This window comes from Chryseobacterium sp. X308 (assembly GCF_020733145.1).
GTDB lineage: Bacteria > Bacteroidota > Bacteroidia > Flavobacteriales > Weeksellaceae > Chryseobacterium > Chryseobacterium cupriresistens.
Window position 1 is genome coordinate 1 of the sequence record NZ_JAJFZH010000027.1, and the last position, 44,839, is coordinate 44,839.

Here is a 44,839-nt window from a genome sequence, read left to right on the forward strand (position 1 = left end):
GTACATACTTTTATACTATAAAAAATTTAAAACAAAAAAACCGTTTCATAGTTTGAAACGGTTTATATATAATTTAAATTAAAATCTATTTAAAATGCCGTTTCTTTACTGTTGTTAATGACAACAGCAATAATAGAAATGACAATAATATTTTTCTGATTCGTAAAATTCATATTGCAAATGTATAAACTTTTTAATTACTCACAAGTTTTTTTTGCACTTTTTATTTTTTTCGTAAAAAACGGGTCAGTGTTTCCTTTGCTTCAGCCACATCGTGAACCCTCAAAATTTTAGCTCCCTGTTCCAATACTTTCATGTGCAGTTTCTGTGTTTCCTCATTGATATCCAGCGGTGATTTTCCCAAAGGCCTGTAGATAAACGACTTTCTGGAAATCCCTATCAGCAGAGGAAATTTTCCGAACCCGAGGTATTCAACTTCGTGGATCATTTTCATCTGGTCTTCCACTGTTTTTCCGAAACCAAAACCGGGATCAAGAATGATATCATTCACTCCTTTTTCTAAAAGTTCTTTTGTTTTTTTTGAAAAATATTGGTTCACTTCCAGTGTAATGTCTTCAAACTTTATTTTATCATGCATGGTTTCGTAAGAAGGATTTACATGCATCAGAATATAAGGAAGTTTCGTTTCAGCAGCTGTATTGAACATTTCCGTATCATACTGACCGCCTGAGATATCGTTGATCAGATCAATTCCTTCATTACATCCGAATTTTACAGTTTCTGCGTAAAAAGTATCCAGGGAAATCAGCGTTTCCGGAAACTCTTTTTTAATCTGAGAGATGGTATTTCCGATTCTGCTGATCTCTTCTTCAGCACTTAAAAATTCTGCATCGGGACGTGTAGACTGTGGTCCGATATCCAGTATTTCAGCTCCGTCCTTCAACAGTTTTTCAGCGTGTTTCAACGCTGATTTTTCATTATTGAATTTTCCGCCATCAGAGAAAGAATCCGGAGTCATATTGAGGATTCCCATGATCTTTGGAGTGTCTAATTGTACTAATCGGCCGTTGCAGTTGATTGAATGAGTTGGAGGGTTTGAGTGTGGGAGAGTTGGAGAGTTGGAGAGCATGAGTTAGGTTATGATTGATAAATGATAATTGATGAATGATTTCTGTGCTGCAAAATTAGTGATTTATGAGTTTTAAATAAGAAATTAGAAGTTAGAAGTTTAGAAGTTAGCTGTTGAAAATTAGAAGCTGGAAGTTGCTCCTTTACTCCTCAAAACTGGATAAATCGAATATTGAAACTCTTTCCTCAAATACTCTCTAACCCTAAAAACCCTCAAACTCTCAAACCCAACAACTCGAATCCCGAATCCCGAAACTCTCAAACTCTCAAACTCTCAAACTCTCCCACGCTCAAATCCTCTGACTCACAAACTCAGCTTATCAAATTGAAAAATCTAAAACCGAATTCGTATATTTGGAAGATTAAGAAGATTTATGTTAAAAACATCAGTACAGTTTGAGAAAGTTATCAGTCAGTGCCGTGATCTTTTCGGCAAAAAATTGCAGGATTATGGTGCGGCATGGAGGGTTTTAAGACCAAGCTCCATTACAGATCAGATTTATATCAAAGTCAACAGGATCCGTACGCTGCAGATGACTGATAAAAAAATGGTGGATGAGAGTGAAGAAGATGAATTTATCGCCATTGTGAACTATTCTATCATTGGACTTATTCAGTTGGAAAAAGGTCTTTCCAATGATTTCAACGAAAATAAAGAAGAAATTTTAGGTCTGTATGACCAATATGCCAACGAAGCGAAAGCTTTAATGGAAAGAAAAAATCATGATTACGGTGAAGCATGGAGGGATATGAGGATTTCTTCGATTACGGATCTTATTTATCAGAAAGTATTGAGAACCAAACAGATTGAGGACAACCAGGGACAAACGATCGTTTCGGAAGGGCTTGATGCGAACTATTTCGACATGCTGAATTATGCCGTCTTCTGTCTGATCAAGTTCTCGGAAAAAGAAAATCAGTTCGAACCCAAAAATATTTAATATGCTCAAAGGTTTATTACGCTTTATTATTGCTGTCATTTTTATCCTTTCAGGCTTTGTGAAAGCCGTGGATCTGGTAGGTTTTTCTTTCAAAATGGAAGAATATTTCTCTCCTGCTGTTTTCAATATGCCGTTTTTTGAAAAGTTTGCCCTGCTGTTTTCCATTATCGTGGTGGTACTGGAGCTTTTCTTAGGATTTATGCTGCTGCTTAAGTTAAAGCTTAAATTTACCTTATCCATATTAATTGCGCTTTGTATTTTCTTTGGATTCCTGACGTTCTATTCGGCTTATTTCAATGTGGTAACAGATTGTGGATGTTTTGGAGATGCTATCAAATTCACTCCCTGGCAGAGCTTCTTAAAAGATGTTGTACTGCTGGTAGGATTGATTATCTTATTTGTCCTTTACAGAAAAGATTTCCGTAAAAAAGATGAGTATGGAGTTACTTCAAAAGAGTCTTCCCATACGTTCCAATATATCCTTTTAACAGTCTTTTCTTTGGGAATGATTTATGTTATGGCACAGGGAATCATGCATGAACCGATCATTGATTTCCGTGATTATAAAATCGGGACAGATATTAAAGGTGAAAAAGCTAAAATTGACAAAAACCCTTCTGAATATAAGACGTTTTACTCCCTGAAAAATGAAAAAACAGGACAGATAGTAAAAGTAAATCAGGATGATTATATCAAAAAAACAGAATATTGGGCAGAAGGTTCTCCGTGGAAAATTGAAGATGGAAAAAATGAATCTGTATTGATCAAGGAAGGTTACAAATCTGAAATTGTAAAATTTAAGATTGAAGATCCTACAGGAATGGAAGTTACCAATGAGATCATCAACGCTCCAAAAGCTGTTCTGGTGTTCTCCTATCATCCAAAAGAAATCCCTGCTGACCTGCTTCAGAAAGTGGAGACAAAAGTAAATGCACAGAAAGGTGCTCTTATCTACGGAGTTTCAACAGAACCGAATACTTTTAAAACCATCAAAAATGTACTAATGGACGGAACTGCCATTAAAACAATAGCAAGAAGCAACCCGTTTGTACTGATTCTTGAGAATGGAAAAATTGTAGATAAACAACCTGCAAAGGACTACGTTAATTAATTATAAATGATGAATGATCTTTTAACGAAAGCTAATTGTGGATCAAATATCAAATATCAAATATCAAATATCAAATATCAAATATCAAATATCAAATATCAAATATCAAATTTAAACACTAAACCTAAACATATAAAAGCTCATGCAAAAATCAAATAAATCAATCGCCGGTTATCATTTATTAATGATTCTTTCTTCTGTAGACGGAGAGTTTGCTCCTGAGGAAGGAATGCTGGTACAGCAATACCTGGCGGATGAATTTCCTTTCAGAATGAACCTTGATAATGAATTGGATACTTTGGCCCTTTTACAGCCTGAAGAATGGAAAGATCATTTTGAATTCCATGCAAGATGTTTCCATGACGATTCTACAGAGGATGAACGTGTGAAATTTGTTCAGTTTGCTAAATCTTTGATCAAAGCAGACAATAAAGTAACTGAGGAAGAGCACACCTTCTATGTTCTACTGAAAAACCTTTGGGGATTATAAACCATTACGAAAAAAATAAAATAAATCTATATTTAAATCTTATGAGAAGAAAAATAGTTGCAGGAAACTGGAAAATGAACAAAAATGTAATTGATGCACAGCAATTGATGATTCAGTTACTAAGCTATAAAAACAATAACGCTACCAACTGTGAAGTTTGGATTGCTCCACCGGCATTATACCTGATGATGGCAAAAGACGTTTTTGAAAAGGATGAAATCGGAGTATTTTCTCAGGATATGAGCGAGCACGAAAGCGGTGCTTACACAGGTGAAATTTCTGCAGATATGCTGGAATCAATTGATGCTACAGGTTCATTAATCGGACATTCTGAAAGAAGACAATATCACGGAGAAACAGATTCTCACTGTAACAGAAAGATCAAACTGGCTCTTGATAAAGGTCTTATTCCTGTTTACTGTAATGGAGAAACTCTTGAACAGAGAAAAGCAGGGCAACACCTTGAAGTCGTAAAAAACCAGACAGAGGTAGCTCTTTTCACGCTTTCTGCTGAAGAGATCAAGAAAGTTGTGATCGCTTATGAACCGGTTTGGGCTATCGGAACAGGAGAAACGGCAAGTCCTGAGCAGGCTCAGGAAATCCACGCTCACATCAGAAACATTATTGCTGCAAAATACGGACAGGAAGTTGCTGATGAAGTTTCTATTCTTTACGGAGGTTCTGTAAAACCAGACAATGCAAAAGAAATTTTCTCTCAGCCGGATATCGACGGAGGTCTTATCGGAGGAGCAGCTTTGAAATTAGAGGATTTCTCTAAGATTATTGAAGCTTTTAACTAGAATTCATTGATCTAACAATAAAAACGGCGGAATCTTCGATTCCGCCGTTTTCCGTTAAAAAAATCTAATTATTGAATATCGACTACATACATTGTTCCCTTGTCTACTTTACCCGTTTTAGGTAAAATTTTGGATTTTGGATTTCCGTTTCCATCATCTACCACTCCAAAGTCATCATCATTGAAAACAGCCAGCTTATTATTTCCAAGATAAACAATTCCCTCGAATTTATCATGTTCGTAGCCCAGTTTTGCTACCAGATCTACTGCTAATGTTTTGGTAACAGCTTTTATCCCGGAATTGGTAATTTCGTCCCATGAACATTGTTCTAAAGCTTTTCCATTGATTTTCATTCCGTCAACAGCGGTGATATCGGCTCCGTTTACATCTGTTGCATTGCTCAGATTGATTCTGTATACTTTTTTGATTCCGCCCTGGGAACCGAAATTTCCATCTCTTTCAATTACCAGGAATTCACTGTTACTTATTGCTGTAATATCACAAACCGAATCTGAAGCTCCACCATCCTGCTTGTATAAAAACTGTTTAGTCTGTCCTGTAACCGTATCAAATGTGACGATTCTCGTTAAAGTTTTATTGGTAGCCAATGCCTTACTGGGAACATACATCATCGACTGCATGGTTCCTACCAATGTTCTGCCATCAGGAGTCATACAAAGTCCTTCCATTCCTCTGTTGGCTCTTCTTTTCGCTAAAACAGCAGGTAACTTTCTTGGTCCTGTATTTACTCCGATCGGGCTTATTCTTTCCATCTCCATTCCATCAGCACTGTAATGGACGATATGTGGTCCGTATTCATCGGAGACCCAGAATGTACCGTCAGCGGCAGCAACAATACTTTCGCTGTCAAGACCATACTGATCAGTACCTAATACATTTCCGGAAGCATCATATGCTATTTCTCCTGTGCTACCCATTCCAACAGGATTTGGAAGTCCGGTAATAGATTGTCCGGATGGATTTTTAAGCTTAATATATTTGATGACCTCTACATTCCCGTCTGCATTGATTTTAAAATGCATAATGGTGGGTGTAAAGCCAGGGGCAAGGAATTTTTTACCATTCTGGAAGTCCGTATTAGGACCTCTGTCTGTAATGACATAGAACTCACCTTTTCTTGTTGGATGAGCGGCAGCACCGGAACCAAATCCGCCGTTGATTACATCCACTCCGTTTATCGTAGACAGTTTGGTAAATGGAAATTCCTGAGGCAGTTTGGAATAATTAATATCCTGATTAATTATGGTTGTATCATCATCACTTTTACATGAAGCCCATACCGCCAGCACGACTGCAGACCATAGTAATTTTTTCATATTCACTTTTATGGCTGCGAAAGTATAAATCGATTGTAAACTGATCTTAAATATAATGATAATTGTTTTTTAACAATAGGATCTAAAAAGAAAGCGATTCTGTTACAGGACAGAAATGTTGAATGGTTATAGACCTTTACAACCACCCCGTCAAAAATTCTTTGAATTTTTGACACCCCTCCGGAGGATGGGAATTTTTACGTCTTCAGTTGGAATTTGGCCAGCATTGTCGATTTCTTATGAAGTATTTTTGCCGGATTATTACAGCCGGATTTCTTCGGAATGATAAGCTGTATGGATAAACCTCCATTCCAATTGTGTCATTCCGCAGAATGTAAATAGTAGAAATTTTAAAACATAACCCAACAAAAAAACCGCACCAGATGGGTGCGGTTCTCATGATTTGATAATCAATTATTTTTTCTCAGTAGATCTTTGTAAAACCTCATCTACCATTCCGTAACCTTTTGCTTCTTCAGAAGTCATCCAGTAATCTCTGTCAGAAGATTTTTCTACCCACTCATATGTTTGTCCTGAGTGATGACCGATGATTTCATAAAGCTCCTGCTTCAGTTTCAACATCTCTCTTAAGTTGATCTCCATATCAGAAGCAACTCCCTGAGCACCTCCTGAAGGCTGGTGGATCATTACTCTTGAATGCTTAAGCGCAGAACGTTTTCCTTTTTCTCCTGCAACTAATAATACAGCTCCCATTGAAGCAGCCATACCTGTACAGATTGTCGCTACATCCGGCTTGATGATCTGCATGGTGTCATAAATACCTAGACCCGCATATACACTACCACCAGGAGAGTTGATGTAGATCTGAATATCTTTTGAAGGGTCAGCACTTTCAAGGAATAAAAGCTGAGCCGTAACGATGTTTGCTACCTGATCATCAATACCTGTTCCCAGGAAAATAATTCTGTCCATCATCAGACGGGAGAAAACGTCCATCTGAGCAACGTTTAATCTTCTTTCTTCCATGATGTACGGAGTAAGATTCGTTGGGCCATACATTCCCATATACTGATCGGTAACCAAACCGTTGTTTCCTAAATGTTTTACAGAGAAGTCTCTGAATTCCTTTTTAATGTCCATATTTCTATTATGTATTATTTTTAAAATATTCTCGAAGTTTAAATTACAATATTTATTCCTAAAATTTTATAGGACTTTTTGTCACAGAATATCCAAAAATCTGACTCTTGTTTATCTCTTCCTATCTACATAAATCCCTTTGATCGGTGAATATTCTATGATATTGCTCAACCGTATGGAAGCCTGCTTTAAAAGCGTGATTTTTTTGATCAGCTCATAATATTTTACCTCATCCGTATTGCTGTACTGATCAAGTTCTTTGGCTGTTTCCTTGATCAGATAATCAATATACCGGTACTTATGTAACAGAACATCTCCCTGGATCTGATCTGCCACTTTATCACCATAATTGGGAGGATAGATATTTCTTGAAGCCCAGTTTTCAAGTTCATCCAGCGGGATTAAAGCATCTACAACCTTTGTGGTAATCTCTTCGTCCATAAAAGATACAAAAAAGTTTCCACTTCTGAGTTCATCTTTTTGAATTCCTTCTCTCACCTGATTGATAATAATCTCATTTTCTTTGACTAAAAATGTATACTGCTCTTCTTCAAAATGATGAAGAATTTCTTCGATAACGGTAATCTGATATTCCTCATTATTCTCATTCTTCCTTTTCAGAACAATATCTCCGAACATCAGCATATGATCTACCAGTTTATTCTCCATGAATAATACATCATACAGAAAAGGATCCTCTTTTTCCTTATCCAAAGGAACAATCTCCATTTTCGGAGCTGCTGCTTTTTCCTTCTGCTGCTGCTGAACATGATGCGTCTGATTCTGGGTGATCTGCTTTTGAACATCCAGCTCATTGAAAAGACTCTGTTCGGAAAGACCGAATTTATTGGAAACCTCTTTAAGATAAACCTCTCTTTTCAGGGCATTTTGTACAAAAGAGACAGATTTTACAATATCTCTGATCGCTTCAGCCTTTTTAATCGGATCATTTCCGATATCTCTCAGGAGAATTTCCGCCTTGAAATCAATGAAATCCATCGCTTCATTTTCGATGTACTTTTCAACGTATTCCTGCGGATGTTTTCTGGCAAAGGAATCCGGGTCATCTCCATCAGGGAAAAGCAAGACACGGATGTTCATTCCCTCAGTCAGCAGCATATCAATACTTCGGAAACTGGCTTTGATACCGGCATTATCACCATCAAAAAGAATCGTTACATTTTCCGTAAGTCTCTTAATGAGTTTGATTTGTTCCGTTGTCAAAGACGTTCCGGAACTTGCCACTACGTTTTCGATTCCGGACATATGAAGGGAAATCACGTCCATATACCCTTCCACCAAAAGACAGGCATTCTTTCTTGAAATCGCCTGCTTGCTCTGGTTTAATCCATAAAGAACATTGGATTTATGGTAGATTTCCGTTTCCGGTGAATTGAGGTATTTCGCTGTTTTGACATTATTCTTCAGGATTCTTGCTCCGAAACCTAAAACCCTTCCTGAAAAACTGTGAATAGGGAAAATAACCCTTTCCCTGAAACGGTCAACCCCTGCAGGTGTATTTTCCGGGAAGATGGAAAGTCCGGATTTCTCAAGAATTTCTTTATTATAACCTTTTTCAAGCGCATAAGCCGTGAAAGCATTCTTTTTCTCCGGAGAATATCCAAGCTGGAATTTTTTAATAATATCATCCCTGAGTTCTCTCTCTTTGAAATAAGAAAGTCCTATACTTCTGCCTTCCTGATCATCCCAAAGGATCTCCTGAAAATAAGTATTGGCAACCTCATGAATTTTATACAGCAGATCTTTTTCTGTCTGGGCATTTTTTGCTTCTTCAGAAATTTCACGCTGGTCTTCTTCAATTTCAATTCCGTATTTTTTTGCAGCGTGGCGAAGTGCCTCAGGATACGTAAAATTTTCAATTTCCATCAGGAAAGAAATGGCTGTTCCTCCTTTTCCTGTAGAGAAATCCTTCCAGATCTGCTTGCTGGCAGAAACTACAAAACTGGGTGTTTTTTCATCATGAAAAGGACTGAGCCCTTTGTAGTTAGACCCTGCTCTTTTTAACTGCACATATTCGCCCACAATCTCTTCAACGCGGATCGTGGAGAATATCTTATCAATGGTCTGTTTGGAAATCATGCTGTAAAATTAAGTAATTTATAGGGAAGTTGGAAGAGTTTCGGAGTTTGAGAGTTAGAGGGTTTTAGGGTTAGAGGAGTATTTGAGGTTTAAAAGAGTTCATTTAGAATCCAACCTCCAGCTTCTAGCTTCCGGCTTATAATTTCTAATTTCTTCTCATTAAAAACTCATAAATCATTATTTTTGCAAAACAAATTAGCATATGCAGTTCACTATACATACAATCGAAGACTGGCAGGAAGTTGTTGACACCATCATTCCTCAATTACAACATAATATTCTTTTATTAAAAGGAAATCTGGGAGCAGGGAAGACAACCTTCACTCAATTTCTGCTTAAAAATATGGGCAGCAATGACGAAGTAAACTCTCCCACATATTCTATTGTGAATGAATACAATACTGAAAAAGGAAAAGTATATCATTTTGATCTTTACCGTTTAAAAAACATTGAAGAGGTATATGATATCGGAATTGAAGAATATCTGGATAACTCTTTTCTATGCATCATCGAGTGGCCGGAAGTGTATGAAGAGGAACTTTATGGCCTTAAGTACCACACAATGAGTATTGTGAATACGGGTGAAAACAGAGAAATTTCATTCGATTAAATATTATGTATCTTTGCTCATAAATTGAGTGTAAAAAAACAATCTGTAAGACATAATTTAATTTAAGGATGAGTACAAATATTTTTACTCCTTTCACAGAAGAAGAATTAATGCCGAAAGAGGAAAAATTGGAGGTTATAAAGAAAGGAAAACAGTTCAGTATTGGAATTCCTAAAGAAACCTGTCTCAACGAAAGGAGAACCTGCATTACTCCTGACGCCGTACAGGTGTTGGTAGAGCACGGCCATGAAATCATTATTGAATCAGGAGCCGGACAAGGTTCATTTTTTACAGATTTACAGTATTCGGAATCTGGGGCGAAAATCACCAATGATCCTAAAGAAGCATTCGGGCAGGATCTTATCCTGAAGGTGAACCCTCCTACAGAAGATGAAATTGAGTACATGAAACCTAATACGTATCTGGTTTCAGCACTTCAGATCAACCTCAGAGATAAGGATTATTTCTTAAAGCTTGCAGAGAAAAAAATAAACGCCATCGCTTTTGAATTTATCGTTGATGAATACAAGCAGCTGGCTTTGGTAAGATTAGTCGGTGAAATTGCAGGAACCGTTTCAATCTTATATGCCTCCGAATTATTAGCGTTATCAAACGGCTTAATGCTGGGAGGAATTACAGGAGTAAGACCTGCAGAAGTTGTCATCCTTGGAGCCGGAATTGTAGGTGAGTTTGCTACAAAAGCAGCGATTGGTTTAGGAGCAAGTGTAAAAGTTTTTGACAACTCTTTATCAAAACTGAGAAGACTTCACACCATCGTTGACAGCCGCGTACCGACTTCCATTATTGATCCTAAAGAGCTCAGCAAAAGTCTAAGACGTGCTGATGTAGTGATCGGAGCACTTCCCAGATTGAATATGACCCCTATCGTTACTGAAGATATGGTGATGAAAATGAAAAAAGGCAGTGTCATCATCGATATTACCATAGACAACGGTAAAGTGATTGAAACTTCAGAACTTACCACCATGGAAGATCCTTATGTCATCAAACACGGTGTCATCCACTGCGGACTTCCGAACCTTACCTCAAGAATGCCGAGAACTACCACTAAGGCTATCTCGAATTTCTTCCTTTCCTATATTTTAAATTATGACGAAGAGGGCGGCTTTGAAAACATGCTGATCCGCAAAAATGAAATGAAGCAGAGCTTATATATGTACAAAGGAAGACATACCAAGAAGATCATCTGCGACCGTTTCGGACTTACGTACCACGATATCAATCTTTTAATTTTCTAATGAAGAAACTGAAATTTTATGCAATAGGCTTCGTTCCGGGGCTTTTGATCGTATTTTTTATTTTAAACAAAAAAGGGGCAAGCTGCAGCGGATATTTACCGAACAGCCGTGTGATTGCTGAAAGTCTTTCCAAAGAATTCAAATATTCTGAAGAGGCTAAAAACGCAATGACGACCTACAAGATTGATGAGAAATTTATAAAAGACAGCATCATTACCAACGGAAAAGTAGACTTTGACCGCAGCCATGCACAAAAGAAACCATGTCCGGATTATCTTATCACTTATCCTGAAAAAAATCCGTCTTACGAGATCACTTTTGAAAAGTGTGAAGAAACCGTGACAGTGAACGGTCTTAAGAAACTTAAATAGTTTTCAAAAACAAGCTATGGACGGCAATTACTACATGATTCATGATTATCTGATATTCATCGGAGTTTTTGCCATTTTCCTGTTTCTGACAATAAGCATTTATCTCTACAGCCAGAATCAAAAGCTGAAACAGAGAAACACCAAACTAACAGAAACCAATAAACTTATTGAGCAGCGCCTGAATGAAGTTCGTCTGGAACATATCGGGACAAAGCTGAATCCTCATTTGTTTAAAAATATTCTGAACTCAGTGCAGTCTCACGCGTATCAGACGTATATGTCACTGGATAAGCTGGCGAATGTGCTGGATTATATTTTATACGAAAGCAACAATAAGTATGTAAGCCCGAAAGAAGAGCTTAATTTTGCTTTAAGCCTTATTGAGATTAATAAAATCAAGATCAATCCTCTTTTTGACTTCAGAATTAAATCCAGGATCAATAAATCTGATGCGCTTTATGAAGAAAAGGTATTTGCCCCGCTGATCTCGGTGGATCTTATTGAAAATGCCTTCAAACATACAGATTTTCTTGCTCAGGACTCTTTTATTTCTATTTATATGGAGCTTGAGGACGGTATTTTCACTATGAAAGTCAGTAATAAAGCTTCTCTGAAAAATATTCTGGAAAAAGAAAAAAGCGGTTTTGGAAGCCAGTCTTTTGATCAGAGGCTTAAAATGATCTACAGTACGTATTATCAGCTGGAAAGAAGCTCAAAAAACGGAATATTCACAGCGGAATTAAAAATCAATTTAGGAGAATTCTATGATAAAATGCGTTATTCTGGATGATGAATTACTGGCCATCAGCTATTTAAAACTTCTATGTGAGCAGATTGAGAATGTAGAGGTGGTAAAAGCATTCAATGATCCTAAAATTTTTCTGAATGAAATAGACAGCCTCGACTGTAATCTGTGCATTCTGGATATTGAAATGCCCGGAATGACAGGACTTCAGGTAGCTGAGATTATTTCAGGCTCCAAAAAGATCATTTTTACCACGGCTTATAAAGAATATGCAGCCGAAGCTTTCGATCTGAATGTGGTGGATTATGTAAGGAAACCCATCAAAAAAGAAAGACTGATCCAGGCTTTCGAAAAAGCTAAAGAACTGGTGGAAAATGCTCCTAAAAAAACTTTTATCGAGTGGAATACCAATATTGGAAAAACCGTTATATTCACAGAACAGATTTCTTACATCAAAACCTCTGAAATCGACAGCAGGGATAAAGATATCATGCTTATTGACGGAACGACTATCGTATTAAAAAACCTGAATTTTAAAAACCTTCTGGAAATGCTGCCATCAAAAGATTTTGCTCAGGTCAACAAAAAAGAAATTATCGCATTGTCTTCCATTAAGGTATTTTCAACCAACGAAATCATTACCACGATTCCTGCGGAAGATCACGGTTTTCTGAAACTTCAGATCGGTGAGGCCTACAAAAGTTCACTGATGGAACTGTTCGGAAAATAGTCCTTTTCCAGATCTTTCCGGTTTCATTACAGAATATAAGTCCTTTATTACAACTCCCCTTTTTCAGTAAGTAATCCCTTTACTTTTGCATAAATTTATTTGATTTTATAATGAAATATTCTTTCATATAGATTTTATTACATTTTTCAGAGCATTCGTTACATTTTAAAAAAAAGGATATTTAACATAACTATATTCTTATCAAATTTGCATAAAATATTGGAATCATGAATTTGGGGAAATACAAAAATTTAATTTTCTATATTACGACCATAGCCGTTTTTTCCGCTTTGATGTATTATTTCATCATAGAAGGGCAGACGCTGGAAGTAAAGGAAAATATTATTGCTAACACCAGCAGCGGCTCTACCTGGGATAATTTCCTGGAATCCTTTAAAACCAATCTTCACCATCCGCTTGCCTTATTATTGGCGCAAATTGTCACTATTATTATCACAGCGAGGCTTTTCGGATGGATTTGTATGAAAATAAAACAGCCTACGGTCATTGGAGAAATGATCGCCGGTATTGTATTAGGGCCATCACTTGTAGGAATGTATTTTCCCGAGTTTTCCGCCTTTCTTTTCCCAAAAGAATCATTAGGCAACCTTCAGTTTCTGAGCCAGATAGGTCTTATCTTGTTCATGTATATTGTTGGGATGGAGCTGGATCTGAGTGTATTAAGGAAAAAAGCTCATGATGCGGTTGTCATCAGCCATGCAAGTATTATTATTCCTTTTGCTCTGGGAATAGGACTTTCTTATTTTGTTTATCAGGAATTTGCTCCGGATGGTATTCAGTTTACGTCTTTTGCTTTATTTATAGCCATTTCAATGAGTATCACAGCATTTCCGGTACTGGCGAGAATTGTACAGGAAAGAAACCTGCAGAAAACCAAATTGGGAACGATTGTTATTACCTGTGCTGCTGCCGATGATATTACCGCATGGTGTATTCTTGCTGCCGTAATTGCTATTGTAAAAGCAGGTTCTTTTGCAAGCTCTATCTATGTGATTATCATGGCTGTTGCTTATGTATTTTTAATGATTAAAATTGTAAGACCTTTCCTGAAAAGAGTCGGAGACCTTCAGGCCGGAAAAAATACGATCAGCAAACCCATGGTGGCTATCTTTTTCCTGACCCTGATCCTGTCTGCATACGCTACTGAGGTCATTGGTATTCACGCCTTATTCGGAGCTTTTATGGCGGGAGCTATTATGCCGGAAAATACAAAGTTCCGTACCCTTTTTATTGATAAGGTAGAGGATGTGGCATTAGTACTTCTGCTGCCATTATTCTTTGTATTTACAGGACTTCGTACCCAGATCGGCCTGCTTAACGACAGCCATCTGTGGATGACCGCAGGATTTATTATTCTGACCGCAGTTCTCGGAAAGTTTGCCGGAAGTGCCCTGACCGCCAGATTTGTAGGTATTAACTGGAAAGAAAGCTTAACGATAGGAGCTCTGATGAACACAAGAGGTCTTATGGAGCTTATTGTACTCAACATTGGATATGACCTTGGCGTTTTAAGCCCTGAAATTTTTGCAATGCTTGTGATCATGGCTCTCTTCACCACTTTCATGACTGGGCCTGCACTGGATTTTATTAATTTTATTTTTAAATCTAAAAAAAACCAGAACGAATCCATTCAGGATAATGATTCCAAATACCGTGTTCTTCTATCGTTTGACAAGCCGGAATCCGGAAGTACTTTGTTGAAGCTAGCACACAATTTCACCCATAAAATGAACGGTAATAAAAGCATCACCGCGATGAATATTGCTCCGGTAGATGAAATGCATGCCTATGACATCAATGAGTATGAAGAGTCACAGTTTCAGAATGTCATTGAAACCTCTCAAGATCTGAATCTGGAAGTTACTACCCTCTTCAAAGCATCTACTGATATCGAAAGTGATCTTACCAGCATTACCAACAAAGGACATTATGATCTTCTCCTGATCATGCTTGGGAAATCTATGTATGAGGGAAGTTTATTAGGAAGGTTATTAGGCTTTACCACCAAGATTATTAATCCTGAAAAACTATTGAACACGGTAAAAGGCAAAGGAAATATATTCAACAATTCTCCTTTTGACGATTTTACCCTTCAGATTCTCGACAAAACCAATATTCCTGTAGGAATTTTGGTGGAAAAAGATTTTAAAGCAGCCGACAAAGTATTTGTTCCGATCTTCAATCTGAGTGATTTTTACCTTCTTGAATATGCTAAAAGACTGATCAATAACAATAATTCTCAGATTATCATTCTGGATGCCGCAGGACAGATCCGAAATAATATTGAAGTAAAAGAACTGATCAGAAGTATTGAACAGGTAGCCCCTAATCACATTACGCTGTACAATGAGAAGAAGATTGAGAAAGAATTCCTGAATTCCCATGACCTGATGCTCATCAGCAGTAAAAGCTGGAAAAACCTGATCGATACAAAAAGTTTATGGCTGTCTGATATCCCATCAACATTAATAATATCAAATCCATAACACAATAACACACACCGATATTTCTATTTCTATTGAAGCTGTAAATATTATTCGTTGTCTGTAAAGAAAAAACGGGTATATTTATGGCTTTAATTTTTTGGGACATGCTGATTAACAGTGAAAATGGAGTTATAGAGCTGGAAACCTTTGCTACCAGACTTTATAAAGGAATGAGTCTTGATCAGCTGAAACAGTCTGATTTTTATAAAGAAAAGTATCATGATCTGTGGGATGTAAAAACCGGATATTTTTGGTATTATTTTAAGCCTGTAGAAATACAGGGATATCAGGTATCTTTCAGTCTGTGTTTTTTTAAAGATCAGCTGGACATCATCCATATGAATACAGGGAAAAACAGTGATGCCAAAGACTGGAATGAATGGACAGAAGAAAAAGAAATGAAGGTTTTCCACCGGAATAACACTTTTTTATCAAAAATCCTGGACAGCCCGCCAACCCAAAAAAAGAAAAAACCTTATCCCAGCTGCACCTTCAGATTTCCCTGGGGAGATGTGTGGTCGGTTTACGACCCGAGAAGCGCCGCCAGCTTTATGGGAATCAATTATAATGAAGAGGAAAAAATAAATACAAAATAACTTATAACCAAAGAATAAGAGAACACTATGTGCCGATATGCCATGATGGTTTACAAAGGTCATTATGCCTGTTTCAACTGCCAGAAAACATTCAAACGCCGCCACCTGAAAGATGTGGACCGGGATGCTCCGACCTCTGTGGAAGCCAAGTGTCCTGAATGTGGGAATCTGATGGCCAATATGGGACTTGACTTTAAATCCCCGCCCAAAAATGATGACAAGCAATGGGCTCACATCCGGGATTTGTATACGGTTGGAATCACTTTTCATTCATGTGGATGCTCTGGTCCCGGATATATTCCGCAGGATCGGAAGGCTATTATTGATTACCTGGAAAAAGTCCGTTCAGAATACATGAAATCTCTGGTATTCTGGAGATACCGCACAGAGCCTGAAAATAAAAAAGAACGTGAACTGGACTATCAGAAAAACAGCTCACACCTATGGGCCGTCAACCGTAATGCTTTCAAAGAAACAGTGACCAATCAGGAAGGAATAAACTATTGGCTTAAAAGAATCAATGAGGTGGAAGAAAGGCTCAATATTATCAAAGCTGATCAACAGAAATAATAGACATTATTCAGCCAGTTTCAGATGTTTTCTACCCCCAAAGCCCTATGCTCGTCCAGTTTATAAGTATTTAGATTCCTACCGGAATGACAAACTGTATGAGTAAGACAACCATTCCAATTGTGTCATTCCGGTAGGAATCCAGCTTGTATTGCACAAAAAAACATTAGAAAGTCACAATTTTAGCAAAAACTTCAACAGAAGACACAACATTCACCTACTTTGGAGAGGTGGCGAAAATTCAAAGAATTTTTGACGGGATGGTTTTCAGGGTGGTTTCTTCACACCATCAGTTTCATGTCGTAATTCTACTACAATTTTTAAAATTTAACCCCAAAAATTCATTTCCAACAGAGTTTTTTAATAGCTTTATCTGATAATTCACATTGGATGGAAATTGATTTCTTACAATATAAGGTACGAAACGGAGACACGCTTACCTCCATCGCTTCCCGGCTGGGTATGACCGGTGAGGAGCTTAAGCTGTTTCATAATTCCCATTGCCCGAAAATGGATAAAGTCTGGTTTGAAAACCTTAATGACGTTAAAAAGATTTTTGTCCCTACTCATTTTAAAACAGAATCGCAGAAGGAAAATGAAAGGAATAACAGTCTTCCCGGCCAGTTCTCCGATTCCTTTTGGGCCCAGACTTATAGTATTAATGAGACTTTTGAAACGTCTTTCGAATCTTCAGTTAACATCGATTATACCATTGATGTAAATCTCCGAAAAGACAAAAACACAGGTCTGTATATCCTTAGCTACAGTCAGAGAGACTTTAAATCCGGAGGAAATGAACCGGATGATAAGGTAAGCGGCCTTTCTATAGCCTGCATGAAAAGTATTATGCCGCTTGAATTTATTCTTAATGAACAAGGCAGGATAAAAGGATTGGCAGATCATAAAAAAATCACGGAAACTTTTAGCAGACAGCGTAAAGATCTTGAAGAGTTTTATGTAGGTGAAGTCGCTCGAAATTATATAGATTCTTTTGAAAGGAACATCAGCAATGAAGTGTTTTTATTACAGCAATTTCAGAGCACACTGCTGTTTCAGGCTCTGTTTCCCCAAACAGACTGGTTCCGGAGAAAAATAAAGTGGACAGAATCTTTTTATTTTTTACGGAATTCATTTCCGGTAGCCTGTGAAATCAAACCTGAACATAAAAATAAAGAAGAGGACTCTGTTTTGACTATTTTAAGCGGAAAAATCACTGAATTATGTACCTCACAGGAGATCATGCGCGGGATCAGGCTCAAAAAACCGGCTGCAAGACCTGCTTCAGGAAATATTGTATTAGAATACACCACTCACACTAAAAATAAGAATCTTCTTCAGGCTAAAGCCTCGGTTTTACTCAGCCATGAAGAGGTATTGATACACCAACATCACATCAATATAACACAAGGATAATATGAAAAATTATGTCACACAAAAAGGCGATACTTTCAGTTCTCTGGCCCGGCAGTTTAAGCTGAAAAATGAAGGTATTTTAAAAACTTACCATAATCTCCACTGTCCGCCGGAAGATGTCATGCAGGAACCTGTTCCGGGAAAAACGATTTTGATTCCGGAAGATCCACAGCTCATGGCTGAGGAAACAGAACCTCAAAGTATAGCTGCATCTTCTCAGGAGGAATCTACAGAAAATGTAGGTTCTGATGAAGAAAATTCAACGGAAGAAACCCCACAAAATGAAGTGCAGCCATCCGGAAAAACGGAACAACAAAGTGATAAACAAGAAAAGGAGGATCAAAAAGAAGACAGTGGTTCCAGTCCTCATGAAGGAAAATATTTCATTGTGCAGAAAGGAACCGTGCAATGTAATCAGGGATTTAAATTTCCAAAATTTAAAGTGACCAGCCATCAGAAACACTACTGGAATGATGAAGAAGGAAACGCTGATTATCTGGCCGTAACAGAGGATGATCTTCAGCTCGATCCTGCGGCACAGCCGTTTGGACAATGCAAACTCAAGCCAAGTTCGGGAGGATATCTTCCGTGTGCTTATGCTCCAGCCGGAAAGTGGCAGAAGACATATGAAAAAGTAAAAGTGATGGGGAAAAGCTGTCTTACGGAAATCTCAGAACTCATGTGCAGTACGGGAGGGAAAATTACCATCCTCAAACACGGACAGCAAAGCGAAGTCGGTAAAAGCCAGGTTGCCAAAGCAAGTACGCAGGAACAGCAGGTTTATAATCCCGTTGTGGATTTTGATGAATTCAAGGAAGATACAAGAGATACAGACCAACTTTATTATAGCTAAGCCATGACAGGAACTATTATCGGGAATCAGAATCCTCTGGTAGGAACAACCTATACCTACGAAATAAAACCTTCAGGACTTTCATTTGGTCTTAAAGGTGATTATGAATGGTATCTTTTTAAGAAACAAAAGAACGGAAGCTGGAAAGACATCACCGGAAAGCCCAAGACAGGTGAAAAGGTGACGTACAACTTTGGGGAAATAGCGCTGGGAATAGAGTTTCAAATGAAAGTCTATGAAACTAAAAAAGGAATTTTACCTGGTCTTCCCTCTACCAGAGAACTGGCTGGAAGCTGTGTATTAATACCAACAAGCAACAAAGTTCCGAAGATTGATAAAGTAGTACTCTTCAACAGAGGAGCAAAAGACGTCAATAGAGCCAGCTACCGTGATACTCTTATTGCACAGGCTCATTGTATTGCGATGTTTAATAAAGAAATTGAGTTTCACCTTTGGGAAGATGACGCTCCTGGAAAAGGGCACGATGCCAATATTAACAAAAACAACCGTCACACCCGCAGCTATAAGGCTCGCGTCAATGAAAAAGGGATTGCAGAAGTGTCAATACCTCTGATGTCTGATGAAAAAATCCTTCGTCAGATGGCCAATCAGTTTCTGATGAAAGGTGACAGGAATGAAGGCGCGAATCATGAATATTATGTTACAGCCACTTATTCAGGGCAAATTCAGGGAGCCAGCCAGGTGAATGTAGCTGTAGCCAATCCGGATTATAAAGGACAGCCTCAAAATCAGCCCAACCCCAAGTCGCAACCTGAAAAACACACGCCAAAATTCCCGGCCGGACAAGGAGGTGGTCCCAAACAGCCGGATCCTAAAGGCAATATTATAGAAGCTGTTTTCATTGATGATACAGGAAAAGAGCTTTCCAAAGTTGCTGTAGGAGATAAAGTAAGGGTAAGAATCCACTCTAAAAATATGGTGGGAAAACACATCCAATATGTAGTCTGGGAATATGATACCACTTCCAATGATGAAGTTTACAGAAGCGGAAATATTAAAATTCCTGCCGATGTATGTGATACTTCAGGATTTGTCATTACCAAAGACATTTTCGGAAAAGGAATAGACTCTCCTATCGGCGATCCGGATTCCGATACACAAAATTATTTCATCGAAATTATCTCCAAAGATCTTTCTGCAGAATCTCAGAAATTTGGGGTAAATTCGGAAGGACTGATGCAGGTGGAGAAGGTGAAAAGTGCGGCGGGGGTACAAAAAACGCAAGATCCCAAACCAGAAAATGGAAAATGTCCGAATTGTGAGAAGGATATAACCTTAGAACAAATTAAATCAATATGTGTAAGTAAAAAAAATAAAAATGGTAGCGAAACATGTCTTATAAAAGATGACTCACTTATTAAAGCTGCATTACCATTTCTAAATAGTTATAGAAAAAAAGCTGACATAAATACTTGTATTACCAAAGCACATTTTATCGCTCAACTATGCCAAGAATCTAAATTTTATGATTTACAAGAAGCTTTCAGGTACAGAGACCCTGAAAGAATGAGAAAATTATTTTTTTCTTATTTTAAGCAGTTTGGTAGTTTAGAAAAGCAACGTGCAGAAGCTAAAAGACTTTCAGATTTATCTTTAGATTCTAAAAATTGGAAAACTGTAGCAAATGCAATTTATGGAAAAACTCATCCAAATGGTAAAAATAATACTGATAAAGATGATGGTTGGCGATATAGTGGAAAAGGATTCAAACAAATTACTTGGAGGGATAATTATTTAAATATACAGAAAACTGCAAAAAATATATTTGAAAAAAATGTTACTTGGGTAGATAATGATAATCCATATAAATTAGTGAATTCCTCTGAGGATTCCATGCTATCTGCACTGGCATTTTGGAAACGAGGTAATATCAGTGGTAAGGCCACAGAAATAAGTGATGAGGCGGTAACAAATGTCACCTCACTTGTCAATCCCGCTTTAGTGGGTTTAGATGAACGAAAAAGATTCTTCAAAAAAGCTGTAGAAATACTGCAAGTAGATAAATGCAAACCTAAAGGAAAAGTAAATAATGGTAAGGAAGATGGAACTGTTGTTGTTGTTTCTGGTACAGATACAAAAATAGAAAATGATGCTTTTAAACCTACAGAGTTTTCATGGAAAATGTATAAAACAAGCGTCTACAAAAATATGAGTTTAAACACATATTATAATTTAGAAAAAAACAATAAATTACCTGAGGCAGACTATGTAACTTATTTAAGTAGAGATACACATCAGACTTCTACTAGTAAAGGAAAAATTTTAAAACATTCAGATAAGAGATTTGGCACCTATAATGAAATTCCACCAGGAGAATACTATCTTGTACCAGGTGTTTCCGGACAAAAATATAAAATATATGTAATTGATTCTGAAAGTAAATCAGCTTCTGCTGAAAATGGTATTGACGGACCTGATGGTACACGAGGAGGAGTAGCTTTACACCATTATACTCCACGTTTTTCTGTTGGATGTTTTACGTTTAATTCAGGAAATGATACAAGTCCTGTTCAAAAATTAATTGACAACTTACCAGACTTGCCATTAAATGATAAGAAACCTGTCCGTTTTATTGTTAAGGAAAGAAAGGTGAAAGAATCTACATGGAGCAACTCCAGCTTTGGAACTAAAAAATGGACAGGAATTTAAAAAAAAGAAAATGAAAAATATTACAGCTTACCTCTTAGCAGGCTTGTCTCTTTTCATATCATGTAATGGGCAAGAAAATAAATCACAAAAAATTAAAGAAACAAAAAAAGATATGAACTCTTTAAAAACAGCACCCTATAATATTACAGATGAAGGAGACGGCACAAAATCAAACTATGATGACCTGTCTCCTGAATTTATCAATAAAGCGAAAAAAATATTAGAGCAAAGAAAATTTCAATTTCCTGATGAAAATACCTTTAATCAAAAAATTTTGGATATATTTTCTTTCAATTTGAAAGATTATAAAAATTCCATAATTGCTTTACGTCCGGCAATGTTTCCAGAGGTAGCTATTAAAGAAAATAAATTTATTTTCATTCAGGATGCTGGTGCTGCCGAACCAGAGTTTATGAATCCTGACTTGTTGTATCATTTTAATTCTTATATATTTTATAATACTCCCGTATCTTATGTTTGGCTGCAAACAAACAATTCCAGTCTTTTATACGATTTAGTTGTTTACTATGGATACAATAAGGATAAAAAGCTTGTAGAATCAGTATTTAAAAAATTCGATTTTAATAGTCTTTCCGATATGGAGCAGTTAATTTTTATAGATTCTGGCGGGTATAAAAAATTGAAAAAACAAATATTTGACGACATAGAAACTATTATTTATAAAGGTAAAGTTGAAGACTTTTCTTATGCTAAAGAAGGTGATGGTTATTTAAGAATAGGTGATATTATAAGTAAAATATCATCATCTCCAAAAGAATATTTTGAACCTGAAAAAACAATATCTTATTTATTTGAGAGAGAATTAAGAGTTGGAATACAAGGTGATATTGAGAGCTATTTAAATAAAAATCCAACATATAAATCAAATCTGGAAAAAAATAAATTTTATGATTTACCTACTTTAAAAGACTATGTGAAATACATTTACCAAAAAGAAAGTAATACCAATTTTATCATTCAGGATAGTGATGGTTTTACCAATCTAAGGAAGGAGAAAAACTCTTCTTCCCAAATCCTGGAAAAAATCAACACAGGTGAAGAAGTTGAAGTTTTAGACCAAAACGGAGATTGGTGGTTAGTGGTTTCTAAGGCAGGTAAAAAAGGATATGTTCATAAAAGTAGAATAAAATCTGAATAAATAACTTAATCAAATGGTGAAACTCTTTTCAATTCTATTGTTAACAATATTCTTTTCATGTAATCTTAAACAGGAGAATTCAAATAAACTTGGAAATTTTCCTATTGATTTTAAACCGGAACAATTAAACTGTACTGGTGAAAAATACGACTCAAATCAATGTTCTGATAGAGACAATAATTTATCAATTTCTTTTAATAGAAATGCAATCCTATTTACCAGTAATAATAAAAATTACATTGATAAATCAAATAGTTCAAGTGATCTAGGATATGAAACTTTCTTATTTAAAAACAATGATGAAAAAGTAATTTTAATAGACAATTTTTTAGAAAATGGTCACCTATTTCTTATTTATTATGTTAACAATAACAGTATAAAATTCTTAGGAAAGAAAGAAATTACAAACACTACAGATCAAAATCCAAATTATAGTTTTAGAATTGAAAAAAGGGATACTATAATAGATATATTTTTAAATACAAAACTTAAAAATATATCATTTGATATAAAAAAGGCAATTGATCTTAATATTAATGAAATTTAAAAAATTACAGATCCTAAAAAACATCATCAAAAAAACAATTCATCCCAGCTCCAGATAATTTAGAAAAGAAAATTTCGTCTCATTAAAAAAATATTTATACCTTTGCTCTGTGATTTTTAACAACGGAACATATTATTATAGAATTTTTACCTCAGCTCTGGGATAGGGATTCTTATGAATATAATTTAAAACCTCGTCCTAGGGACGAGGTTTTTTTATTTTAAAAAATGTAAAAAGATGAAAATAAGTATTATTGGAGTGGGATTAATCGGTGGTTCGATGGCTTTGAAATTAAGAGAAAAAAACCTGGCCAGCTTCATCTACGGAATCGATAACAATACACAGCATATCAGTGACGCACTGGAACTTAAAATCATTGATGCAGGAGTAGATCTTGAACATGGAATTAAAAATTCGGATCTGATTATTCTTGCTATTCCTGTAGATGCTGCACGAAAACTATTGCCTTCTGTTCTGGATCTTGTGTCTGACCAGCAGACGGTAATGGATGCAGGTTCCACCAAAGCAGGCATTGTACATGCGGTAAAAAACCACCCGAAACGGTCAAGATTTGTGGCGTTCCACCCGATGTGGGGAACGGAAAACAACGGTCCAAAATCCGCTATTGCTGAAAGTTTCTCGGGAAAAGCTGGTGTCATCTGCAACAAAGAAGAATCGGCAGACGATGCTCTGGCTACCGTTGAAAAAGTAGTCAATGCTCTCGATATGCATATGATTTATATGAATGCAGAAGATCATGATGTTCATACTGCTTATATTTCCCATATCTCCCATATTACATCTTACGCCCTTGCCAATACCGTATTGGAAAAAGAACGTGAAGAAGAAACGATTTTCCAGCTTGCCAGTTCCGGTTTTTCAAGTACCGTTCGTCTTGCCAAGTCGCATCCGGAAATGTGGGTTCCTATCTTTAAGCAAAACAAAGAAAATGTACTGGACGTTCTGAACGAACATATCACTCAGCTCAGAAAATTCAAATCTGCGCTTGAAAAAGAAAACTATGAATATCTGGAAGAATTGATTTCCAACGCCAACAGAATCAGAGGAATTTTAAGATAAAAATCCTTATACGATACTAAAAGCCCGACGGTTTTTACTTTTATTTTATTAAGAAACCCTTAGTCATAGTGGCTAAGGGTTTTATATTTTGAAATAAAATGATTTCTATTAACATTCCGGAACGTTGACTGCAATGGCCAGTCCGCCTTCCGAAGTTTCTTTAAAACGGTCACTCATCGACTGAGCGGTTTCCCACATGGTCAGAATCACTTCATCCAATGTTACTTTTGCTTTCGTGGGATCACTTTCCAGTGCAATATTGGCTGCCGTAATGGCTTTCATCGCGCCCATCGTATTCCTTTCAATACATGGAATCTGTACCAGCCCTTTAATTGGATCGCAGGTTAATCCAAGGTGATGTTCCATCGCAATTTCTGCCGCCATCAATACCTGTCCTACACTTCCTCCTAAGATTTCTGTAAGTCCGGCTGCTGCCATTGCAGAAGATACTCCGATTTCCGCCTGACATCCTCCCATCGCTGCAGAAATAGTTGCATTTTTCTTGAATAAGGTCCCGATTTCTCCTGCTACAAGCAAGAATCTTATAATATCCTCCTCACTCGTAAATGGGGTAAATGCCTGAGAATACATCAATACCGCCGGAATAACTCCACTTGCGCCATTGGTAGGTGCGGTAATAATTCTTCCGAAGCTTGCATTCTCTTCATTCACAGCCAGTGCAAAGCAGGCAATCCATTTGTTGATATTTGTAAAGTTCTCTTCAGCGTCTACCACCTGCTGAAACCATTCGTCTTTGTTTTTATAGATTTTATCTCCGAGCAGCTTTCTGTTGATCCCTGCGGCTCTACGAGAAACATTCAGTCCGCCAGGAAGAACTCCTTCCTTATTGACACCTTTGTAGATACATTCTTTGATCTGCTTCCAGATATAAAGTGCTTCCTGCCTAGTTTCCTCCTGGGTTCTCCAGCTTTCTTCATTCATGAAAATCAAATCTGACATTTTATCAAATCCCAGCTTTTCACAATATTTTGCAATATCTGAAGCTTTATGACAAGGATACAGCGTACGTACACACTGCTTCTGAATAGAGTTTTTTTCCTGGCTGGCAATGAAACCGCCACCTACAGAATAAAAATCCTGCACGAGTTCAGTTCCGTCTTCGAAAACAGCTCTGAAGATCATTCCGTTCGGATGAAAATCAAGGCTCTTTTTCATGTTTAAAACCAAATGATGTCCGTAAATGAATGGAATTACCTTTTCACCACCAAGGTTAATGGTTTGAGTACTCTTGATGTAATCTATCTTTTCATCAATTTTTGAAGTATTGATCGTTTTAAAATCTTCTCCATTCAACCCAAGCATTCCCGCAATATCAGTTCCGTGCCCGATTCCCGTTTTTGCGAGTGAGCCAAAGAATTCAAGAAAAACCTCTTTAACTTCTTCTATTGATCTTTCTCTTTTTATAATCCTGATAAATGCTGCTGCTGCGTTCCAGGGTCCCATCGTGTGTGAACTGGACGGACCTATTCCTACTTTAATAATTTCAAAAACCGATATTGATTCCATAAATGATTCGTCATTTTCCTCAGAAACAAAGATACATGATAAATCCTGAAATATACCTTCAAATTTTTAATGATATCAACATATCATCACAATATAAAAGCTATTGCAGGCATTCTTCATGCTGCGAAAGATCAAGCCCTTTATTTTCAGACTCTTCAGAAACTCTTAATGTGATCATGGAATCGGTAAGTTTATATAAAATTAATGAACCTAAAAAAGTAAAAACAGAAACCAAAACAAGGGCTGCCATATGATGAAGAAAAACATCAACCCCGCCATGAAGCAGACTTGCATTTTCACCATGAGCAAAAATGGCGGTAAGAATCATTCCCATAATCCCTCCTACTCCATGGCAGGCAAAAACATCGAGGGTATCATCTACTTTTTTTAAAACCTTCCAGTTCACCATCAGATTGGAAACGATAGCTGTAATAAATCCGATAAAAAGGCTTTCCTGAATGCTTACAAAACCGCACCCTGGAGTAATAGCTACCAATCCTACTACAGCTCCTATACAGGCTCCTAAGGCCGATACACTTCTCCCATTGATTCTGTCAAAAAAGATCCAGGTCATCATCGCTGAAGCAGAAGCAATGGTAGTTGTTCCAAAAGCGGTAGCCGCAGATGCAGAAGCACTCAAAGCAGATCCGGCATTAAATCCGAACCATCCGAACCACAGCATTCCTGTTCCCAGAAGCACATACGGAATATTGGACGGCTCATGGTGAGGATTCTTCCTGTTTCCTACCACCAAAGCTCCGGCAAGTGCAGCAAAACCGGCACTCATATGTACAACGGTTCCCCCTGCAAAGTCTTTTACCCCGAAATATTTGTTTAAAAGACCATCAGGATGCCACACCATATGACAAAGCGGCGTATAAATAAATATACTGAAAAGAACAATGAACAATAAATAAGATATAAAACGAACCCTTTCTGCAAAAGATCCGGTAATAATAGCCGGAGTAATAACAGCAAATTTCATCTGAAACAAGGCAAAAAGAATAAAAGGAATCGTGGGAGCCATCAGTTTATGAGGTAGATTTCCTACTCCTTTAAAAAATGGATAACTGAGTGGATTTCCAATGATACCGTAATGCTTTCCGGCAATTGTAATCCCAATAGATTCGCCGAAGGACAGAGAAAACCCTACAACCACCCAAACCATGGAGATAACGCCTAAGGCAATAAAACTCTGCAGCATGGTAGAAATTACATTTTTCCTTCCGACCATTCCTCCGTAAAAAAAGGAAAGCCCTGGCGTCATGAGCAAAACAAGTCCCGCCGCGGCCAGAATCCAGGCAACATCAGCGCCGACAATTTTATCTTCACTTAAAAATTCCCTTGTATCAGGAATATCGGCAGCCGGATTCCAGAATAAACCACCAATGGCAACGATTGCGATAACAGAGAATGAAACGATCCATTTTAATCCTACTTTCATAAAATTTATATTTAACCCTATCAAATTTAAATATAAATTCCATAAAAACTACACTTTTAAATCAAACACCCCTAAAAAAAACATTTAATCCGTAACTTTTTCAGTTTTTTCAGAAAAAATCTCTGCCAGTATTTTGGAAACTTCTTTGGATTTAGTGGCCGGAAAAAGATGTGTTCCTCCTTTCACCACATAATTCGGATTTGAATAGCGGATGGGAAAAACAATGTCTTTATCACCTAATATCTGAATGACATTGGGATTCTCTTCAAATTTCCATTCGGAAACTTTTTCTACGGACCATTTGAGGTAATAAGGGTCTCTTACTTTAAAATATTGAAGGAGTTTCGGGTTTTTAGGATCAAAAAGCTTTCGGACAACGGCATATACATTGGCTGCTTTGTCGTTGAACAAACCTACAGGCAGTATTCTTGGAATTTTTGTAATCTCACCTGTCCTGATGAATCTGGATTTTTCCCTGTCCGATTTTATACTTCCCAGAATCACTACTTTTTCTGCAGGTTTCAATTGATTGATCTCCTGCACAATAATTCCTCCGAAAGAATACCCCAACAAATAGAAAGGCTCGGAATCGTCTACTTTCTCTGCCATTCTTTTAACATAGGCATCGAAAGGCTCATTTTTTTCAGGAATAAGCCAGTCTATAAAAATCAATTCACAGTGTTTGGGAAACTCTATTCTTTCAAGAACCTTGAAGTCTGCTCCCAGACCGCTTACGATATAAATTTTCATACCACTAATTTATAAAAAATACAGAAACAAGAGAAGTGCGGGATCAGATCTTTATATAAGGAAAATAAAAAAAGCAGTCCTCACGAACTGCTCTTCTGTATCAATAGAATATATTTTACTTTTTCTTTTTCGGAACTCTATTCTCGTTATCCAGCATTTCTGTAGAAACTTTAAACTGAATGTCCATTTCGTTTTTAATGAAATAATCTTTCAATGAAGACTGATAGAATACCTTAAAGTCTCTTCTGTTCAGGGAGAACTTCGCAGATTCAATAGAAGTTGTGAACTGGGTAACGTATACATTCGCAGGGAACGAGATTGTTTTTCTTACTCCTTTAAGGGTAAGATCACCGTATACTGTAGAATTGTATTCACTGTTTGCTAAAGGAATAATTTTAGTCAAATGGAATTTTGCAATGGGGAATTTTTTTACTTCAAAGAAGTTTGAGCTTTTCAGATCATTAGTAAGCTTGATCTGATCTTCATCAGAAACATCTCCCGCCATCATACTTCTCATATCGATAATAAACTCTCCATCTACCAGGACCGTATGGTCAAAGTTAAATTTTCCACTTTTCAGCTTTACTGTTCCTGAGTGGGAAGTTTCTTCAGTTTTTACCACTTTATACCCCCACCATCTGATCTCTGATGAAGTCACTTTTGACACTTTATCAAATTTCTTCTGGGCAGAAACAAATGACATGCTTGCGCACACCATAGCAAACAATAGTAATCTTTTCATTCTTTTTTATTTACAATTCAACAAAAATAAAAAAAAGTGTAGAACTTCTACACTTTTAATAATCTTTTTTTGATTAATTTATTGAGCAGTTACCTTTACAAGCATATCAATATCATCTTTCACAAAAACGTCCTGCATAGTAGACTTGTAAGCTACATCAAACTTCTGTCTGTCGAAAGAGAATTTGTTGGATACTAAACTTACTACTCCTTTGCTGTAAGAAATCTTCGCAGGGAAAGAGATCGGGCTGGTTTTTCCTTTTACAGTAAGGTTTCCTGTTACAAGAGAATTGTAGATTTTATCATTGTTTTTCTTTACTCCTGTAATTTTGAACGTTGCTGTTGGGAATTTTTCAACCTCAAAGAAGTCACCATTCTTAAGATGTCCGTTTAATTTCTGCTGGTATTCTCCTGTAAGGTCAGTAGAACTGATAGTAGTCATATCCAATACGAAGCTTCCGCCTACCAATTGGTTTCCTTTCATTACCATATCTCCGGACTTCACTTTTACAGTACCGTCGTGAGAGCTGGCCTCAGATTTTGCTACTTTGTATCCCCACCAGTGTACATCAGATGCTACTACTTTTTTTGACTGTCCGAACGCTAAACCTCCGGCTAAAACTGCTAATAAAAATATTTTTTTCATTGAATAGAGTTGTTTACTTATTTAACAATACAAAGGTAGGTATCTTATTCAATAGATTTCATTGATGTATATCAATAAAATTTATAATTTTCATGAATAATATCATCCCATAAAAAAACTCCGAATTTCTTCGGAGCTTTATTTTATACCTGATAGTAAGCCGTATAAAGTGCTATACCATTTAATGCAGTGTGGTTTTGCTTGACCAGATAGATCGGAATGTTTTTAAGCATTTCCTCCATTTTATCACTGATCTTGAATTTCTCATAGAATTTCCCCTTATCGATATATTCTGCAATCATCTGTGGAATATCGCCGGCAATCAGTAATCCTCCGGTAGCTTTTAATTTTAATGTTAAGTTATTAGCCTCTCTAGCCAGGAACTCAAGGAAGGTATCCAAAGCGATTCTGCAGATCAGTACATTTTCCTCAACAGCCGCTTTATAAAGTTCTTCTACAAAATTTCCCTGCGCAAGACGTTCTCCTAACCATTCCGGTTCCGGATGTCTTTTCACATCTCTCAGGAATCTGTAAATATTGAATAACCCTGACTTAGATAACACATTTTCCCAGCTTACAATACCATAGATATTATTTAAGAACTGGTAAAATTCAACTTCTACGTTGGTTCTTGGTGAAAATTCTGAGTGCCCTCCTTCTGTTGCGAAAGGTCTCAGGTATTTTCCGTCAAAGAAATATCCGGCTTCTCCTAATCCGTTTCCGGGAGCCAGAACTGCTACATTTCCTTTTTCAAGGTGTCCGCTTGTATAGATCGCTTCAAGATGATTATCTTCAAGAAGAGCCATTCCATAAGCAGAAGCCTCCAGGTCATTCAGCATATCAACTCTTTCAAACCCGAAATCGCGGGTATATTCGGCAATATCTAAATGCCAACCTAATCTTGCAGGACTGCTTTTCCCGTCCAATACAGGACCTGGCACTGCCATTCCCAGACGTTTTACATTTTCAAGCTGATTATCCTGAATAAACTTCTTTAAAATATCTGAAAAGGAAGCATATTCTTTGGTTGCATATGTATTTTCTACTTTTATCTCAAGACCTCCGTTCCCGGAAACAAAATAGCCTAAGATTGTTATATCTTCACGGAGACTTGCTCCAATGATAGAAACACTATCATTATTACTGTTCTCTACTCCTGGTAAATAAAGTGGAAATTTTGGATTCAGAATCATAACCTCAAATTTTACCAAATATAATAATTGTTTTTGTAAATCCTGCACAGAACAAAAAAACCTTTTCACTTTCGTGAAAAGGTTTTGGTTAATAATTGTTTATATATTAAATCTAACTACTTTCCTAATGGAATATTGTAACCGAATCCTACCCCGATATTCCCCACATTATAGTCCTGACCTGGCAAATCTCCTTTAGTACCTACAAAAACCTTTTGGTATTGTACGAAGAAGTTCCAGTCTCTGTTGTGGTATCCGATCTCCGGTTTAAGGTAGAAGCCTCCGCCTGCTCTTTCAACATTAGTATTGGATGCTACTGCTTTATCTCCAACCAAAAATCCGTATCCTAAATCAGTTCCGAAATAGAAACCGGTTTGTTTTGGATAAATTCTGATTAAAGCTGCTACAGGAACTACTCCTACATCATTGTTTTTATATCCGTTGTTGTCTTTTCCAAAATAATGAGTATATCCTGATGCGATACCCAGCCCAAATCCCGGTGTAATCAGATTCTGGTAAGCTACATCCACTCCTACTGCTGCAGAAAGGTTATCTGCGGGAACTGCTAAACCAACATTTGCACCTACCTTGATCATATTGTTCATTTGAGCACTTTGGGCGCTTGCGATACCAGCTGTTAAAATACCAGCCAGTACTATTGCTTGTTTAAACATTTTCATAACTCTAATTTTTTAATTTTACTAAACAAGAGGATGTAAAAATCATGCCAAGCAAAGGTTTCTATTTGATTTTAACATTAATAAAATTTATAAAATTATGATTATCAATACTTTAATTTTAACAAAAATTAAATATTTGTTTAACAAAATTTATCAAAAACCAACCTCGAAAAGTGAATTATAGAAAAAAGAAAGGAGGCATGAAGATGGAAGCTGGAAGTAATAAGCTCTTGTATAAAAACTCACGTTTGTTATAATGAAAGTAAAGAGAAATTTCCCCTTCCTTTATACCATAACTCCCAGCTTCATTCTTCCAGCTTCCAGCCTAAAAACAATATTAACAATCCTTAACCCGTTATGAGTTTTAACCTTCTTCTCAGAATTACATCAAAAAATAAATTCTCCATGATGGCAGATTCATTAGTAAAAAACAAGCATCTTCTCTGGCGGGCAGGTTTTGGTGTTGGTATTCATCAAATTGATGATTTGAAAAATAAAAACACTAAAACGTTGATGAATGAATTATTTAAAGAAGAAAGCTTCAGCGAAATCACTTATGACACTCCTGATCCGGTTTCTGTGGCAGATTATATGAACAGTACGGCTCCTGCGGAAAAGAAAAAAGAAATGCAGCGGATCAACAGGGAACAAAATAACGAACTGAACCTGAATTTTCTGAACGCCATCGTTAACAGCAAGGAACAGATGAGGGAAAAGATGGCCTTTTTCTGGCATGGACATTTTGCTTCAAGAGTGATCAATCCAAAGTTCAACAAACAGCTTTTAAATACAATCAGGAAAAACGCACTCGGCAATTTCAGAGATCTGCTCTTTGAAGTAAGCCAGTCACCTGCCATGCTGAATTTTCTGAATAACCAACATAATAAAAAAGACCATCCTAATGAGAATTTTGCCCGTGAAGTGATGGAACTGTTTACCATGGGAAGAGGAAATTACACTGAAAAAGATGTAAGAGAAGGTGCCAGAGCTTTTACAGGATGGAGTTATGATAAAGAAGGGAATTTTAAAGAAAGAAAAAATCTCCATGATGAAGGCAGCAAAACTTTTTTAGGAAAAACAGGCAACTTTGACGGGAGCGATGTGCTCCATATGATTCTGGAACAAAAGACAACAGCTCAGTTTATTACCACAAAGATCTATAAGTTTTTTGTGAATGAAAAAGTGGATCAGGATATCGTCAATACACTCAGTACAAACTTCTACAATTCAGGATATGACATCAAAAAACTGATGACTGAGATCTTTTCAAGCACCTGGTTTTATGATCAGAAGAATATCGGAAACAGGATAAAATCACCTATAGAACTGATGGCCGGTATGATGCGAATCCTTCCTATGCATATTCAGAATCCTGAAAACCTCATCGTGTATCAGAAATTACTGGGGCAAATGCTGCTTTATCCGCCCAATGTAGCGGGATGGCCGAATGGAAAGGCATGGATTGACAGCTCTACTCTGATGCTCAGGCTTCAGATTCCGCAGATCTGGTCCGGACTCCGTCCTTTGGAATACAGTCCCCGCCAGGATGATGATATCGACATGGGAATGAAATCCCGTGAAACAGCTTTAAACAAAAGTTTTAAAAATCCCAATATCACCATCGACTGGCAGCGTATTGAAAAGATTTTCGCCCATAAAAACTGTGAAGATTATCTTCTGCAGAACACTCAGAGTCTGGATATGAATTCTGTAAGGAATTTTTCTGACAAGAGTATCAAAATGAATGTCATCAACCTGATGTCTACTCCGGAATACCAGTTATGTTAGGTAGGAGGTTTTAGGTTGCAGGTAGCAGGTAATAGCTGTCGCAGTATAACTTGGCTACCCCTGATTTATTTTTTGCTGCTATAAAAATATAATGCAGACCAGCCAATAACTTACAACCTGCTACCCGCTACCTTTCATCTGCCACCTTAACCCCAAAAACAAAATTATGCTAATCAAAAGAAGAGAATTCCTCAAAATAAGTTCCCTGGCTACGGCTTCTATGCTGATGCCTAATTTCTTAAAAGCGATGACGCTGGATGAAGCTTTGAATCCCAGTCAGAATATTCTGGTCGTTCTTCAGTTTACGGGTGGAAATGATGGTTTGAATACCATTATTCCGGCAAAAAATGATATTTATTTCAGGGAAAGAAAAACATTGGCCATACAGGATTCAATACCACTTACGGATGAAGCAGGGATTAATCCTTCTCTCTCCTATTTCAAAGAACTTTTTGATAACGGAGAGCTTTCTGTGATGAATAATGTAGGCTATCCCAACCCGGATAAGTCGCATTTCCGAAGCATGGATATCTGGCAGTCGGCAAGCAGAAGTGATCAGTTTCTGGAAACAGGCTGGCTGGGACGTTTTCTGGACGAAGAATGTTATCGCTGTGAACACCCAACTCAGGCGTTGGAAGTAGATGATATGCTTAGTCTGGCCCTAAAAGGTGAAAATAACAAAGCTTTTGCCTTTAAAGATCCCAAAAGACTGTATCAGACCAGCCAGGAGAAATATTTCAAATCTCTTTATGACCACCATCACGATGATGAAACGGTATCTTACCTTTATCAGACTTTAGGTTCTACCATTAATAATGCTGATTATATTTTTGAGAAGAGCAAAGCCAGAAAGACAGAGCAAATCTATCCCAGTTCTCAGCTGGGAAAAGACTTCAAAACGGTAGCTTCTTTAATAAAATCTGACATTAATACCCGGGTATACTATCTTTCGATCGGAAGTTTCGATACGCACGTCAACCAGAATGACCGGCAGAAAAAGTTATTCAATGATATCAATGAAGCGGTAAAATCATTTGTAGCAGACATGAAAAGTAATGGTCTTTTTAAAAATATCCTGTTAATGACATTTTCAGAGTTTGGCCGTCGTGTGGCACAGAATGCCAGCAACGGAACAGATCACGGGACCGCCAACCAGATGTTTTTTATCAGCGGAAACCTTAAGAAAAAAGGACTGTTAAATGCACTTCCTGATCTGCAGAATCTGAATGATGGCGATCTTATTTATAAGGAAGATTTCAGAAAAGTATACGCAACAATCCTGAAAAACTGGCTTAAAGCAGACTCCTCCAAAGTATTGGGATGGAAAGACGGGATCTATGACTTTGTGTAGGGAAACCGGGATTCCTGCGGAATGACACAATTGGAATGGTGATCTATCCACACAGCTTGTCATTCCGTAGGAATCCAGCCTTCTTTTCCCAAAAGCACAATCCTGCCCCTTACCTCAGCTGAAAACGCGAGAATTCCACTTCATCGGACGGGTGGCGAAAATTCAAAGAATTTTTGACGGGTTGGTTTTCAGCACTCATTAAAAAGATCCATTAACAACAAAAAAGAGACTGTACCTTGTTATGACAGTCTCTTTTCAATAATTTTAAATGTAAACTACTTTTACGTTTAAGCCGTAATCTGCTTTTTTTCGTTCTCTTTCTCTTCCTGTTTTTTATCTATCTTCTCAGATATTTTTTTTACGATATACTCTATCGCCAGCGGTGCTATGATTGCAATTAATGCTTTAAATATTCTTGATTTCATAATTAATTTGGTATTGTTAAGGTAATAATACAATTTCCAAGCCAAGATAAAATGTCAAAATAAATTATCTGCAATAACGCTTTATTAATCGTACATTAAAATAAGTTAGTTTTCCTCAGGAACAACCAGACTCTGATAGTTTTTACATCCTGCATTGAATTTTTCCTCCATCTTCAGCCGTAGTTTTTTAGGCTTGTGTACAACCAGGGAGTCTCCAAACCCAAGGAGCAATCTTTCCAGTTCATAATTGATCTGAACACATATTTTAAAAAGAGTTCCGTCATGATCTTCCTTTATGATCTCCTGACTTTTATGCAGCGGTTTTGTTTTCACATAAGGGGCATTTCCCGAATCTACCCAAAAGACTACATTCCTGGGATCCATTGATTCTGAAACAGTAACCCCAACAATATCTTTGAAGTATTCATCTCCATCCAGCTCCATGTCAATATATACAATACTGTCATCTGTTTCAATACTTTCCATTCTGTCCAGTGCCAGATTATACATTTTCTGTTTGTAAAGACAGATCAGAAACCAGCGGTTGTTGAATTCCTTCAGCAGCTGCGGATGTACTGTAAAAATATTAGATTCCCTTGCCGTAAAGCTTTTGTAAAGGATCTTCAGTACTTTTTTACTGGCAATACTTTCATACAGAATATCAATATGTTCCAATCCTTTTAGCTGTTCATTTTTATCCAGATGAATAATAGATTTCTGGCTGGTGGCATGAATAGAATCTTCCAGTTTCTGAATAACCCCATTCATTTCTTTGAACATAGAAAAGTCTTTAAATTGTTTTAAAATCTGAACTGCATTGTTCATTGCCTTCAGATCACTTTCATTCACAGAAATATTATGAATGCTGTACTCCGGATCACTGTAACGGTAGTATTTTCTTTCGTAAACTTCAATAGGAGCTTCATACCCGAATTTTTCACTCCGCATATTCTGAAGATCAAGCTGAACGGTTCTCTTACTTACATAAGATTCCTTTCCCTCAAATTCAAACAATGCTTCCGAGCATTCATCAATGAGATCTTCCAGCGTATATTTCCTGTATTTATTTTTAAGACATTTATCTAATGTTTTATACCTGATCAGAGCATTTTTATTGGATGACATACCTTAGTGTTTAATGATTGGTGTTTTAAATAAAAAATTACTTTTGTCTGCTCTTTTCTTATAATTATTTTTCTTTTAAAGCATTGGCATCAAAAGTAATTCCTTCCCAGCCGGATTTCATAAAGTTCCGGATATTCTGATGATCAGTTCCTTCAGGATTTTTCAGGACATCCTCTCTGTAAAACTCACCAAACAGCCAAAGTGTCTCTTCTTTTGTCAGATCCTTAATGCTTGCAAAACTGAAAACCTTGCATGAACCATTGTTCTGTCCGGCCTGGTTGGTGGTATCACCGTTTTGAAATGCGGTAGGAGTAAATTCATAATGCTCATCAATATGAGCGATCACATCATTAAACTGGATCGTTTCCGGAAAATGTTTTAATTGTTCTAATAATACCATGAGCCTTGTTTTTTTTAATAATATACAATTTTACGAATCTGCCGGAGGCCTTTTTTCGTCTTTTTAATAAATTTTTGTAAAAATAATTAAAATTTCTTTATCTACGCAAAACTATTGCGCAATAATGATATTACTTTGCATCATCAAAATGAAACAATATGGAATTTAATGGAAATCATTTAATCGAATTAGGATATAGACCGGCAAAATGGTTTAAGGATGCCATTACCTATATCAACGAGAATAAGTTGGATGAGCATCAGATCGCAGAATATCTGGTACAGTTCAAACAGCCAGATCTTATTCCGCTTCATAAAACAGCTAAAGATTTTATAATCAATATACGTGCAGAGCACGAAAGTGAAAATGATAATGTGGACAAAGTAATCAAAACCATGGAGGTTCTGATGAAAACCCCTACTCTGGTTGGCGGAGCTTTAATGCCGGACGCCTGCCCTACAGGTCCTGAAGGCCAGATTCCGGTGGGAGGAGTGGTCGTGGCTCAAAATGCTATTCACCCGGGATTCCATAGCGCCGATATCTGTTGTTCAGTGATGCTGACGGATTTTGGAAAGACAAATCCTAAAGAGGTTTTGGATGCAGCACATTCTGTAACCCACTTCGGATACGGAGGAAGACCAAGAGGTGAACAGATGCCGATGTCTCAGGAACTGATGGATGCTTTCAGAGAAAATGAGTTCTTAAATGATGAGAAACTGATCAGTATCGCCCGTTCCCATATGGGAACCCAGGGAGACGGAAACCATTTCCTTTTCGTTGGAATTTCCAAAAATACTGGAAACACAATGATGGTAACCCATCACGGATCAAGAGCTCCGGGTGCTGCCTTATATGATAAAGGAATGAAGACTGCCAACCGTTTCAGACAGGAAATCTCCCCTGAAACATTAAGAGAAAATGCCTGGATTCCTTATGATACCGAAGAAGGAAAATCGTATTGGGAAGCCCTGCAATTGATAAGACAATGGACCAAAGAAAACCATACTTCTCTTCATGATGCCGTGCTGAATAAGCTGGAAATGGAGAAGGAAAACAGATATTGGAACGAACACAACTTCGTTTTCAAAGATGGAGATTTGTTCTATCACGCAAAAGGAGCTACTCCGCTGGATGATAAATTCATGCCTGATATCACCGGACCTAGACTGATTCCGTTGAATATGGCCGAACCGGTATTGATTGTTCAGGGAAAAACGAATGAAAGAAACCTTGGTTTTGCTCCGCACGGCGCAGGAAGAAATTTCAGCAGAAGCCAGCATAAAAGATCATTGGCTCATAAAACCACTGAGGAAATCTTCAATGAGGAAACAGCAGGATTGGATATCCGTTTCTACTCTAATGAGATTGATATTTCTGAACTTCCAAGCGCTTATAAAAGTGCGAAGAATGTAAGAGCACAGATAGAAGAATACGGACTTTGTGAAGTTCTGGATGAAGTGATGCCTTACGGATGTATTATGGCCGGAGATGTTCAGAAGAATGCGCCGTGGAAGAAAAAGAAGAAATTCAGAAAAGCATAATTTTAATAGTATGTTTAAACCTAACAGGTTTTAGAAACCCGTTAGGTTTAAATAAAAACAATAACCAAATTTCACAACACTAAAAAATATTAGAAAAATTCAAGGCAAAGAAAGTTCCTATATTTCCAGATTTACTTTTCGCCTTTTTACAAATTATAAGGCAAAGGGAGTTCCTATATTTTTTGGAAAAATACTCCCCGCTTTTTATAAACTATAGGTAAAAGGAGTTCCTATACCCTTCACTTTTAATGAATCTACTCCTCACTTATTTTTTAAACTTAAAACAATGAAAACACTACAATTATTCAATGCTGTACTGGCCAGAAAATGTGATGAAAAGCCATTTATTTCTAATGATGGTTTTATTATTGAACCGGATGCTTTATGGGCAAAAAATGAGATCATCTCTTTTTATGCAAAGGAAAAATTAAATGGAAATGATTTGAATAAAACCTTTCATAAATCCTGGGAGAAAATAAAGAAAACTTCCAGAATTGATTTATTGATTGAACAGATCACCCATTATATGTCAACGTATGGAAGTAATTTCCAAAGTGAAATCTATATTCCCAATGAAATATTGGATGTTCCGGATATGAAGCTGGTTTTTAAAGTAATCAAAGCCTATTCTGTGGAAGAAATGCAGGAAAAATGTCTTGCTCTTTTAAGATCAGGAATTGCTTTAAAAGAAGAAACCATTGATGATTTGCTTTCTGTTTTACATACGGAGCTGGAATATGATTTTACAGGAAAAGAAAACATCAGGAATAAAGAAGCCATTATAAAAATAGCTGATCTTTATGATATTTACCCTGAAAATCCTGTTGAATTCTTGCGTTATGTCATTTATAAAACGACGAGCACTACGCTTTTAATCAAAAATGATGATTTGATTAATTTAATCAAGCAGAGTAATTTCAATCCGACATATCTGTTTGAAAGCTTTGGAATGGAAAAAATGGCGGAAATTTTCAACAGATTTAAACCATTATTTCTGGCTTATAAAAACAGAGCACCCAAAGCGATCAACAAAATATCAAAGTTATCTAAGGTTCACCATAAACCATTGGTTTCAAACCCATTGAATGACGCTACCAATACATTACTGGAAAACAGCGATTGGCACTGGCTGGAAAATGCGACACCGTTTGCATTGTTCAAAGCATTGTCAGCATGTTACTCAAGAATGTACGGTCAGGATACATTTGTTTACAGAATCCGAAACGGAAAATCATGGACTAAAAAAGGTAAGGAAACTTACGTGAATCAGTTCAATTATGATTTCATTCTGGACTTTTTAAAACTGAAGTATGAAAACCTATCCGGAAAGAAATTCTATTTCCCTGAGAATATAGAATTCGCATTGCCAACTTCTGAAAAGATGTTTGTTGGAAATATTCCTACCGGAACCCGTTTTTATGCGGATAGACTGGCTGTAGGTATTTATTGGGAAGACCAATGGGGGGCCAATGACCTTGATCTTTCAGGATTGAACATCGCAGGAAAAATAGGTTGGAATGCCGCTTATAACCATGGTAACGGACAATTGATGTACTCAGGAGATATGACATCAGCGCCTAACGGTGCGGTTGAATATCTTTATGCCAATAAAGGTCTTTGTGAGCCGACCCTTGTTATGAACAACGTTTTCAGCGGAGATGCCAACTGTGGATATAAAATTGTGATCGGAAAAGGAGATGATATTTCCTACGATTATATGATGAATCCTAATCACCTCTTTGCTGAAGCCAGATGTAATTCTGTTCAGAAGCAAATGATTCTGGGAATGCTGGTGACAAAGAATGAAAAACAATGTTTCGTACTGTTGAATTTCGGAGCCGGACATTCGCATGTTTCAGGAAATAGCCAGATTTCTGCAATGGCAACAAGTGCATTATACCAGCAATGGTATGAAGCGATGTCTTTCAATGAGCTTATCAAAGAGCTTGGCGGTGAGATTACCACAGAAAAAGCGGAAGCTGATTTTGATTTCTCACTGGAAAGCCTGGAAAAAGATAGTTTTATCAGAATTTTTAAATAAATTCTATGACGTCATCTGATGGTATCGGGTGGCGTTTTTTATAATGGTATGGCAAAGGAAATGTTGAGAACCACCCCGTCAAAAATTCTTTGAATTTTCGCCACCCCTCCGAGGGAGGGGAATTTTCACGTCTTCAGTTGGGAGAATGGTCGGGATTGTACTGTTTCTGTGTATGTTTTTTACAGGATTGTGACTAAATTCCGACGGAACGATACAATTATAATGATGGTCTATCCACACAGTTTGTCATTCCATAGGAATCCGGCCTCCAAAATTCAGAATTACCTAATGTATACTATTACAAACAACTTATATTTTGGCTAAAGCCGATTGAAAATTATAATCTTTATCAAACGGACTAAAGTCCGTTCCTATTGAATAAAAACGGTAATTATACATTCACCTTTTTCACTGAAAAAACTCCTTCATTCACATGAATGATCACTTTCCTTCCATAATCAATCTGAATAGTAAACATATTCTCCAGTGGAAACTGAAGCACCGCCTGAAGGATCAGACGAATAACTCCGGCATGCGTAATTATAAGTGCTTTTTCCAGATCTTTTCTTTGAATGAATTCATTCCAGAAGCTGAGAACGCGGTTTTGCATTTCAAGGAGATTTTCACCGCCTGAGGTTTTTACACTCACAAAATCTTTGTACCACGGATTGATTTCTTCTTCTGGAATATCCGTCCATTTTTTTAGCTCCCATTTCCCGAAATTCATTTCGCGAAGTCTTTCATCTGTTTGATAATCAAGCTTAAAAAAATCAGCTAAAAGACGGCATCGCTCAGAAGGACTTGAAACAATTACATCATAATGACCGTCAATATCCAACAATTTAAAATCTTCGATACACTCTTTCCGTAAAGGCATTTCAGCAAAACCATAACACCGGTTTTCCGGATTGTCTACAGCAGTATGACGGATCAGATGAATTTCCATACGATGATTGTTCCTAAATAAAATAAAACTTCACAAACCTGCTGTACCGATCCCAGACAATCACCTGTATACCCTCCGATATGTTTTTTAAAATACCAACCCATATATATTTTTCCTAAATAAGCGAGCGCAAAAGCAAAAATCAAACGCCAGTCCGGAAACAGTACAAAAGTGGCTAAAACACTGATGAAGCTTACCAGCAAAGCCATTCCATCCAATGGTTTATTGGCTAAAGGCTTTGATTTGCTTACATCAATATCGGTAACATACTCGTGGGTATAGATCATCGTTCCTGCAATAAAACGGCTTACTGTATGCCCTAAAATAACAATGAGTAAAACTCCCACCGGATTACTCATTCCTAAGGTTTGAATACTATAAAATTTTAAAGCAAAAAGCAAAATGATCCCTATCGTTCCATATGCTCCTACCCGGCTGTCTTTCATAATCGTCAGGATTTTTTCCTTTCCATATCCGCCTCCGAAACTGTCACACATGTCTGTGAAGCCATCTTCATGAAAAGCTCCGGTCAGCAAAACATTGGAAATCATCATTACAACAATCCCGATTTCAAGATTAAAAAGCAGTGTAGAAAGATAAAGAACCAAAGCGTTGATGAGCCCTACAATCAAACCTACCCAGGCAAAATATTTCTGAGATTTATTCATAATCTCGCTGGAGTACGGAATGGTAAACGGAACCGGAATTCTCGTGAAAAACATGAGTGCCGTTGCAAAGTAAATCAGTTCATTTTTTATAGCTTTCATTTAGTTTTTATTTGATACATCTGCATCTTCGAAACTTGACATTTCATTCAGAAAATTAACGGCACTTTGAATAATCGGATAAGCCAATGCACAGCCTGTTCCTTCACCAAGGCGCAGATTCAGATTGAGAATGGCCTGTTCTCTCATTAATCCCAACAGCTGAGGGTGGGCATTTTCATTGCTTACATGGCAGAAGATACAGTTATTCAATACTTCAGGATTCTTTTTCCAGACCGTGGCTACAGCAACTGTTGCGATAAAACCATCTACCATGATCAGCATATTGTGGTGATAAGCTTCTTCTATGGCTCCAATCATTTGGGCAATTTCCAATCCCCCAAAGGTCTGGGCTATTTCATCATCAGACATTTCAGAAGGATATTTTTCTATGGCCTGTGTTAAAATACTGATCTTATTGTCAAGCTGATGATCATTCAGTCCCGTTCCACGTCCGATGCAATTGATAATCGGAATGTCAAAGAGCTTGCTCATCATCAAAGAAGAAGCGGAAGTATTGCCGATTCCCATTTCTCCAAAGCCAATGATATTGCAGCCTTTTTTAGCAATATCATTCACCACTGCTTTTCCATTTTTAAGCGCCTGATGGTATTCTTCAGGAGTCATGGCAGGTTCTTCCAGAATATTACGGCTGGATTTTCTTACTTTTTTATCAATGAGATTCAGTTCTTCCGGGAAATCAAAATTCACTCCTGCATCTACAATTTTAATGTTGATACCATTCTGTCTGCAAAAAACATTAATGGCAGCACCTCCGCCAAGGAAGTTCATCACCATCTGATAGGTGACCTCCTGTGGATAAGCACTTACGCCTGTAGCAGCAATCCCATGATCGGCCGCAAAAACTACCATATGAGGATTCAATAACTGTGGTGAAGTGGTTTTCTGAACCATTCCGATTTTGTGGGCAATATGTTCAAGATGTCCTAATGCCCCTAATGGTTTTGTTTTAAAATCAATTTTATGCTGTAATTCTGATGATAACATTGATGTTTATAGTTACGTTAAATGGAAAAGTGCAATATTAGTAAAATTCAATGAGTCTTTTCTTTTGTCTTGACACAAAAGAAACAAAAGGTCAAGACCTTGAAAATTGAGCTAAAAATAAAATGTGTTCTCTAAAAATTCTAAACTCGTGCGAATTCATTATTACTTTTTTGTATCAATATATTCGTCGCACTCAGACAGGAGAATTTTCTTAACGTTCACACAATTTATTTTTTTAACGCCCAATTTTCATAAGTCAAAAAATTTTAGCCCTCAATATTCACTTACTCACCAACCCGAACCCCGCAACTCTCAAACTCTCAAACTCTCCCACACTCAAACCCTAAACTCCATCCCCACGAAACCCGCACTCGAAACTTAAAAAAGCTACGCGAGTACATTGCGCACTTCATCTTTTACTTTGCATCATCAATACAAAAACAATGACACCGAAAATACTTGAAAAAATAAAAGAAGTTGAAGCAACAAGGAGCGTAGAAGTCCTTCTTGCCGTAGAATCCGGGAGCAGAGCCTGGGGTTTTGCTTCTCCTGACAGTGATTATGATATACGTTTTATATACCGTCATGAAAAAGACTGGTATCTTTCTCCCTGGGATAAGGATGAAACGATAGAATTTATGACAGAAGATGATCTGGATGGTTCCGGCTGGGATCTGAGAAAGACGTTTCATCTTCTACTGAAATCGAATGCGGCTTTGCTAAGCTGGTTCTATTCTCCTATCGTGTATAAAGCGGATGAAAGGTTTATAGAACTCTTTAAACCTTTGGCTGATGCCTGCTTTTCTCCGGTAGCGGTTTCTTATCATTATCTGAGCATGAGCAAGAAATATCTGGAAGCCTGCAGAAGTGATGAAGTAAAATTAAAAAGCTATTTTTATTGTTTACGAACCACATTAACAGGAAAATGGATCATAGAAAAAGGAACGGTTCCTCCGGTACTGTTCAGTGAGCTGCTTGTTTTAACAGATAACAAAACCAGACGGAAAATAGAAGACCTCGTTGCCTTAAAAGCAACCAAAGGAGAATCTTACTACCACCCGAATGATTGGGAACTGTTTGATTTTCTGGAGAAAACAATCGCTGAGCATGAAGAAAAAGCGAAAGGTTTATCAGGAGGAAAGGCGGATAAAGGGGAGATGGAGAGGATTTTTAGGGAGATATTAAAATAAAAGAATAAAAGCTTATTTTACATAAAAAAAATAAAAGATACAGATGAAAAATATAATCGCTCTTTCTCCCATGTATACGGAAGATAGCAATAATTTGAAAAAAGCATCGCTCACTTCTTCTTATGAACTGAGTCGTTTCAATGCAAAATGGAATGTTCCGGAGGAATTTCGCGCGGATGTAGTAGCAGTCTATGGTGAAGATATTTATGCAGAAATTGTAGCAGAGCAATGTAATCTAACATTAACAAAGCCCAATGATAACTGGCTCTCAAACATTTCAGAAGAATTTACAAAACGGAAAATTGTTTACGGAAAGTTGAAAGACTTCGTACATGAAGAAAATATTTTTATCAAATGTTCGGATTTTAAAAGCTTTAAAGCAGGAGTTTTCGATAAAGTTACCAATATTAAAGGCTTTGAAACACTGGATCCGGAAAGTATGGTTTTCACTTCAGAAGTAGTGGAATGGGAACTTGAGGTTAGATGTTTTGTTTTGAATAATGAAATTAAAACTTATTCTTCTTATTGGAGAAATGATGCTTTCGACACCAACCCGCTTTCTGAACCAGAACAAAAAGATTTGTTTGAGTTTTTCGGCAGGTTTATTACACAATATGCTCAAACGCTTCCAAAAGCAATCGTTCTGGATTTCGGGATTATTAAAGGAAAAGGCTGGGCTTTAATTGAAGCAAATCCTGCATGGTGTTCCGGGTTATATGCTTGTGATGCAGAGAAGGCTTTGGAAGTGATTGTTAAGAGTTGTATTAAAAATTAGTATTATTTTCAAGCAATTTCTAAGATTAAAACTAAATAAAAAAATATGTCAAAATACTTTAAATTTGAAAATAAGTCAGATTATATATATTATCTATCTGAAATTATTATAGATACTATTCAAAAAAAAGAACGTCTTGAATTTTATTTTAATGAAATCATCACACTTTTAGAATCTAATCCGAATGCAAAACTAATAAATTCAATATTATATGAAGGCATTAGTGATAAAACTATAAGACCTTTACAATATTTATCTAATTTAATTGGGGATGAAAGTAAAAAAGCTGTTTCTTACAGAAAGTTTAGAAAAATATTATTTAAAAATAGAAATAATTTAAATATTAAAATTGACAATTTATCAAATGAAGAAGAGAAATTATTAGGAGAATTTAATCAACTTAGAAATTGGGGGTTACATATACC

42 protein-coding genes are annotated in these 44,839 nt (G+C 36.9%); 25 read left to right on the forward strand and 17 right to left on the reverse strand.

Annotated elements, in window-relative coordinates:
• Positions 1-223: 223 nt before the first annotated feature.
• Complete coding sequence (gene folP / locus LIV57_RS20360) at positions 224-994, reverse strand: dihydropteroate synthase (RefSeq protein ID WP_227944060.1); 771 nt, start codon at positions 992-994, stop codon at positions 224-226.
• A gap of 469 nt (positions 995-1,463) precedes the next feature.
• Between folP and LIV57_RS20365 the strand changes: the two genes are divergently transcribed.
• The 4 genes from LIV57_RS20365 (at position 1,464) to tpiA (ending at position 4,431) form a co-directional block, all read left to right on the forward strand.
• Entirely contained in the window at positions 1,464-2,030 is a 567-nt protein-coding gene (locus tag LIV57_RS20365) for a DUF1599 domain-containing protein (protein ID WP_110009240.1), read from the forward strand.
• 1 nt (position 2,031) lies between these two features.
• Positions 2,032-3,141 (forward strand): BT_3928 family protein, encoded by a 1,110-nt coding sequence (locus tag LIV57_RS20370; RefSeq protein WP_227944061.1) that lies wholly within the window; start codon positions 2,032-2,034, stop codon positions 3,139-3,141.
• Positions 3,142-3,283: 142 nt separating this feature from the next.
• Positions 3,284-3,631, forward strand: a complete 348-nt coding sequence (locus LIV57_RS20375; protein WP_142719433.1) for a TerB family tellurite resistance protein — start codon at positions 3,284-3,286, stop codon at positions 3,629-3,631.
• A 41-nt stretch (positions 3,632-3,672) separates the two neighbouring features.
• Positions 3,673-4,431 carry a triose-phosphate isomerase gene (tpiA, locus tag LIV57_RS20380; protein ID WP_110009237.1) on the forward strand — a complete coding sequence of 253 codons (759 nt, stop codon included), beginning with the start codon at positions 3,673-3,675 and terminating at the stop codon, positions 4,429-4,431.
• 68 nt (positions 4,432-4,499) lie between these two features.
• Here the strand turns inward: tpiA and LIV57_RS20385 are convergent, their stop codons facing one another.
• The 3 genes from LIV57_RS20385 to dnaG form a co-directional block, all read right to left on the reverse strand.
• Entirely contained in the window at positions 4,500-5,768 is a 1,269-nt protein-coding gene (locus LIV57_RS20385; protein WP_227944062.1) for an esterase-like activity of phytase family protein, read from the reverse strand.
• Between the two features lie 414 nt (positions 5,769-6,182).
• Complete coding sequence (gene clpP / locus LIV57_RS20390; RefSeq protein ID WP_027373257.1) at positions 6,183-6,869, reverse strand: ATP-dependent Clp endopeptidase proteolytic subunit ClpP; 687 nt, start codon at positions 6,867-6,869, stop codon at positions 6,183-6,185.
• 111 nt (positions 6,870-6,980) lie between these two features.
• Positions 6,981-8,969 (reverse strand): DNA primase, encoded by a 1,989-nt coding sequence (dnaG, locus tag LIV57_RS20395; RefSeq protein WP_202839532.1) that lies wholly within the window; start codon positions 8,967-8,969, stop codon positions 6,981-6,983.
• A gap of 202 nt (positions 8,970-9,171) precedes the next feature.
• Between dnaG and tsaE the strand changes: the two genes are divergently transcribed.
• The 14 genes from tsaE (at position 9,172) to LIV57_RS20465 (ending at position 24,079) form a co-directional block, all read left to right on the forward strand.
• Positions 9,172-9,579, forward strand: a complete 408-nt coding sequence (gene tsaE / locus LIV57_RS20400) for a tRNA (adenosine(37)-N6)-threonylcarbamoyltransferase complex ATPase subunit type 1 TsaE (protein WP_227944063.1) — start codon at positions 9,172-9,174, stop codon at positions 9,577-9,579.
• A 68-nt stretch (positions 9,580-9,647) separates the two neighbouring features.
• Entirely contained in the window at positions 9,648-10,838 is a 1,191-nt protein-coding gene (locus LIV57_RS20405) for an alanine dehydrogenase (protein ID WP_227944064.1), read from the forward strand.
• Entirely contained in the window at positions 10,838-11,209 is a 372-nt protein-coding gene (locus LIV57_RS20410) for a DUF4258 domain-containing protein (protein ID WP_034692291.1), read from the forward strand. The genes LIV57_RS20405 and LIV57_RS20410 overlap by 1 nt, the downstream gene beginning before the upstream one ends.
• Positions 11,210-11,225: 16 nt before the next feature.
• The gene (locus LIV57_RS20415) at positions 11,226-11,999 is read left to right on the forward strand and encodes a histidine kinase (protein ID WP_227944065.1); all 774 of its coding nucleotides are present in this window, start codon (positions 11,226-11,228) and stop codon (positions 11,997-11,999) included.
• Positions 11,974-12,684: a LytR/AlgR family response regulator transcription factor gene (locus LIV57_RS20420; RefSeq protein WP_227944066.1), complete on the forward strand. Its 711-nt coding sequence runs from the start codon at positions 11,974-11,976 to the stop codon at positions 12,682-12,684. Before LIV57_RS20415 ends, LIV57_RS20420 begins: the two co-directional genes overlap by 26 nt.
• A gap of 227 nt (positions 12,685-12,911) precedes the next feature.
• Entirely contained in the window at positions 12,912-15,191 is a 2,280-nt protein-coding gene (locus tag LIV57_RS20425) for a cation:proton antiporter (protein ID WP_227944067.1), read from the forward strand.
• A gap of 83 nt (positions 15,192-15,274) precedes the next feature.
• Positions 15,275-15,787 carry a hypothetical protein gene (locus LIV57_RS20430; RefSeq protein WP_227944069.1) on the forward strand — a complete coding sequence of 171 codons (513 nt, stop codon included), beginning with the start codon at positions 15,275-15,277 and terminating at the stop codon, positions 15,785-15,787.
• 27 nt (positions 15,788-15,814) lie between these two features.
• Positions 15,815-16,357, forward strand: coding sequence for a hypothetical protein (locus LIV57_RS20435; protein ID WP_227944070.1), 543 nt, complete (start codon positions 15,815-15,817; stop codon positions 16,355-16,357).
• Between the two features lie 390 nt (positions 16,358-16,747).
• Entirely contained in the window at positions 16,748-17,770 is a 1,023-nt protein-coding gene (locus tag LIV57_RS20440; protein ID WP_227944071.1) for a LysM peptidoglycan-binding domain-containing protein, read from the forward strand.
• A 1-nt stretch (position 17,771) separates the two neighbouring features.
• Positions 17,772-18,623, forward strand: coding sequence for a PAAR-like protein (locus LIV57_RS20445; RefSeq protein WP_202839562.1), 852 nt, complete (start codon positions 17,772-17,774; stop codon positions 18,621-18,623).
• Between the two features lie 3 nt (positions 18,624-18,626).
• Complete coding sequence (locus tag LIV57_RS20450; protein ID WP_227944074.1) at positions 18,627-21,293, forward strand: glycoside hydrolase family 19 protein; 2,667 nt, start codon at positions 18,627-18,629, stop codon at positions 21,291-21,293.
• Between the two features lie 10 nt (positions 21,294-21,303).
• The gene (locus LIV57_RS20455; protein ID WP_227944076.1) at positions 21,304-22,452 is read left to right on the forward strand and encodes an SH3 domain-containing protein; all 1,149 of its coding nucleotides are present in this window, start codon (positions 21,304-21,306) and stop codon (positions 22,450-22,452) included.
• 13 nt (positions 22,453-22,465) lie between these two features.
• Complete coding sequence (locus LIV57_RS20460; RefSeq protein ID WP_227944077.1) at positions 22,466-22,999, forward strand: hypothetical protein; 534 nt, start codon at positions 22,466-22,468, stop codon at positions 22,997-22,999.
• Positions 23,000-23,236: 237 nt separating this feature from the next.
• Positions 23,237-24,079, forward strand: a complete 843-nt coding sequence (locus LIV57_RS20465) for a prephenate dehydrogenase (protein WP_137905854.1) — start codon at positions 23,237-23,239, stop codon at positions 24,077-24,079.
• A 108-nt stretch (positions 24,080-24,187) separates the two neighbouring features.
• Here the strand turns inward: LIV57_RS20465 and LIV57_RS20470 are convergent, their stop codons facing one another.
• The 7 genes from LIV57_RS20470 to LIV57_RS20500 form a co-directional block, all read right to left on the reverse strand.
• On the reverse strand, positions 24,188-25,606 hold the full coding sequence (locus LIV57_RS20470; RefSeq protein WP_227944078.1) for an L-serine ammonia-lyase: 1,419 nt from the start codon (positions 25,604-25,606) through the stop codon (positions 24,188-24,190).
• 100 nt (positions 25,607-25,706) lie between these two features.
• Positions 25,707-27,050 carry an ammonium transporter gene (locus LIV57_RS20475; protein WP_227944079.1) on the reverse strand — a complete coding sequence of 448 codons (1,344 nt, stop codon included), beginning with the start codon at positions 27,048-27,050 and terminating at the stop codon, positions 25,707-25,709.
• Between the two features lie 84 nt (positions 27,051-27,134).
• Positions 27,135-27,800 carry an alpha/beta hydrolase gene (locus LIV57_RS20480; protein WP_227944080.1) on the reverse strand — a complete coding sequence of 222 codons (666 nt, stop codon included), beginning with the start codon at positions 27,798-27,800 and terminating at the stop codon, positions 27,135-27,137.
• A 115-nt stretch (positions 27,801-27,915) separates the two neighbouring features.
• A complete protein-coding gene (locus tag LIV57_RS20485) occupies positions 27,916-28,542 on the reverse strand; it encodes a YceI family protein (RefSeq protein ID WP_062671303.1) in 627 nt (208 codons plus the stop codon).
• 78 nt (positions 28,543-28,620) lie between these two features.
• A complete protein-coding gene (locus LIV57_RS20490; protein WP_202839591.1) occupies positions 28,621-29,187 on the reverse strand; it encodes a YceI family protein in 567 nt (188 codons plus the stop codon).
• 143 nt (positions 29,188-29,330) lie between these two features.
• Positions 29,331-30,380 (reverse strand): glucokinase, encoded by a 1,050-nt coding sequence (locus LIV57_RS20495; protein WP_110009214.1) that lies wholly within the window; start codon positions 30,378-30,380, stop codon positions 29,331-29,333.
• Positions 30,381-30,496: 116 nt separating this feature from the next.
• The gene (locus tag LIV57_RS20500; RefSeq protein ID WP_202839593.1) at positions 30,497-31,060 is read right to left on the reverse strand and encodes a hypothetical protein; all 564 of its coding nucleotides are present in this window, start codon (positions 31,058-31,060) and stop codon (positions 30,497-30,499) included.
• A 408-nt stretch (positions 31,061-31,468) separates the two neighbouring features.
• Between LIV57_RS20500 and LIV57_RS20505 the strand changes: the two genes are divergently transcribed.
• Both LIV57_RS20505 and LIV57_RS20510 read left to right on the forward strand, forming a co-directional pair.
• On the forward strand, positions 31,469-32,848 hold the full coding sequence (locus LIV57_RS20505) for a DUF1800 family protein (protein WP_227944081.1): 1,380 nt from the start codon (positions 31,469-31,471) through the stop codon (positions 32,846-32,848).
• A gap of 166 nt (positions 32,849-33,014) precedes the next feature.
• On the forward strand, positions 33,015-34,199 hold the full coding sequence (locus LIV57_RS20510; RefSeq protein ID WP_227944082.1) for a DUF1501 domain-containing protein: 1,185 nt from the start codon (positions 33,015-33,017) through the stop codon (positions 34,197-34,199).
• 287 nt (positions 34,200-34,486) lie between these two features.
• Here the strand turns inward: LIV57_RS20510 and LIV57_RS20515 are convergent, their stop codons facing one another.
• The 3 genes from LIV57_RS20515 to LIV57_RS20525 form a co-directional block, all read right to left on the reverse strand.
• Entirely contained in the window at positions 34,487-34,624 is a 138-nt protein-coding gene (locus tag LIV57_RS20515) for a hypothetical protein (protein WP_167348772.1), read from the reverse strand.
• Positions 34,625-34,729: 105 nt separating this feature from the next.
• Complete coding sequence (locus LIV57_RS20520; RefSeq protein WP_227944083.1) at positions 34,730-35,749, reverse strand: helix-turn-helix transcriptional regulator; 1,020 nt, start codon at positions 35,747-35,749, stop codon at positions 34,730-34,732.
• Positions 35,750-35,813: 64 nt separating this feature from the next.
• Positions 35,814-36,149, reverse strand: a complete 336-nt coding sequence (locus LIV57_RS20525; RefSeq protein WP_227944084.1) for a HopJ type III effector protein — start codon at positions 36,147-36,149, stop codon at positions 35,814-35,816.
• Positions 36,150-36,307: 158 nt separating this feature from the next.
• Between LIV57_RS20525 and LIV57_RS20530 the strand changes: the two genes are divergently transcribed.
• Both LIV57_RS20530 and LIV57_RS20535 read left to right on the forward strand, forming a co-directional pair.
• Complete coding sequence (locus LIV57_RS20530) at positions 36,308-37,690, forward strand: RtcB family protein (protein WP_227944085.1); 1,383 nt, start codon at positions 36,308-36,310, stop codon at positions 37,688-37,690.
• Between the two features lie 286 nt (positions 37,691-37,976).
• The gene (locus LIV57_RS20535; RefSeq protein ID WP_227944086.1) at positions 37,977-39,731 is read left to right on the forward strand and encodes a hypothetical protein; all 1,755 of its coding nucleotides are present in this window, start codon (positions 37,977-37,979) and stop codon (positions 39,729-39,731) included.
• A 391-nt stretch (positions 39,732-40,122) separates the two neighbouring features.
• On the opposite strand, the gene LIV57_RS20540 is transcribed toward LIV57_RS20535, so the two are convergent.
• The 3 genes from LIV57_RS20540 to cobT are packed head-to-tail and all read right to left on the reverse strand — an operon-like array spanning position 40,123 to position 42,449.
• Entirely contained in the window at positions 40,123-40,677 is a 555-nt protein-coding gene (locus tag LIV57_RS20540) for a histidine phosphatase family protein (RefSeq protein WP_227944087.1), read from the reverse strand.
• Entirely contained in the window at positions 40,662-41,444 is a 783-nt protein-coding gene (locus tag LIV57_RS20545; RefSeq protein ID WP_227944088.1) for an adenosylcobinamide-GDP ribazoletransferase, read from the reverse strand. Before LIV57_RS20545 ends, LIV57_RS20540 begins: the two co-directional genes overlap by 16 nt.
• Entirely contained in the window at positions 41,445-42,449 is a 1,005-nt protein-coding gene (gene cobT, locus LIV57_RS20550) for a nicotinate-nucleotide--dimethylbenzimidazole phosphoribosyltransferase (RefSeq protein ID WP_227944089.1), read from the reverse strand.
• Between the two features lie 443 nt (positions 42,450-42,892).
• On the opposite strand from cobT, the gene LIV57_RS20555 reads away from it, so the two are divergent.
• The 3 genes from LIV57_RS20555 to LIV57_RS20565 form a co-directional block, all read left to right on the forward strand.
• The gene (locus LIV57_RS20555; RefSeq protein WP_227944090.1) at positions 42,893-43,639 is read left to right on the forward strand and encodes a DNA polymerase beta superfamily protein; all 747 of its coding nucleotides are present in this window, start codon (positions 42,893-42,895) and stop codon (positions 43,637-43,639) included.
• A gap of 43 nt (positions 43,640-43,682) precedes the next feature.
• Positions 43,683-44,414: an ATP-grasp domain-containing protein gene (locus LIV57_RS20560; RefSeq protein ID WP_123278121.1), complete on the forward strand. Its 732-nt coding sequence runs from the start codon at positions 43,683-43,685 to the stop codon at positions 44,412-44,414.
• A 45-nt stretch (positions 44,415-44,459) separates the two neighbouring features.
• On the forward strand, positions 44,460-44,839 hold a 380-nt coding region (locus LIV57_RS20565; RefSeq protein ID WP_227944091.1), incomplete at its 3' end, for a hypothetical protein.

Excerpts from the sequence above, each read along its gene's own strand:
- folP (WP_227944060.1), bottom strand. The coding sequence starts at position 994 with ATGGGAATCCTCAATATGACTCCGGATTCTTTCTCTGATGGCGGAAAA.
- LIV57_RS20365 (WP_110009240.1), top strand. The coding sequence starts at position 1,464 with ATGTTAAAAACATCAGTACAGTTTGAGAAAGTTATCAGTCAGTGCCGT.
- LIV57_RS20370 (WP_227944061.1), top strand. The coding sequence starts at position 2,032 with ATGCTCAAAGGTTTATTACGCTTTATTATTGCTGTCATTTTTATCCTT.
- LIV57_RS20375 (WP_142719433.1), top strand. The coding sequence starts at position 3,284 with ATGCAAAAATCAAATAAATCAATCGCCGGTTATCATTTATTAATGATT.
- tpiA (WP_110009237.1), top strand. The coding sequence starts at position 3,673 with ATGAGAAGAAAAATAGTTGCAGGAAACTGGAAAATGAACAAAAATGTA.
- LIV57_RS20385 (WP_227944062.1), bottom strand. The coding sequence starts at position 5,768 with ATGAAAAAATTACTATGGTCTGCAGTCGTGCTGGCGGTATGGGCTTCA.
- clpP (WP_027373257.1), bottom strand. The coding sequence starts at position 6,869 with ATGGACATTAAAAAGGAATTCAGAGACTTCTCTGTAAAACATTTAGGA.
- dnaG (WP_202839532.1), bottom strand. The coding sequence starts at position 8,969 with ATGATTTCCAAACAGACCATTGATAAGATATTCTCCACGATCCGCGTT.
- tsaE (WP_227944063.1), top strand. The coding sequence starts at position 9,172 with ATGCAGTTCACTATACATACAATCGAAGACTGGCAGGAAGTTGTTGAC.
- LIV57_RS20405 (WP_227944064.1), top strand. The coding sequence starts at position 9,648 with ATGAGTACAAATATTTTTACTCCTTTCACAGAAGAAGAATTAATGCCG.
- LIV57_RS20410 (WP_034692291.1), top strand. The coding sequence starts at position 10,838 with ATGAAGAAACTGAAATTTTATGCAATAGGCTTCGTTCCGGGGCTTTTG.
- LIV57_RS20415 (WP_227944065.1), top strand. The coding sequence starts at position 11,226 with ATGGACGGCAATTACTACATGATTCATGATTATCTGATATTCATCGGA.
- LIV57_RS20420 (WP_227944066.1), top strand. The coding sequence starts at position 11,974 with ATGATAAAATGCGTTATTCTGGATGATGAATTACTGGCCATCAGCTAT.
- LIV57_RS20425 (WP_227944067.1), top strand. The coding sequence starts at position 12,912 with ATGAATTTGGGGAAATACAAAAATTTAATTTTCTATATTACGACCATA.
- LIV57_RS20430 (WP_227944069.1), top strand. The coding sequence starts at position 15,275 with ATGGCTTTAATTTTTTGGGACATGCTGATTAACAGTGAAAATGGAGTT.
- LIV57_RS20435 (WP_227944070.1), top strand. The coding sequence starts at position 15,815 with ATGTGCCGATATGCCATGATGGTTTACAAAGGTCATTATGCCTGTTTC.
- LIV57_RS20440 (WP_227944071.1), top strand. The coding sequence starts at position 16,748 with ATGGAAATTGATTTCTTACAATATAAGGTACGAAACGGAGACACGCTT.
- LIV57_RS20445 (WP_202839562.1), top strand. The coding sequence starts at position 17,772 with ATGAAAAATTATGTCACACAAAAAGGCGATACTTTCAGTTCTCTGGCC.
- LIV57_RS20450 (WP_227944074.1), top strand. The coding sequence starts at position 18,627 with ATGACAGGAACTATTATCGGGAATCAGAATCCTCTGGTAGGAACAACC.
- LIV57_RS20455 (WP_227944076.1), top strand. The coding sequence starts at position 21,304 with ATGAAAAATATTACAGCTTACCTCTTAGCAGGCTTGTCTCTTTTCATA.
- LIV57_RS20460 (WP_227944077.1), top strand. The coding sequence starts at position 22,466 with ATGGTGAAACTCTTTTCAATTCTATTGTTAACAATATTCTTTTCATGT.
- LIV57_RS20465 (WP_137905854.1), top strand. The coding sequence starts at position 23,237 with ATGAAAATAAGTATTATTGGAGTGGGATTAATCGGTGGTTCGATGGCT.
- LIV57_RS20470 (WP_227944078.1), bottom strand. The coding sequence starts at position 25,606 with ATGGAATCAATATCGGTTTTTGAAATTATTAAAGTAGGAATAGGTCCG.
- LIV57_RS20475 (WP_227944079.1), bottom strand. The coding sequence starts at position 27,050 with ATGAAAGTAGGATTAAAATGGATCGTTTCATTCTCTGTTATCGCAATC.
- LIV57_RS20480 (WP_227944080.1), bottom strand. The coding sequence starts at position 27,800 with ATGAAAATTTATATCGTAAGCGGTCTGGGAGCAGACTTCAAGGTTCTT.
- LIV57_RS20485 (WP_062671303.1), bottom strand. The coding sequence starts at position 28,542 with ATGAAAAGATTACTATTGTTTGCTATGGTGTGCGCAAGCATGTCATTT.
- LIV57_RS20490 (WP_202839591.1), bottom strand. The coding sequence starts at position 29,187 with ATGAAAAAAATATTTTTATTAGCAGTTTTAGCCGGAGGTTTAGCGTTC.
- LIV57_RS20495 (WP_110009214.1), bottom strand. The coding sequence starts at position 30,380 with ATGATTCTGAATCCAAAATTTCCACTTTATTTACCAGGAGTAGAGAAC.
- LIV57_RS20500 (WP_202839593.1), bottom strand. The coding sequence starts at position 31,060 with ATGAAAATGTTTAAACAAGCAATAGTACTGGCTGGTATTTTAACAGCT.
- LIV57_RS20505 (WP_227944081.1), top strand. The coding sequence starts at position 31,469 with ATGGCAGATTCATTAGTAAAAAACAAGCATCTTCTCTGGCGGGCAGGT.
- LIV57_RS20510 (WP_227944082.1), top strand. The coding sequence starts at position 33,015 with ATGCTAATCAAAAGAAGAGAATTCCTCAAAATAAGTTCCCTGGCTACG.
- LIV57_RS20515 (WP_167348772.1), bottom strand. The coding sequence starts at position 34,624 with ATGAAATCAAGAATATTTAAAGCATTAATTGCAATCATAGCACCGCTG.
- LIV57_RS20520 (WP_227944083.1), bottom strand. The coding sequence starts at position 35,749 with ATGTCATCCAATAAAAATGCTCTGATCAGGTATAAAACATTAGATAAA.
- LIV57_RS20525 (WP_227944084.1), bottom strand. The coding sequence starts at position 36,149 with ATGGTATTATTAGAACAATTAAAACATTTTCCGGAAACGATCCAGTTT.
- LIV57_RS20530 (WP_227944085.1), top strand. The coding sequence starts at position 36,308 with ATGGAATTTAATGGAAATCATTTAATCGAATTAGGATATAGACCGGCA.
- LIV57_RS20535 (WP_227944086.1), top strand. The coding sequence starts at position 37,977 with ATGAAAACACTACAATTATTCAATGCTGTACTGGCCAGAAAATGTGAT.
- LIV57_RS20540 (WP_227944087.1), bottom strand. The coding sequence starts at position 40,677 with ATGGAAATTCATCTGATCCGTCATACTGCTGTAGACAATCCGGAAAAC.
- LIV57_RS20545 (WP_227944088.1), bottom strand. The coding sequence starts at position 41,444 with ATGAAAGCTATAAAAAATGAACTGATTTACTTTGCAACGGCACTCATG.
- cobT (WP_227944089.1), bottom strand. The coding sequence starts at position 42,449 with ATGTTATCATCAGAATTACAGCATAAAATTGATTTTAAAACAAAACCA.
- LIV57_RS20555 (WP_227944090.1), top strand. The coding sequence starts at position 42,893 with ATGACACCGAAAATACTTGAAAAAATAAAAGAAGTTGAAGCAACAAGG.
- LIV57_RS20560 (WP_123278121.1), top strand. The coding sequence starts at position 43,683 with ATGAAAAATATAATCGCTCTTTCTCCCATGTATACGGAAGATAGCAAT.